Genomic DNA, 57,200 nt, shown 5'->3' with positions numbered 1-57,200 from the left:
GACCGCCGGCCTCGACCACGCCGTCGGCGCCTACGTGGCCAGCATCGACGCCGACCTCCAGGACCCGCCGGAGAAGATCCCCGACATGCTGGAACTGGCCCGCCGCGAGGGCCTGGACATCGTGTACGGGGTGCGCGAGGACCGCTCCACCGACACCGGCTTCAAGCGCTGGACGGCCGGCGGCTACTACTGGCTGATCCGCCGCCTGGTGGGGCGGCAGGTGCCGTCCAACGCCGGCGACTTCCGGCTGCTCAGCCGGGAGGCCGTCGAGGCGCTCCGGGAACTGCCCGACCAGCAGCGGGTCTACCGGCTCCTGGTGCCCTGGCTGGGCTTCCCCAGCGGCGAGGTGCGCTACGTCCGCGAGGAGCGGGTCGCCGGGAGCACCAAGTACCCGCTGACCAAGATGGTCCGGCTCGCCCTGGACAGCATCACCGGCTTCTCCGCCGCCCCGCTGCGGCTGGCCACCTGGCTGGGCACCGTCGCCTTCTTCACCTGCCTGCTGCTGCTGGCCTTCTGCCTGACCGTCTACCTGGTCGGCGCCACCGTGCCCGGCTGGACCTCGCTCTTCGTCGGCCTGCTGTTCATCGGCGGGGTGCAGCTGATCTGCGTGGGACTGCTCGGCGAGTACGTGGCCCGGATCTACAGCGCGGTGCAGCGCCGGCCCGCCTACTTCGTCGCCGAGGACACCGCGGGGACGGCCGGGCGGGCCGCCGCCCGGACGGCGGCCCGGGCGGCGGTCAGGCCCGAGGCCAGGTCCGGGATCCGGTCCGAGGCCAGGTCCGAGGCCGTGGACGGCACCGGCCGGGCCGGGGTCTGAGACCACCCGCCGGGGCGGGCCGCCGCGACCCCGGGGATACTCGTCGCATGGCCGATCACCCCCCGCGCGCCGCCTACACCGTCGGCTCGCTGCTCGCCGTCACCGTGCAGGTCTTCAACGAACGCGGCTACGACGGCACTTCGATGGAGGACCTGTCCAGGGCCGCCGGGATCTCCAAGTCCTCGATCTACCACCACGTGCGCGGCAAGGAGGAGCTGCTGCGCCTCGCCGTCGGCCGGGCGCTGGACGCGCTGTTCGCGATCCTCGACGAGCCGGCCGCCGCCGCGGGCCGCCCGGTGGACCGGCTGGAGCACGTGGTGCGCCGCACCGCCGAGGTGCTGCTGGCCGAGCTGCCGTACGTGACGCTGCTGCTGCGGGTGCGCGGCAACACCGGCACCGAGCAGTGGGCGCTGGAGCGGCGGCGCGACTTCGACCACCGGGTCGCCGAGCTGGTGCAGGACGCCGTCGCCGCCGGACAGCTGCGCGCCGACGTCGAGCCCCGGCTGGCCACCCGGCTGCTGTTCGGCACGGTCAACTCGCTGGTGGAGTGGTACCGCCCTGGGCAGCGCGGCACCGAGGCGCTGCCCGACGCGGTGGCCCGGTTCGCCTTCGAGGGGCTGCGCGCCCGCTGACCCGACGGCGCGTCAGAACACCGTGGTCCGTGTCCTGACGGACTGGTACGTTCACTGCTGATCCGCGCCCCCGGCCGTCGGTCGGGTACGGCAGGCGGAGCCCAGGGGAGGTATCAGCAGGTGATCCGTCACCATCGGACGGCGTTCCGTCGTGCGCCGCTGACCGCGGCGGCGACGGCCGCGGTCCTTCTGTCCGGACTGGCCGGAGGCGGACTCGCCTTCGCCGCGCCCACCGCGCCGACCGGGCTGCAGGAGCAGTTCGCCGCGGCGGCGAAGGAGTTCAAGGTCCCGGCCGCACTGCTGCTGGCGGTCTCCTACCAGCAGACCCGGTGGGAGTCGCACCAGGGACTGCCCAGCACCACCGGCAACTACAACGTCATGGGTCTCACCCAGGTCGACCTGGCGGAGGTCGCCGCCCGGGCGGCCGCCGAGCCGGAGGTCGACCTGCGCGGCGACGGCGGACCGGCCGGGAAGCGCGGAGTGGCCGCCGCACCGGTGTCGCCGGTCGACAGCCCCGCCCTGCACACCCTGGACGCGGCCGCCCGGCTCACCGGCCGGCCGGCCGCCGAGCTGCGCACCGACACCCTGCAGAGCATCCGCGGCGGCGCCGCCCTGCTCGCCGACTACCAGCGGGCCGCCGGCGGCAAGCCGTCCGCCGACCCGGCCGACTGGTACCAGGCCGTGGTCCGGTTCAGCAACGGCGGTGTGGCCGCCGCCGCGGGCGGCGAGGGCCGCGAGTTCGCCGACCGGGTCTACGGCACGCTGGGGGCCGGCGCCGCCCGGACCACCACCGAGGGCCAGCCGGTGCGGCTCGCCGCCGACCCGGCCGCCGAGGCGAAGAGCCCGGCGGTCGACCGCGGGGTCCGTACCGAGGCCGCCTCCCGCGGTGCCGGGCGCACCGGGCTGGCCGCCGCCGATCCGATCGAGTGCCCGGCCACCGCGGCCTGCGACTTCCAGCCGGCCGCGTACGCCGCCGCCAACGGCGACTACGGCAACTACACGCTCGCCGACCGGACCGACCAGGACGTCCAGTACATCGTCATCCACGACACCGAGGGCGGGTACGCGGGCTCGCTGTCGGTCTTCCAGAACCCGGCGAACCAGTCGAGCGCGCACTACCTGCTGCGCTCCAACGACGGCCACATCACGCAGATGGTGGCCGACAAGAACATCGCCTGGCACGCCGGCAACAAGACGGTCAACCAGCACAGCATCGGCATCGAGCACGAGGGCTACGCGCTGAGCGGCGCCAGCTGGTACTCGGAGCAGCTGTACCAGTCCTCGGCGAACCTCACCGCCTACCTGGCGAACAAGTACCACGTCCCGCTGGACCGCGAGCACATCATCGGCCACGACGAGGTGCCCGGGCCGACCCAGAGCGCGGTGGCCGGCATGCACTGGGACCCGGGCACGTTCTGGGACTGGAACCACTACATGGACCTGGTCGGCGGCCGTCCCGCCGCGGACCGGGGCTACGTGGTCGGCGGCCGGGTGGTGATCAGCCCGCCGTTCTCCAACGCCTACCGGCCGACCGTGAACGGCGCGCCCCTGCAGCCGGCGAACTTCGTCTACCTCTACACCGCGCCGAACGGCCCGCTGATCGGCAACGGCACCCAGAACGCCTCGGACTGGACGGACAAGGCCGTCGCCGGCGCCAGCTACGTGGTCGCCGACATCCAGGGCAACTGGACGGCGATCTGGTACGACGGCCGGAAGGCCTGGTTCTGGAACGACGGCTCGATCGCCTCCGCCGACAACCGGCTCGGCCAGTACCTGGTGACCCCGAAGTCCTCCACCGGCAGCATCCCGCTCTACGGGCGCGCCTACCCGGAGGACTCCGCGTACACCGGAGCCGGGGTGCCGGTGCCCAGTCCGAACATCTCGCCGCTCGACGCCGTCCTGCCGGCCGGGCAGTCGTACGTGATGCTGTCGAGCACCCCGGTCAACCAGTCCAACGGCAACGACTACTTCGTGAGCAACCAGGTCAACGGCGACACGTACTACGCACCGAACCTGAACGACGTCGCCAAGACGGTCAGCGGCTTTCAGCGGTACTTCGCAATCCGCTACAACCACCGGCTCGCCTACGTCTCCATCAACGACGTGAGGCTGGTGCCTGCGGCCACCAACGTGTTCACCTCCGGGGAGCGGGTGCAGCTGCTCACCCAGACCAACAACGGGCCGATGAGCGCCGCGGCGAACTACACCCGCGGGGTGTGGGAGAAGTACCGCCCGACCGCGTTCGCGAATCCGGCGCCCGAGCCCGGCACGACCGAGACCGACTCGCTGACCTACGTCAACGGCCAGCCGCACGCCGTGGCGCTGACGGGCGGGCACCTGTACACCGCAGACCGGAACGTGGCCACCGGTGTCTGGAGCGACTGGTACGACCTCCAGACCACCGGCGCCGCGGGGGTGCTCCCCTCCTCGGCGACCGAGGCCACGGTGGTCACCATGGGCAGCACCATGCACGTGCTGGCCCTGGTCGACGGGCGGATCGTGGAGGCCATCGCCGACTACTCGGCCGGCACCTGGCGGCCCTGGGCCGATGTGTCCGCCGTGCTGGGGCAGCCCGCTGGCGCGCTGACCAGGATCACGGCCGCGGTCAACGGCAGCGTGCTGCACATCGACGGCATCGGCACCGACGGCCGGATCCACGTGGCCGACGGCGACTACGCACGCGGCCGCTGGGGCTACGGCGACGTCACCGGGGCCGTCGGGGTCCTCGACTGGCCGCTGGCGAACCTGACCACCGTCACCAGCGGCAGCAAGCAGTACCTGCTCGCGCTGCTGACCGACGGCAGGATCCTGCAGGCCACCGCGGACTACGCGGTGGGCAGCTGGGTCCCCTGGTCCAGCGTCACCCAGGCCACCGGCGGGGGCGTCTACCTCACCAAGCTGGGCGCCACCTACACCGGCACCACGCTGCGGCTATTCGGCGTCTCCGGGGACGGCCGCGTCTACAACGCCAACGGCGACTACGCCCGCGGCTCCTGGACCGGCTGGATGGACATCGGCGTGCCCGGCGTGGCCGGCAACGGTTACAAGGCGAAGTCCCTGGCGGTGGCCGGCACCAACTGAGCCGGACGCACCGCGCCGCCGCCCCGGACGGGATCCCTCCCGTCCGGGGCGGCGGCGTCCCCGGCCCCGCTACGGGCCGTCCGCCGGGATCTGGTCGGTCTCCTCGAACACCAGCATGGTGCGGGTGCCCAGCACCTCCGGGATCGACTGGATGCTGCCCAGCACCAGCTCGCGCAGCGCCCGGTTGTCCGCCGTGTGGACCAGCATCAGCACGTCGTCGTCGCCGCCGACCAGCGCGATGTGCGCCACCCCGGGCAGGCGCAGCAGCTGCTCGCGCACGGTGCGCCAGGAGTTCTGCACGATCCGCAGCGTGACGTACGCGGACGCGGCCTGCCCGGCCTTCTCGTGGTCCACCCGGGCGGTGAAGCCGCGGATCACGCCGTCCTCGACCATCCTGGAGATCCGGGCGTACGCGTTCGCCCGGGACACGTGCACCCGCTCGGCCACCGAGCGGATCGAGGCCCGGCCGTCCTGCTGCAGCAGCCGCAGGATCGACCGGTCCACCCGGTCGAGTCTGGACACCTGTTCAGCCGACATGGCCCCCCACCCCTCGTGATTGGACGTGCTGGCCCCAGCAGACCTCCCTTTCGGCCGACTGTCCACCGTCCTGACGGGGATATGGTCAAGATGACCAGACGACCGAACAATCGGTAGGGAGCCCCCATCACCCCGGAGGTGCCCGAGATGACCGTCCTGGACCACAGGAAGCAGGCCGCCCGAGCCGGAGCGGCCGACCCGGCCGACCTGCCCGGCTGGCGGCCCGGCGCCACCGCGCCCCGCTCCGACCCCGCCCCGCTGCTGCCCGACGCCGAGCCGTACCGGGTGCTGGGCACCCCCGCCGCCGAGGCGGCCGACCCCGCGCTGCTGTGCGAGCTGTACCGGCGACTGGTGGCCGGCCGCCGCTACAACCAGCAGGCCACCACCCTCACCAAGCAGGGCCGGCTCGCCGTCTACCCGGCCTCCACCGGCCAGGAGGCCTGCCAGGTGGCCGCCGCGCTCGCGCTGCGCCCCGCGGACTGGCTGTTCCCCTCCTACCGGGACACCCTGGCCGTGGTCGCCCGCGGCGTCGACCCGCTGGAGGCGCTCACCCTGCTGCGCGGCGACGCGCACACCGGCTACGACCCGCGCGCCACCCGCACCGCCCCGCTCTGCACCCCGCTGGCCACCCAGGTCCCGCACGCCGTCGGCCTGGCGCACGCCGCCCGGCTGGCCGGCGACGACACGGTCGCGCTCGCCCTGCTCGGCGACGGCGGCACCAGCGAGGGCGACTTCCACGAGGGCCTGAACTTCGCGGCCGTGCTGCACGCCCCCGTGGTGTTCCTGGTGCAGAACAACGGCTACGCGATCTCCGTCCCGCTGACCCGGCAGTCTGCCGCCCCGACCCTGGCCCACAAGGCGGTCGGCTACGGGATGCCCGGCCGGCTGGTCGACGGCAACGACGCGCTCGCCGTGCACCAGGTGCTCACCGAGGCCGTCGAGCGGGCCCGCACCGGCGGCGGCCCGACCCTGGTGGAGGCGCTCACCTACCGGGTCGAGGCGCACACCAACGCCGACGACGCCACCCGCTACCGGTCGGCCGAGGAGGTCGACGCCTGGCAGGCGCACGACCCGGTCCGGCTGCTGGAGGACGCCCTGCGCGGGCGCGGCCTGCTGGACGGGGACCTGGTCGCCGACGCCGCCGACCGGGCCGAGCAGCTGGCCGCCCGGATGCGCGCCGAGTTCCACGCCGACCCCGAGCTCGACCCGATGTCGCTGTTCGCGCACGTCTACGCCGAACCCACCCAGCAGCTGCGCGAGCAGGCCGCCCGACTGGCCGCCGAACTCGCCGCGGAGGCCGAGGTGCCCGGCCGATGAGCACCGCCACCCGCGAGCAGTCCGGCCCGCGCACCGGCACCATGGCGCAGGCCCTCAACCTCGCGCTGCGCGACGCGCTGCGCGCCGACGACACCGTGCACGTGCTCGGCGAGGACGTCGGCGCGCTCGGCGGCGTCTTCCGGATCACCGACGGCCTGACCGCCGAGTTCGGCCCCGACCGCTGCCTGGACACCCCGCTGGCCGAGGCGGGCATCCTCGGCACCGCCGTCGGCATGGCCATGTACGGGCTGCGCCCGGTGGTCGAGATGCAGTTCGACGCCTTCGCCTACCCGGCGCTGGAGCAGCTGTTCTCGCACGTCGCCAAGATGCGCAACCGCACCGCCGGCAAGCTCCCGCTGCCGATCACCGTCCGCATCCCGTACGGCGGCGGCATCGGCGGCGTCGAGCACCACAGCGACGCCTCCGAGGCGTACTACGCGGCCACCCCCGGCCTGCACGTGGTCGCCCCCGGCACCGTCGCCGACGCGTACGGGCTGCTGCGGGCCGCGATCGCCTCGGACGACCCGGTGGTGTTCCTGGAGCCCAAGCGGCTCTACTGGGGCAAGGACGGGTGGGACCCGGCGGCGGCCGTCGAACCGATCGGGAAGGCCGTGCTGCGCCGCCCCGGCAGCTCCGCGGTGCTGGTCACCTACGGGCCCTCGCTGCCGGTCTGCCTGGAGGCCGCCGAGGCGGCGAAGGCCGAGGGGTGGGACCTGGCGGTGCTCGACCTGCGCTCGCTGGTGCCGTTCGACGAGGCCACCGCCTGCGAGGTAGTCCGCTCGCTGGGCCGGGCCGTGGTGGTGCACGAGTCGGCGGGCTTCGGCGGGGCCGGGGCGGAGATCGCCGCCCGGCTGACCGAGAAGTGCTTCCACCACCTGGCCGCGCCGGTGCTGCGGGTCACCGGCTTCGACGTCCCGTACCCGCCGCCGATGCTGGAGCACCACCACCTGCCCGGGGTGGACCGGATCCTGGACGCCGTCGCCCGGCTCCAATGGGAGGAGTGATGGCGGTGCCCGTGGTCCGCGAGTTCACGCTGCCCGACCTCGGTGAGGGGCTCACCGGGGCCGAGGTGGTGCGCTGGATGGTCGAGGTCGGCGAGGTGATCGCCGTGGACCAGCCGGTGGTGGAGGTGGAGACCGCCAAGGCGGTGGTCGAGGTGCCCTGCCCGTACGGCGGGGTGGTGACCGCGCGGTACGGCGAGGTCGGACAGGAGGTGCCGGTCGGCGCGCCGCTGGTGACCGTCGCGGTGGCGCCCGCGCCCGGGGACGCCCCGGCCGCCGAGCCCGCGGTGGAGCGCCCGCTGGTCGGGTACGGGGTCGCCGAGGCCCGGCGGGCCGGACGGCGGCGGGTGCTGCCGGGGGTCACGCCCGCGTCCGCGTCCGCCGTGCCCGTCGCGTCCGCCGTGGTGGTCGAGCCCGCTGCGGCTCCGGCTCCGGTGGCGGCTCCGGCCGTGGTGGCGGTGATCTCGCCGCTGGTGCGCCGGATCGCCCGGGAGCACGGGCTGGACCTGGCCGAGGTGGCCGGGAGCGGGCCGGACGGGCTGGTCACCCGGCGGGACGTGGAGCGGGCGATCGGGGCGTCCGCCGCGCCCGAGCCGGTCGCCGTTCCACGTGGAACCGACCCGGACGGGGAACTGGTGCCGCTGCGCGGGCTGCGCCGGGCGGTGGCCGAGAAGCTGACCCGCAGCCACCGGGAGATCCCGGCCGCGACCTGCTGGGTGGACGCGGACGCCACCGAACTGATGGCGCTGCGGGCCCAGGTGAACCAGGTGCCGGGCCCGAAGGTGAGCGTGCTGGCGCTGCTGGCCCGGATCTGCCTGGCCGGGCTGGAGCGCTTCCCCGAGCTGAACGCGAGCGTCGAGGGCGAGTCGGTGCGCCGCTACCGGGCCGTGCACCTGGGGTTCGCGGCGCAGGGCCCGCGCGGCCTGCTGGTGCCGGTGGTCCGGGACGCCCGGCGGCTGGGCACCGAGCGGCTGTCCGAGGAGCTGGCCCGGCTGACCGGGGCGGCCCGGGAGGGCACCCTGGCCCCGGCGGAGCTGACCGGCGGGACGTTCACGCTGAACAACTACGGCGTGTTCGGGGTGGACGGTTCGACGCCGCTGCTCAACCACCCCGAGGCGGCGATGCTCGGGGTGGGGCGGATCGCCCCCAAGCCGTGGGTGCACCAGGGGGAGCTGGCGGTCCGCCAGGTCACCCAACTCTCCTTCACCTTCGACCACCGGGTGTGCGACGGGGGCACGGCGGGCGGCTTCCTGCGGTTCGTCGCGGACTGCGTGGAGCGGCCGGGGACGCTGCTGCGGGTGCTGTGACCTGCGGGTGCTGTGACCTGCGGGGGCGCGCCGTGACCTGCGGGGGCGTGCGGTGGTGCGCGGTGGTGTGCCGTGGGGTCCGGCCGGGCTCCACGGGGGCGCCGCCCGGCGGGTGAGGGTAGCGGGTGGACGGCCCGGATGTCCGGGGTTCCCCGGATTCGTCGGATGAGCTGTGCGGTCGGTGTCACTGTGCTGGGGCGTCAGTACACAGGTCGATCGGAAGCGAAACGATTCTCTTGAGCGCTCGTCAGCTCGTCCGGGAGAGCAGGCCGTCGAAGGCGGAGGCCGGCCGGGGCACCGCGGCCGGTCCCGTGCCCTCCGGTGCCGAGCCCGCCGCCACCCCGTCCGCCCCGGCCGAGCCGGCGGACGAACCTCCGACCGCCCTGGAGCAGCGGGAGCCGTCCGACCCGGCGGAGCAGCCCGCCGCCGGGTCAGGGCCGGCCCCGGAGCCCGGGCCGTTCCCGGCCGCGTTCCCGGCCGCCGCCGGGCTCCCGGTGCCGCTGGGGCCGGTACCGCCGGGGGAATCGGTGGAGTCGGGGGAGCCGACCGCCGCCACGGGGCCGGCCGGGCTGACCCCGGTGCCGGCCGTGCCGGCGAAGCCGACCTGGGCGCCGACGGTGCCCGCGGTGGTGCCGGTGCCCGCGGCGGCCGTCCCGGTGCCGTTCGAGCCGCTGTTCCAGTCGGCGCCGGGGCCGAACCGGGTCGGTCCGGACGACCGGTGGAGCCGGGCCTGGGGCGTGCCGGCGGCGGTCGAGCCGCCGCCCGCGCTGGAGCCGGCCGGGGCGGACGCGCCGCCGGTCCAACCGCCGGGACCCGAGGACCTGGTGCTGGTGCGGGCCTGCCTGGCCGCGGTGGCACCGGATGCGGACCGGGCGATGGCGCACTTCCACGCGCTGCTGTTCCTGCGCCACCCGGAGCTGCGGGCGATGTTCCCGGCCGCGATGGACGAGCAGCGCGCCCGGCTGTTCCAGGCGCTGCGGCTCTGCGCGTCCCGGGCCGGCGACCCGGAGGAACTGCGCGGGTACCTGGGCCCGTTGGGGCGGCGGCACCGCACGTACGGGGCGCTGCCCCGGCACTACGCCTCGGTGGCGGACTGCCTGGTGGCGGCGCTGGCCCGGTACGGCGGCAGCGGCTGGGACGAGCGGACCGAGGCGGCCTGGCGGCGGCTGCTGGCGCTGGTGACCCGGCTGATGGCGGAGGGCGCGGACGAGGAGGCCCGCTCGGCCCCGCCGTGGTGGCAGGCCGAGGTGGTGGAGCACCGCCGGGCCACCCGGGACGTCGCGGTGCTGACGCTCCGTCCGGACCAGGCGTACCCGTTCCGGGCCGGGCAGTGGGCGGCGGTGGAGACGCCGTGGTGGCCGCGGGTGTGGCGGCCGTACTCGTTCGGCTCGGCGCCGCGGCCGGACGGGCTGCTGACGCTGCACGTGAAGGCGGTGCCGGCGGGCTGGGTGAGCAACGCGCTGGTGCACCGGGCGCGGCCGGGCGACGTGCTGCGGCTGGGGGCGGCGGAGGGCGCGATGACGGTGGACCACGCGGCGGGGGAAGACCTGCTGTGCCTGGGCGGCGGCACCGGGATCGGGCCGATCGCCGCGCTGGTCGAGGAGGTGGCCGAGCGGGGCGCGGCCGGGCGCCGGGTGGAGGTGTTCTACGGGGCGCGGCGGGCCGAGGAGCTGTACCGGCTGGAGGAGCTGCGAGAACTGGCCTCCGAGCACTCCTGGTTGACGGTGCGTCCGGTGGTGTCGGAGCAGCCGGGCGGGCCGGTCGGGGCGCTGGTCGGGGACCTGCCGGAGGTGGTGGCCCGGTACGCGCCCTGGCACGGCTTCACGGCGTACCTGAGCGGCCCGGCGGCGATGGTGCGGTCCGGGGCGGCGGTGCTGCGGCGCTGCGGGGTGCCGGAGGGGCGGGTCCGGCACGACCTGGCGGCGCGGGAGGACCGACGGGACGGGTGAGGTGGCGGGGGCTCAGCCGAGGTCGGGGGCGAGCAGGGCGCGGACGCCCTCGATGTTGGCGGCGAGGTAGGCGCGCAGGCTGGGCGGGACCACGTTGACCGAGGTGACGCCCTCGCGGGTGAACGGGACCCGGACGACCGCGTACTCGCCGTTGGGGTGCTCGACCTCGGGGCCGTGCCGGCGGGACTCGTCCAGCCCGGCGAGCCGGCAGACGAAGAAGTGCTGCACCTTGACGCCGTGCGGGTGCGCCGGGGTGCCGTCGTCGTGGTGCGACTGCGCCACCGTGTCGACGAAGGCGGGCACCACGTCGGTGACCTTGCCGCCCAACTCCTCGTCCACCTCGCGGTGCAGGGCGGCGACCACCGTCGGGTCGGTGGGCTCGACGCCGCCGCCGGGCGTGATCCAGTACGGGTGCGGGGAGCCGGGGCGGACCCGGCGGATCAGCACCAGCGAGGCGGGCGCGTGCGGGTCGTCCGGGTCGACGTCCAGCAGGATCGCGCGGGCGGTGCGTTTGACGACAGGACGGACCGGGCCCGACATGGCTGCCACCTCCGGGGCGCGAGCGTTGTGCGGGAGTCTCCCGCGCGGCGGCGGGCGCGAAACTCGCACACGGGGACGAATCGGAGGGATCTGTTCCGCCGGCCGGGTGCGACGGCGTGCTGCGTCGGCTGGAGCGGGTCCGGCCGACCACGCCGGTGCTGGAGCGCCAGGAGTACGCGCCCGGCACGGTCTGCGCGGCGGTGCCCGTCGCCGTCGGCTCGGCGGTCGCCACCGTGGCCGTCTCGCTCCCGCCGGAGCACGCCATGGAACCCCTGGGGGTGCCGTCCCCGGGCGGCCCGGCACCGGTGGGCCGCCCTTAGGGTGTTCAGTCGTCGTTGAGCGCCAGGCTGAGGCCCCAGGACACCAGGCTGATGATCAGCGCGCCGAGCAGCGCGGACCAGAAGCCCTCGACGTGGAAGTCCAGGCTCAGCTTGTCCGAGGCCCAGGAGGTCAGCCAGAGCATCAGGGCGTTGATCACGAAGGTGATCAACCCCAGGGTGAGGAAGAACAGCGGTAGCGAGAACAGCTTCACCAGCGGCTTGATCAGGAAGTTGATCACCCCGAAGACCAGTGCCACCGCGACCACGGTGAGCGTCTTGTGCTGCCAGTCGTCCCCCGAGAGCGTGATCCCGGTGACGATCCAGGCGGCGACCCAGATGGCCACCGCGTTGATGAGCGTTTTGATCACGAAAGTCTTCATGCTGCGGATGGTGGCAGGCCCGGACGGCCGGGAGGAAGCTCCCCGCGCCGGTGTTGTTGAATGGGGCCCGACCGGGAGAGGAGCCGAGCCCCGATGAAGCTGTTCCGGCTGGACGAACTCGACGCCGAGCGCGCCGGGAGCGACGGCGCGTACCTGCGCTTCCTGAAGCAGCCGACGATGTCCGCCGGCCTGTACGCGCTCTCCCCCGGCGACACCGACCCGCAGACCCCGCACGCCCAGGACGAGATCTACCTGGTGGTCAGCGGCCGGGCCGAACTCACCGTCGGCCGGGAGACCGCCACGGTCGGGCGCGGCAGCGTGGTGTTCGTCCCCGCCGGGACGGAGCACCGTTTCCACCACATCACCGAGGAACTGCGGGTGCTGGTCGTCTTCTCCCCGCCGGAGGACTGACCGTCCGGCCGGAGGACCGACCGTCCGGCCCGAGGACCGACCGCGCCACCACGCCGTTCCGGTAGGAGGACCACCCGTGAAGCTCACCGACGAACTGTGGACGGCCGCCGAGCCGACCTACCGCCGGATACTCGACCACCCCTTCCTGCTCGGCCTCGCCGACGGCACCCTCCCGCGCGACGCGTTCCGCCACTTCGTCGTCCAGGACGCCCACTACCTGCGCGACTACGCCCGGGCGCTGGCCGTCTGCGCCGCCAAGGCCCCCGGCGACGACCAGGTGCTGGCCTTCGCCCACGAAGCGGTCGGCGCGATCGCCGCCGAGCAGGACATGCACGGCGAGTTCATGGGCGCGCTGGGCGGACCGGACGTCGACGACGAACCGGTGCTGCCCACCACCCGGGCCTACACCAGCTACCTGCTGGCCACCGTCTACGGCGGCTCCTTCGCCGAGGCGCTCGGCGCCGTGCTGCCCTGCTACTGGATCTACGCCCGGGTCGGCGCGGAGCTGGCCCGCCGCTCCTCGCCCGAACCGCTCTACGCCAAGTGGATCGCCGCGTACGGCGACGAGGAGTTCCAGGCCGTGGTGCGCCGCGTCCTGGACCTCACCGACCGGATCGGCGAGGAGCTCTCGGCGACCGAACGGCGGCGCGTGGTCGGGCACTTCACCACCACCTCGCGCTACGAGTGGATGTTCTGGGACGCCGCCTGGCGTGGCGAGACCTGGCCGGTCTGAGGGTTCTCCCCGGCGGGGAGTCAGGGAAGGATCTCCGGGTTCTCTCCGGGCCGCCGCCCCTCGATTTCGGATCTCCGCGCCGCCTACGATCGAAGTGTCGAGATCGAGGGAGCGGGAACGCAGCCGGAAACACCGGCACCGACCCCGAGGGGAGAAGGTACGGACATGGCCGAGTTCTGGAAGTCGCTGCCCTCGTGGGTGCGCAACATCGTGGTCCCGATCCTGCTGCTGGTGATCGCCTGGAAGGTCTTCTGGACCATCGTGGGCGTGGTGGTCGGCATCGTCGGCTTCGCCGTCAACGTGCTGGTGCTGGTCGGCATCGCCGCGGTCGTGGTGATCCTGGTCAAGAAGGCCGCCCGGAACTAGTCCGCCGGCCCGCCGGCCCGCCGGCCCGCCGGCCCGCCGGCCGGGGGACGGTGAGCCGGCGGGACGGTCAGCCGGGGGGACGGCGCGGCGGTCAGCCGGTGAGGCGGGAGAGGTAGTCGTCGAGGTCCCGGCCCGGGGTGAAGCCCCGGGACCGGGACTTCCGCGTGTCCAGCACCACGCGGTGCGCGAGCTGGTCCAGCGCGTAGCGCGTCACCTGCGGGCGGCGGCCGACCGCGAGCGCCGCCAGCCGGGGCGGGACGTGCAGCAGCCGGGCCCGGCGGCCGTGGGCCGCGAGCACCCGGCGCAGCGCCGCGTCCCGCCGGTACGGGGCGCGGTCGGCGACGTTGTACGCCCCCGGCGGCCAGTCGGCGGCGGCCAGGCACGCCGCGGCGAGGTTCTCCACCGCGGTCAGGCTCAGCTCGACGTCCCCGCCCGGCAGCGGCAGCACCCCGTACCGGACGGCGGCCAGCAGCCGCGGCACCAGGTGCGGGTCCCCCGGCCCGTACACCGCGCGCGGGCGCAGCACGACGGCGCCGGCGGCGAGCGCCAGGGCGTCCGCGCGGGCCTTCGTCCGCCCGTACGCGTTCAGGTGGCCGGCGGCGGTGGGGTGCTCCTCGGTGACCAGCGACCGGTCGGGGCGGGGGTCGTAGACGCTGGCGCTGCTCACGAACACGAAGGGCGTCCCGGCGGCGGCCTCCAGCAGCCGCCGGGTGGCCCGCACGTTGACGGCGTACTGGTCCCGTTCGGCGGGGGAGCCCGGGGGGTGGTCGCCGACGGCCGCCGCGCAGTGCACCACCAGGTCCGCCGCGCGCAGTTCGGGCGGGGCGGCGGTGTCCGCGGCGGCGTCCCAGCGGACGTGCGCGCCGTGCCGGGCGGGGCGGCGGCCGAGGGCCAGCACCCGGTGGCCCTGGGCGGTGGCGAGGGCGGCGAGGTGCGCGCCGCAGAAGCCGGTGGCGCCGGTGAGGGCGAGGGTCAACGGGGGCACGGCGGTCCTTCGCGGGCGGGCGGGATGGCGGGCGTGATGGGGGCGTTGGCATGCCGGCGGGGTGGCGGGACGGGCGCGGGCGCGGGCGCGGGTCAACGGGGGCGTGGCGGGCCGATGACGCAGGTGCGGTAGGAGGGCAGGGCGCTGCCGGGGTGCGCGGAGGTGCGCAGGGCGTGCGGGCGGTGCGGGGCCAGGGTGCTGAGCAGGGTGGCGAGTTGGGCGCGGGCGAGGGCGGCGCCGGGGCAGGTGTGCGGGCCGAGGCCGAAGGGCGCCAGGGTGGCGTGCGGGTGGGCGGGGGTGTCGTGCTGGGCCTCGGCGGCGTGCCGGGCGACCAGCAGCAGGCGGTCGCCGCGGCGGACGCGGTGGCCGAGCACGGTGGCGTCGGCGGCCGCGGCGCGCGGGAGGACGGGGGACGCGGCGGTGCGGCGGAGCAGTTCGGCGGCCAGCGCCGGGGCGTCGTCGCGGGCCAGGTCCCAGAGCCGCTCGCGGGCGCACCAGGCGACGGCGCGCGGCAGGGCGGCGAGGGTGGTGTTGACCGCGGCGACGGCGAGCATCGCGTCGCGCGGGTCGGGCAGCAGCCCGCTCAACCGGTCGGCGGCCGTGCGGGCCCGGCGGGCGCCGCCCGGGCGGGGCAGCAGGGCGGGCAGGTGCGCGCGGGCGGTGGCGGCCGCGGCCCGCTCTGCGGCGAGCGCCAGCCGCACCGGCGGGGCGTCGCTGCCGGTGAGCGCCGCGGCGGTGGCGCCGGCCAGTTCGCGGACGGCGGGGACGAGGTCGACGGGCCGGTCGAGGCCGCCGAGGTGCCGGTCCAGGACCCGCTCCCAGACCGGGCGCAGCGCGGCCACCCCGGCCGGGCCCAGCAGGGTCGTCAACTCCCTCCGGGCGGCGCGGTGTTCGGCCCCCTGCTGGTCGAAGAGCAGGCTTCCGCCGGTGAGCCGGGCGGCGGTGCCGCCGGTGGTCCGCTCGGCCGTCCGGTCGAGCGGGACGCGGGTCAGGACCTCGCGGTAGGCGTCCGGGTGGTGGACCAGCACGGTGCGGCCGAGCCGGAGCACCGGCCGGTGCCGGGTCGCGGCGAGCAGCGCGAACAGCAGGGGGTGGCTGCGCAGGTAGACCGTGCGGTCGGCGCGCCGGGCGGCGGTCAACTGGCCCTCCGGGATGGGGTGTCGGCGGTGCGGCGGTGCGGCGGTGCAGCGGTGCGGCGGTGCAGCGGTGCAGCGGGTGACGGTGTCGGCGGGGGCGGGGGCGGGGGCGGGCGGGTCCGGCGGGGTCAGCGCGCCCGTCCGGCCGGGTGGTCGGCGAGGCGGCGGGCGCACTGGCGGGCGGCCGCCGCGCGGTCGGGTTTGCGGGAGCGGCCGGTCAGCGGGACGGGGCCGAGCAGCAGGGCGTCGGGGCGGGCGGTGCCCATCCGGGCGAGCGGGGCGTGCAGGGCGGCGCGCAGCCGCCGGGGGTCGGCGCCGGGGCGGGGCTGGACCAGGGCGACCAGGCGCTCGTCGCCGTCCGGGCCGGGAACGCCCACCAGGACGGCGAGTTCGACGTCCGGCAGGTGCAGCGAGGGCTCGTACAGGCCCGGGTAGATGTTCTCGGCGCGGCGCAGCACCATGTCCTTGAGCCGACCGGCCAGCACGATCCGCCCGGCCGGGTCGAGACGGGCCCGGTCGCCGGTGCGCACCCACGGGTCCGGGTCCTCGCCGAGGTAGCGGTCGCGGGCGGCCGGGGCGGCGAGCAGCAATTCGCCGTCCGCGCCGAGCCGGGTGCGGACGCCCGGCAGCGGGTGGCCGAGCAGGTCGCCCGGGCCGTCGTGGGCGCTCTTGTCGCGCTCCTCGACCGCCGCGGCCGGGAACAGCTCGGTGAGCGCGTACACCCCCCACGCCTCGTCCGCCCCCGCCTCCTTGGCCCGGCGCAGCAGCGCGGCGTCGGCGGGCGCGGACCCGGTCCAGACCCGGCCGGTGAGCCTGGTCAGGGGCCGCAGCCGGGGCGGCGTCAGGTAGGTCTCGTCCGGGGCGAGCCGGTCGATCTGGCGTTGCAGCACGGCGGTGCGGCGGGCCGGCAGCGCGACGACCGCCCCCGCGGCCAGCGCCGGGACCAGCACGAACGTCGTCCCGCCGAGCACCGTCCGGCCCGGGCGGGGGCGCACCAGTGCGTCCACGGCCCGCATCCCGGCGGCGAGCGAGGCCCGCGAGTGCACCACCGCGCGCGGGGCGGACGTGGTGCCCGAGGTGAACACCACCACCGCGTCGCCGTCCCCCTCGTACGGGGCCGGGGCGGGCCCCGGGTGCCCGGCCAGCGACCGGGCGCACCACGGGTGCCGGGGGCCGACGGTCGCCACCGGGCCGAGCGCCCCCAGCGGCGGCAGCTCCAGCCGGGCGCGGCGGGCCAGCGGACGGGCCCACCCGGCGACGGCCTGCGCGGCGGAGTCCGCCAGGACCAGCGCGGGCGGGGCCAGCGCCAGCCGCGCCCGCAGCACCTCCGGCCCGGCACCCGGGTCCAGCACCGCGCTGCGCAGGCCCAGCCGGTGCGCGGCCAGCAGCACGGCGAGGGCCCGCGGCCCCGGGCGCACCGCCACCCCCAGGGTGTCCCCCGGCCGCAGGCCGTGCCCGTGGTGCAGCGCCGCGGCGTACCCGTCCGCGAGCGCGGCCAGCTCCGCGCACCGGGCGAGCACCCGGGGGCTGCCGCGGCGGGTGCTGGTGAGCAGCGCCGGGCGCGAGGCGCCTTCGCGCAGGGTGCGGGCGAGCTGGTCGAGCACGGGGACTCCTCTTCGCGAGCGGGCGGGCGAGCGGGCGGGCGGAAGGGGGACGGGGACGGACGGGAGTGGGCGGGTCCCGCCGTCTCACCGGACGTCGACGCCGCGGTGGCCGGCGCCGCGTTCGAGGTACCAGCGGGCGGTGCCGCGCAGGCCGTAGGCGCGGATGCGGCGGGTGGAGTTCTGGACGACCATGTCGGGGCGGCGGACGATCGCGGTGCTCTGGCGGCGGACGCGGTTGATGAAGGCGCGGTCGGTGGGGGAGGGGCGGCGGGGCATGCCGCCGGTGGCGAGGTAGAGGTCGGCGGTGATGGCCATGTTGTTGCCGGCGTGCATGCGGTAGGGCGTGAGGTAGCCGTGCCGGCGGCGGTGGGCGGGGCGGATCCGGCCGAAGAGGGCGCCGAGGGCGACCAGGGCGCGGAAGACGGCCCGTCCGAGCGGGCCGTGTTCGTCGCGGCGGGCGGTGACGCGTCCGCAGACCAGCCCGCCGGAGGCCCGCATCCCGGCGCGGGCGGCGCCGGCCCAGCCGGGTTCGGGCAGGCAGTCGGCGTCGGTGCGGGCGAGCAGGGTCGCGCCGTGGTCGATGGCGTGGCGGAAGCCGGTGTCGACGGCGCAGCCGACGCCCTTCTCCGGTTCGACGAGCAGGCGGACGGGGAAGGGCGCGGTGCGGGCGAAGGCCAGCACCTGTTCGCCGGTGGTGTCGGTGGAGCCGTTGTCGACGACCAGCAGGGTGAAGTCGCGGTCGTGCTGGGCGGCGAGGGCGCGCAGGGCGCCGCCGATCCGGGCGGCCTCCTGGTAGGCGGGGACGATCACCCACAGCTCGGTCACGACTTCTCCCAGACCATCGTCATCAGGCTGACGCCGCCGCCCAGGCCGACCATCAGCACCCGGTCCCCGGTCTCCAACTCGGGCATGATGAGGTCGAGTTGGACGCCTATCGTGGCGGAGGCCAGGTTGCCGAGCTCGGGGACGGTGACGACCAGCCGGTCGGCGGGCACGCCGGTGAGCTCCACGAAGCGCTCCAGGTAGGGCAGGGTGACCTGGTGGACCAGGACCCGGGCGTAGGCGTTCCAGCCGAGGCCGGTGCGGGCGGCGACCCGGGTGAGGATGTCGCCGCCGATCCGCTCGAAGACGCCGCGCAGCTCCTTGCCGCCGCCGCGGAAGTAGCTCCACTCGTCGCCGCGCGGGTGGCGCGAGCCGCCGCCGGGGATGCCGCCGACCTGCCAGTGCTCGGAGGCGGTCTGGGTCTCCACGTCGAGGATGCCGCCGCGCTCGACGCGCTCCACCAGGACGGCGGCGCCGCCGTCGCCGAAGGTGTACCCGGCGAAGCCGTCGCGGAACTCGGCGAGGCCGGAGGGGTCGCGGCGCATCGCCCGGCTCGGGGTCTCGCCGGTGACCACCAGGGCGCGCCGGGCGCGGCCCGCCAGGACCATCGCCCGGGCGGTGTCGATGCCGTTGAGGAAGCTGTTGCAGGCGTTGGAGACGTCCAGCGCGTGGGCGCGGGAGCCGAGTTCGGCCTGGACGAGGTGGGCGGTGGCGGGTTCGCAGACGTCCCGGGAGGCGGAGGCGAACAGCAGCAGGTCGAGGTCGGCGGGTTCCAGGCCGCGGGCGGCCAGTGCCCGGCGGGCCGCGCCGAGGGCGAGCGTGGAGGGGTGCTCGTCGGGCCCGGCGAAGCGGCGGGTGCGGATGCCGGTGGCCTTCTCGAACATGCCGTCGGGCAGCGGGAGGCGGGCGCCGGCCGCCACCTCGTCCTGCAACTGCCGTGAGGTCACGGTCCGTTGCGGGAGGTGGGAGCCGACGGCGGTGATTCCGACGCGGGGCAGCAGGTCCATGCTCCGATGCTGGCGCGGCGCGGTGGCCGGGGCGTGAGTACGGGTACTCAGCTGCTGCCCGGGATTGCGGAGACGATGCGGCCCGTACGGCGGTGGTGCCGCCGTACGGGCCGGGTGGCGCGGGTGCGCCGTGGTGCGTCGTGGTGCCGGTGGTTCGGCTGGTGGGGTGCCGGCGGTACGGGTCAGTCGCCGCTGCCGGACTGGACCGGGATGACCTGGGTGTCCGGGGCGCGGTCCGCCGGGGCCGCCGGGTCGACCTGGTGCGCCGGGGTCTCGGCAGTGGCGGCCGGGGTCATCGTGGTGAGCAGCTGGCGGGCCAGGCCGAGACCGGTGCCGCCCATGGTGAGCGCCTTGGCGAACATCTCGGACATGCCCTCGGCGCCGTTCAGCAGCACCATGTGCTCGACGTTGCCGAAGGCGTCCGCACCGGCCCGGACGATGGCGGGCCAGTTCTCGGCGAGCTGCTGGGCGACGACCGCCTCCTGGTTCTCGGCGAGGGCCGCGGCGCGGGCCTTGATGCCCTCGGCCTCGGCCAGGCCCTGGGCCCGGGTCGCCTCCGCCTCGGCGAGGCCCTTGGCCCGGGCGGCCTCCGCCTCGGCCAGGCCCTTCGCGGCCTCGGCGGCGGCCTGGGCTTCACCGGTGGCGCGGGTGGCCTCGGCGGCGGCCAGGCCGCGGGCCCGGGTGGCCTCCGCCTCGGCGGCGGCGGCGACCTTGACCCGGTTGGCCTCGGCCGCGGTCTTCAGGTCGGTCTCCCGGGAGAGCGCCTCGGCGGCCGAGATCCGGGCGTCGCGGTCGGCCTCGGCCTTGGTGCGGGTCTCGTACGCGCGGGCGTCGGCGGGCTTGCGGACGTCCGCCTGGAGCTGCTGCTCCTTGCGGTGCGCCTCCAGCTCGGCGACCTTGGTCTCCTGGACCACGACCTCCTGCCGGGCGGCGGCCTGGGCGAGCGGCCCGGCCTGCAGCGCGCGGGCCGCGGCGGTGTCCATCTCGGCCTGGTAACCGGCCTGCTGGATACCGGAGTTGCGGGTCGCCTCGGCCTTGCGGGCGAACGCCTCCTGCTCGGCCTCGGTGGCCCGGCGGTCGGCCTCGGCGGCCGCGATCCGGGCGTCGCGCTGGACGGCGGCGGCGTGCGGGGCGGCCAGGTTGGTGATGTAGCCGGTCGGGTCCAGGATCTCCTGGATCTGCAGCGAGTCGATGATCAGGCCGAGCTTCTCCATCTCGATGCCCGACGCGGAACGGGTCTCCCCGGTGAGCCGCTCGCGGTCCCGGATCATGTCCTCGACGGTCAGGCCGCCGACGATGGAGCGCAGGTGGCCGGCGAACACGTTGTGCACCCGCTGGCCCATCATCTTCTGCTGGTCCAGGAAGCGGCGGGCGGCGTTGGCGATGGACACCGGGTCGTCGCCGACCTTGAAGATGACCACGCCCTTGACGTGTACCGGAATGCCCTGCGAGGTCACGCACTCGACGTCCAGCGCGGCCTCGTTGAGGTCCAGTGACAGCCGCCGGACCACCTGGACGCCGGGCAGCACGAAGGTGCCCCGTCCGGTGACCACGCGGAAGCCGAGGCCCTCGCCGTGCTTGGAACCCGAGATCACCAGCGCCTCGTTCGGCTCGGCGACCCGCCACATCATTTTGAACAGCAGGACGACGACCAGCAGCCCTGCGACAACGGCTCCGACGATGCCGATCAGCATCGCGATCTCCCCCTTCGTGGCACACCGGTCCGTGGCTGCGCTGAGTGGTGCAGTTGTGGGCGCGGAACCCGGTGGCAGCCGCATTCTCCGCCCGCCGTGATCGCGGGGGAAGGGGCCGTGCCGGCGGGAGCGCCCACTGTCTCGAAACCGTTGCACGGGGTTTGCCCGGGCTTGGTGAGGCGCCGTCAGTACGGCTCGACGTACACCGTGCGCGGTGGCTGGTAATCGACCACGACCACCATGGTGCCCGACTCCAGCGGCTCGCCCGGCACCGCCCGGTACGCCAGGAACGCCTCGCTGCCCTGGCGTTCGGGAACGCGCACCATCACCTCGCCCACCAGGCCCGCGCCGATCCGCCCCGTCACCCGCCCCACCAGTCCGATCACCCCGGCGATTCTTCCACCCCGCGAGCGGCCCGGACAGGCCGGCGACCGGCGGCGCCCTGGACCCTCCGCGTCCGGTGCCCTACGGTGAGCAGCGAACGCGGGCGGTGAACGCCCGCGCGGAACGGGAGCTCGGAGCACCGGGCTGAGAGGGCGCTGACGGTACGCGGGCCCGCGTACCACCTGCTGCGCCGACCGCAGGAACCTGACCGGGTAATGCCGGCGTAGGGAGTGGAAGGTCGCATGACCACCTTGAACGAGCACACGTCCGCCCAGCAGCCGGCCGCCACCGGGTACCCGACCCCGGCCTGGCGCAAGGCGTACCACCAGGGCAGTCGCCCCGACCTGCGGGTCCCCTACCGCGAGGTCCACCTCACCGACGGGCGCACCGTCCCGCTGTACGACACCTCCGGGCCGTACACCGACCCGTCCCACCCCGCCGACGTCCGGCGCGGGCTGCCCGCGCTGCGCGACGCCTGGATCCGCCAGCGCGGCGACGTCGAGGAGTACGAGGGCCGCGAGGCCCGGCCCGAGGACGACGGGATCAGGCACACCGCCCCGCGCGGCGGCGACCTGCGCAACCTGGACGCCGTCTTCCCCGGCCGGCCGCGCCGCCCGCTGCGCGCCCGCGACGGCGTCGCCGTCACCCAACTCGGCTACGCCAAGCGCGGGTTGATCACCCCCGAGATGGAGTTCGTGGCGATCCGGGAAGGCCTGGAGCCGGAGTACGTCCGCGAGCGGGTGGCGAGCGGACGGGCCGTCATCCCGGTCAACGTGAACCACCCCGAGGTCGAACCCGCGATCATCGGCACCGACTTCCTGGTGAAAATCAACGCCAACATCGGCAACTCGGCGGTCACCTCCTCCATCGAGGAGGAGGTCGAGAAGATGACCTGGGCCACCCGCTGGGGCGCCGACACCGTCATGGACCTCTCCACCGGCCGCAACATCCACACCACCCGCGAGTGGATCCTGCGCAACTCCCCCGTCCCGATCGGCACCGTCCCGCTCTACCAGGCGCTGGAGAAGGTCGACGGCCGGGCCGAGGACCTCAGCTGGGAGGTCTACCGCGACACCGTGCTCGAACAGTGCGAACAGGGCGTCGACTACATGACCGTGCACGCCGGCGTGCTGCTGCGGTACGTCCCGCTCACCGCCCGCCGCAAGACCGGCATCGTCTCGCGCGGCGGCTCGATCATGGCCGCCTGGTGCCTCGCGCACCACCGGGAGAACTTCCTCCACACCCACTTCGAGGAACTCTGCGACCTGCTGCGCGCCTACGACGTCACCTTCTCGCTCGGCGACGGCCTGCGCCCCGGCTCGATCGCCGACGCCAACGACGAGGCCCAGTTCGCCGAACTCACCACCCTCGGCGAACTCGGCCGGATCGCCCGCGCCAAGGACGTCCAGGTGATGATCGAGGGCCCCGGACACGTCCCGATGCACAAGATCCGCGAGAACATGGACCTCCAGAAGGAGATCTGCGACGAGGCGCCGTTCTACACCCTCGGCCCGCTGACCACCGACGTCGCCCCCGGCTACGACCACATCACCTCCGGCATCGGCGCCGCGATGATCGCCTGGTGGGGCACCGCGATGCTCTGCTACGTCACCCCTAAGGAACACCTCGGCCTCCCCGACCGCGACGACGTCAAGACCGGCGTCATCACCTACAAGATCGCCGCCCACGCCGCCGACCTCGCCAAGGGCCACCCCGGCGCCCAGCTCTGGGACGACGCCCTCTCCGACGCCCGCTTCGAGTTCCGCTGGGAGGACCAGTTCAACCTGGCCCTCGACCCGGAGACCGCCCGCGCCTTCCACGACGAGACCCTCCCCGCCGAACCCGCCAAGACCGCGCACTTCTGCTCCATGTGCGGTCCCAAGTTCTGCTCCATGAAGATCAGCCACCAGATCCGCGACGAACACGGCGGCGAGGCCGAACAGGCCGAACGCGTCGCCCTGGCCGGCATGGCCGAGAAGTCCGAGGAGTTCGCCGCCCGGGGCAACCGGGTCTACCTGCCGCTGGCCGACTGACGCACCGCGTGCGAGAACGGCCCCGGGAGTTCTCGCCTTCCGGGGCCGCTCTTCGCGGTTCCGCCGCTCGTCCGCCGCTGCCCGAGGGACGGTTCAGCGGGTATCTGCATCGTGCAGACGTCCGCTCTCGACTACGAGATCCAGTCGGCTCTCCTCGGTCCGTCCTCGACCGGTCCGTCCTCGACCGGCGCGGTGCTCCGGTCGGTGTCGGTGTCGGTCGTGGCTGGTCTACTTCCGGCTGGCGGACGACCGTGTGGGGAGGAGACCCGTGGGTGTGCTGACCGACTACTTCCGCGCGGCCGATGCGGCTTCGGTCGTGCGAGCGCTGGAGCACGCCGACGATCGCCTGCTCGTCGGCGGCGCGGACCCCCACTTCGACGGGGTCGAGGCCAAGCGCCTGGACCCGGACCTCGTGCTGGGGGAGCTGGTCGCCGCCGTCCGCCGAGTCCCCTGGACGGCCGGCCTGGTGGCCGACCGGCCGGTCTGGCCGACCACCCCGGCGCCCGGGCCGGGCGGCCCGCGGGACGAGGACGACCCCTGGGCCACCGGCCCGTGGGTGGTGGAGCTCGACACCGCGGTCCGGGACACCCTGGCCGGGGTGCGTGACGCGGACGTGCCGACGGTCGTCGCCCGGTGGGTGCGGGCGGAGGAGCTGCACCCGGCCGGCGCCGACGACATGCAGCCGCTGGCCGAGGAGTTGATCCGACTCGCCAGGCGCGCCCGCGCAGCCGGCGAGCAGCTCTACTGCTGGATCTGCCTGTAGGCGCCGGGAGGGTCGCGCTCCGCTCCGGCCACCGTTCGAAACCGATGCGCTGCCCGGCGTTCTGCGGCGGTGCTCGCCTGTCGTGGCGGTGGGGTCAGGTGGCCGGGCGGAGGCCGTCGGGGAGGGCGGGGGTGGCGAGTTGGGCGGCGAGGGACTTGGCCTCGTCCGCGGTGAAGGAGCCGGTGAGGGCGGCCTGTCCGCCGGTGATGGCCTGGGTGACGGCTGGGTGGGAGAGGACGGCGCCGTCCAGCAGGATGGCGAGTTGGTTGGCCGGGGGGTCGAGGACGGCGATCCGGCCGGTGAGGTCGGCGAAGGCGGTGCTGCCGGCCGGGGTGAAGTCCACCTGTACCTGCCAGCCGGAGCCGTTCCGGTCGAGGACGGCGGTGCTGTCGGCGATGTCGGTGCCCTTGAGGGCGACCGGGCCGAGGGCGAACTTCCAGGTTCCCCGGGACGGTTGGGTGCGGTCGCAGGCCAGGGTGCCGGGGTCGGGGGCGGGTACGGCGGTGGTGCAGTCCAGGGCGGCGAAGCGGTCCGTCAGCTCGGCCGGGACGGTGCCCTCCGCCGGGGCGGCGGGGGTAGTGCCGGCGGCCGCGGTGGCGAGGACCGGGCGGAACTCCAGGGCGGGCCGGTGGGTGAGTGCGGCGAGCCGGTCGCCGATCGGGCCGGCCACGGAGAGCGCGAGGACACCGGCGTCGGTGGTCACCTTCGGATCGGCCAGCCCCAGCAACTCGGCTCGTCGGCGCAGCTGTTCGGCGGCCCGGGTGAGCGCGTCCCCGCTCAGCGGCTGGTCGGTGGTGAAGGAGGCCACCGTCCGTTCGACGGGGGCGCCGGCGGGGGTGCCGGGGTCGCAGGCGGCGGTGCCGAGGGCGCAGAGGAGCAGGACGGCGGCGGAGCCGGCGGTGCGGCGCGGACGCTTCATGGGGCTCATTGTGGCAGCCGGGTCGCGCGTTCGGGGCGAATCGGCAGGTATGGCAAGGGAGTTGGGTGCGACGTTGCCATCGTGAGCGGGGGGCGGCCACCGTGGGCGCGGTCGCCGGGCCGATGGGCGCCCCCGGACGGTACCGATCGGTGCCGCCGTGCGCCGACCACCCACTAGCCTGGGCGACATGGCCACCCGTGCGCGCGCCCGTCTGCTCGACACCGCCGAGGCGCTGTTCTACGCCGAGGGCGTCCGGGCGGTCGGGGTGGAGCGGATCCTCGCCGAGTCCGGCGTCGGCCGGGCCTCCTTCTACCGGCACTTCACCGGGAAGGACGAACTGGTCGTCGCCGTCCTCACCCGCCGCGACCGTGACTGGCGCGCGTGGCTGGCGGCCCGGGTCGCCGAGCTGGGGGGTCGGCCGCTCGACGTGTTCGACGCGCTGGCGGAGCGTTTCGCCCGGGCCGACTTCCGCGGGTGCGCCTTCATCAACGCCATCGTCGAGAGCGCCGATCCGGGCAGTGCCGCCCACCGGGTCGCCGCCGCGCACAAGGAGCAGGTCACCGGATACATCGCCGGGCTGCTCGGCGACGAGGGGTACCGGCCGGACGGGGCCGTCGGCCTGGCCCGGCGGCTGGTCCTGCTGATGGACGGCGCGATCGTCACCGCGCTGCGCGAGGGCACCCCCGCCCCCGCCGCCGAGGCCCGGGCGATCGCCGCCGCCCTGCTGGCCGCCGCCGCGTCCGGCGGCGCCGCGTCCGGCGGTGCCGCGCCGACCACCGCCCCCGCGGCACCGGCCGTTCCTGCCGCGCCAGCCGTCCCTGCCGTACCGGCCCCCGCCGCGCCGTCCGCCGCCGGGCTGGAAGATCCGTGCGCGGCACCCGCCGCTCGCGGGTGATCCGTGCGTCCTGGCCGGTCGGAGGCCCGCCGGGGCGAGGATGCGGGAGAACCGTCCGCTCCCCGTCCACCCAGGAGGCGTCCCCATGCCGGCCGACGTTCACCCCCCGCTCGACGAGCTGCGCCGCGCCGCCGCCGCGCTCCACCCCGAACTCGTCGACCTGCGGCGCGCCCTGCACCGCGACCCCGAGATCGGACTCCACCTGCCCCGCACCCGGGACCGGATCCTCGCCGCCCTCGACGGCCTCCCGCTGGAGATCACCCTCGGCGAGCGGCTCTCCTCCGTCACCGCCGTCCTGCGCGGCGCCCGCCCCGGCCCCGCCGTGCTGCTGCGCGCCGACCTCGACGGCCTGCCGGTGCAGGAGAACACCGGCCTGCCGTACGCCTCGGAGAACCCCGGCACGATGCACGCCTGCGGCCACGACCTGCACACCGCCGCGCTGGTCGGCGCGGCGAGACTGCTCGCCGCCCGCCGCGAACAGCTGGCCGGCAGCGTGGTGTTCATGTTCCAGCCCGGCGAGGAGGGCGGGGGCGGCGCGGCCCTGATGGTCGAGGACGGCGTCCTGGACGCGGCCGGTGAGCGGGTCGTCGCCGCGTACGCCCTGCACGTCGGCGCCGCGCTGCTGCCGGCCGGCTACGTGGCCGGGCGGCCCGGCCCGATCATGGCCGCCTCCGACACCCTGCGGGTGGTGGTCCGGGGCCGCGGCGGCCACGGCTCCAGCCCGCACCTGGCCACCGATCCGGTGCCCGCCGCGTGCGAGGCGATCCTGGCCCTGCAGACCATGGTCACCCGCCGCTTCGACGCCTTCGACCCGGTCGTGCTGACCGTCGGCACCTTCCACGCGGGCACCGCGGAGAACGTCATCCCCGACGAGGCCGCCTTCGGCGCCACCATCCGCTCCTTCTCCACCGCGGCCCGCGAGCTGGTGCTCGCCGAGGCCGTCCGGGTGGTCCGCGGCATCGGCGAGGCGCACGGCTGCCAGGTCGACGCGGTGGTCGAGCACGGCTACCCGGTGACGGCCAACGACCCGGCGGAAGCCGCGTACGCGGAGCGGACCGTCCGTCGACTGCTGGGCGAGCAGAGCTACGTCGAGATGCCGCGCCCGCTGGCCGGCTCCGAGGACTTCGGCGTCCTGGCCGAGCACGTCCCCGCCGCGTACGTCATGGTCGGCGCCTGCCCCGCGGACGCCGACCCGTTCACCGCCCCCTACAACCACTCCGCCGAGGCCCGCTTCGACGACGGCGTCCTGGGCGACGCGGCGGCCCTGCTGGCGGCGCTGGCGCTCGGCAGGACGCGGTGAACCGGCGGGGCGCGGTGAGCCGGTAGGACGCGGTGATTCGGCGGGACGCGGTGAACCGGCGGGACGCGGTGGGGCCGCCGGCGGCGCCGCCCGGTCAGGGCTCGATCGGGACGTAGTCCGTCCGGCGGCCGTCCGGGGTGAGGAGGTGGCCGACCAGTTTGAGGGTGCGCAGGGTGACGTGGCGGTCGCGGACCCGGATCGCCGGGTGGTGGTGGGCGAGGTCCTGTTCGATCCGGCGCAGGTCGGGGAGTTGGGGGGCGATCAGGTAGAGGGCGAGGTTCGCGGGGCCGACGGTGACGGCGCACATCCGGGTCTGCGGGAGGGCGGTGAGGCGCCGGGCGGCGTCGGGCAGGTCGGCGGGCGGGACGTCCAGCCAGAGCATCGCGCCGACCGGGTGGCCGGTGACCCGGGGCGAGGCGTCGCAGCGCAGCACCGCGTGGCCGCCGGCCCGCAGTTCGGCCAGGCGGCGGCGGACGGTGGTGGCGGGCAGGCCGGTGCGGGCGGAGAGTTCGGCGTAGGGCATCCGGCCGTCCGCGCCGAGCGCCCGGATGAGCGCCAGGTCCTCCTCGACCCGCCGGTCGGCGACCGGGCGGGCCGCGCCGGGCGGCGGGGCGGCGATGGCGCGGCGCTGTTCGGCGTCGAGCGCGCCGTTGGAGAAGCGGCTGCCCTCGACCAGGGTGCGCTCGACCAGGGTGGTGCGGGTGCGCAGCACGCCGGGGACGGTGCCGAGCCGCTCCAGCAGGTAGCCGGTGAGGGCGGCGTGGTCGTACGCGGCGACGGTGAGCAGCAGGTCGGCGTCGCCGGTGACGAGTTCGATGCTGGCGGTCTGCGGGTGCCGGGCGAGGGCCGCGGCGACCTCGGTGACCCGGTCGGCGGGGCAGTCGACCCGGACCAGGGCGGTCAGGCCGCGGCCGATCCGGTCGGCGGAGGGGTAGCAGGTGACCCAGGCGTCGCCGTTCGCGGTCAGCCGGGCCCAGCGGCGCGACAGGGTCGCGGGGTCGACGCCGAGCGGGGCGGCCAGCCGGGACCACGGGGCGCGCGGGTCGACCCGGAGGGCGTCGACGAGCGCCAGGTCGAGTTCGTCGATCATGGCTGATCCTTGCGCGGGGTCGGCCGCAGGAACGGATTCGTGCGCGGACGGGGCGGTGGCCTCCAGGTTAGCCATCCTTGCCGCCACCCCCACCACCCTCCGCACCCCCACGGAACCGCCGATGACCGCCACCGCCGCCCGCCCGTCCCGTCCCGCGCCGTCCGCCGCGCCGTCCGCCGTGCCGCTGCTGGCCCTGGTGGAGTTCGCCAGCGGGGTGCTCCAGGGCGGGTTCCCGATCCTGCTGCCCCGGCTCGGCGAGCACCTCGACCTGCGCGCCTCGGACCTGAGCCTGGCGCTGGGCGCGGAGTTCCTGGTGTCGGGCGTCGCGGTGCCGCTGACCTCCCGGCTCGGCGACCTGTACGGGCACCGCCGACTGCTGCGCGCCACCGTCCTGCTGACCCTGCTGGGCTTCACGGTGACCGCGCTCGCGCCGGACCTGCCGGTGCTGTTGGCGGGCCGGGCGCTGTCCGGCTTCCTGGCCTGCTGGCTGCCGCTGGAGTTCGCCGTCCTGCGCGACCGCCTCGGCGAGGAACGCGGCGGCCGGGCGGTCGGGCCGCTGGTGGGCGCGCTGACGGTCGGCTCGACGCTGGGCGCGCTCGCGGTCGGCGGCCTGGGCGCCGACCCGGCGGCCACCCGGCCGCTGCTGTGGGCGCTGGCGGCGCTGCCGCTGCTGGCCCTGCCGGTGGTGTGGCGGCTGGTCCCGGAGTCGGAGACCCGGGCGGCGGGCCGGATCGACTGGGCGGGCGCGGGCCTGCTCTCGCTGGGCCTGACCCTGCTGCTGGCGGGCCTGGGCGCGAGCGGGGTGCTGCCGGGCGCGGTGGTGCTGCCGCTGCTGGCGGCGGGGGCACTGCTGCTGGCGCTGTTCGTCCGGCAGGAGCTGCGCGCCGCCGAGCCGATGGTGGACGTCCGGCTGCTGGCCCGGCGGGCCACCGCGCCGGTCTTCGGGCTGAGCTTCCTGCTGGGCTGCGCGCTGTACGGGGCGCAGGGGCCGACGCTGGCGTTCCAGGCGGCGCAGCCCGCGGAGACCGGCTACGGGCTGGGCGCGGTGCCGCTGGTGCTCGGCCTGCTGGTGCTGCCGCAGACGGTGGCGGCGACCCTGGGCGCGGTGACGGCCCACCGGCTGGTCCGCCGCCACGACGCCCCCGCCGTGCTCGGCTCCGGTTTCGCGCTGTGCGCCGCGGGCTACGGGACGATCGCGCTCGGGCACGCGGCGGCCTGGCAGTTCGTGCTGGGCGGCGCGCTGGCCGGGTACGGGGCCGGGCTGGGGCTGAGCCTGCTGCCGGCCCTGCTGATGCGGCGCCTGCCGGCCGACCAGACCGGCATCGGGACGGGCGTGTACAACACCCTGAAGTCGCTGGCGGGCGCGGCGGCGGGCGTGGTCGCGGCGGCGGTGCTGGACCACCTGGTGCTGCGCGCCGAGGTGCCCGCGGAGGGCGCGTACACCCTGGTCTGGACGGGCTGCGCCGTGCTGTGCGCGCTGGGCGTGCCGGTGGCGCTGGCCCTGCGGGCGCCGCGCGGCCGGTGACCGGGGCGGTCGGCCGGTGACCGGAGCGGGCGGCCGGTGACCGGGCCGCACGGCCGGTGCCCGGATCAGGCGGCCGGTGACCCGGATCAGGCGGTCGACCGGTGCGCGGCCGGTACGGGGTTCAGCGGCCGGTTCGGGTCCGCGCACAGGACGTGCCCGCCCAGCACCCCGTCCAGCCGGCCGGCCTTGGCGGCGTCGCACAGGTCGGCCCACTCGTCGGGCGGGAGGACGAGCAGGCGGCGCCGGCGGTCGGCGGCCAGCGTCAGGAAGACGCCGTCGCCGGACTGGGCCGGCAGCAGGCCCTGCGGGTCCTCACCGACGGCGTACCACAGCAGGGTGGGGTGATCGGCCGAGTAGTGGTCGACGAGTTTCCATCCGTTGGCACCTTGTCCTCGGAGGCCCGGTCGACCTCGGCCCGGATCCTCTCCCGGCCGGCCTTGGTGCTGTGCCCGAACCGGTCGCCCCGGGAGAGGACCCGGAGCAGCGCCGTCGTCAGTTCGGCTGACGCGGCGGACGATCCGGTCCTCAGGGTCACCCGGACGACCCCGCCCCTCAACCGCACCGAGGCGGCGGGACGCCCGCTCGACCCGTGCAGGCCGTCGGCGATCCACTGGGCTCGGAGCCCGGCGGAACTCCCTCGGTGCGTCACGGTGTTCGGACCTGACGGAGCAGGAGGCCGCGTCCCGTTCCGGGACGGGCCGGAGGCGGGCGGGGGCTCGGGCTGGTGGCGGACCTGGCGGTCGACTGGGGCGTCGAGCCGATGGGGCGGTACGGGAAGGCGGTCCGGGCCGAGGTGGCGGCCTGACCCGGCCCGTCGGCGGGGTCAGACCTCGTTGGGGCCGGTGAAGCCGGGGCCGTCGGAGCGCGGGCGGCCCCGGTCGTCGGTGAGGCCCTCGGGGCCGGGGCTGGTGAAGTCGGGGGAGGAGTAGCCGGGTCCGGTGAACTCGGCCGCGCGCGGGCGGCCCCGGTCGTCGGTCAGCCCTTCGACGCCGGGGCTGCTGAAGCCGGGGCTGGAGTACGCGGCGCTGCTGTAGCCGGGGCGGTGCGGGTCGGGCGGGGCGGTGCGGGCGGGCGGGAGCGGGGCGGACGCGGGGGCGGCGGCCAGGTTGGCGTGCAGCCAGGGCAGCAGGGCGCGTTCGCGCAGCGCGGTGCGCCAGGTCTCGCGGGCCTCGGCGAGGTCGGCGTGCTGCTGGGGGTCGGCGCTGCCGGGGGCGGCGGAGGAGTTGCGCAGGGCGGTGAGGACGAGTCCGGCGCCGCCGATGAGCAGGGCGCCGGCCGCGACGGCGAGGGCCAGGACGCCGGCGGTGACGGTGGAGCGGCCGAGCACCAGGTCGGGTGCGGCGGCCCGCAGCAGCCAGCCGAGCAGCAGCAGGACGAGTCCGGCGGCGCCGGCCAGCACGGGCGTGAGCACGGTCAGGACGGGGAACAGCCCGGCCCCGGCGGGCGGCGCGGTGCCCGGGTGCTCGGCGAGCGCGGTGCGCAGCGCCAGGTAGTGGGCGTACTCGGCGGCGGCGGGTGCGGCGACGCGGTCGGCGTCGGCGAGCGCCCTGGTGTGGAGCTGTTCGGCGGTGAGGTGGACGCCCGGTTCGGCGAGGGCCCGGCGTACGCCGGTGTCGCGCAGCGCTTCGCCGAGCAGGCGCGCGAAGTCGGCGCGGTCCTCGGCGAGCAGGCGCGGGGGGTTGCTCATGGGAGGGGTACCCCGTTCCGCGAGGTCGACCGAGGTCAGAGGTCGACTGAGGTCAGTGGCCTCGATGGTAGGGGTGCGCGGGAGCGGGCCGACAGCCTCTTTCCGGAACTTCCGTTCCTTCAGCCCCCTTGCCGGAACGCTCAGTTGACGTCCGGGTGTTCAGCGGCCCGGCCGTCCGGCCGCGCGCCCCTCCCGCCCGGGGTCAGTTCAGCGGCAGCCGGGCGACCAGCAGGCGTCCGTCCATGGTCACGCCGCCGTCCATCGCGATGGCCAGCTCGTCGGCGTAGATGTAGGGGCCGGGGACGTGCGGCGGGGTGCCGTCCTCGGGCTGGTCGCCGGTGAGGTACGGGATCGGGCTGTGGCCGTGGACGACCCGGTAGCCGCCGTAGACGGCGAGCAGTTCCTGGGCGGCCATGGTGCCGGCCTGGCCGCGGAAGGCGAAGCGCTTGGTGAACTTGCGGAAGGCGTCCCACCACTCGTCGATGCCCTCGTCGGCGAGCAGGGTGTGCATGGCGTCGTTGACGTCGGCGATGGTCTCGCCGTACTCCAGGTACGCGGTGGTGTCGGAGTGCAGCAGCAGGTGGCCGTCCTCCAGGGCCATCGCGGGCAGCCGGGAGAGCCAGCTGATGTGGTGCGGCTGCAGGCGCTCCAGGTCGTGCTGCTGGCCGCCGTTGAGCCGCCAGGCGGCGAGGAAGGAGGCGGTGCCGGCGGTGGACTGGACGGCCTCGTCGCCGTAGCGGGAGGCGCCGAGGAAGAGCAGTTCGTGGTTGCCCATCAGGGCGCGGCAGTAGCCGCCGGCCGCGGCGGCCTCGGCGGCGAGCTGCATGACCAGGTCGATCACGCCGATGCCGTCGGGGCCGCGGTCGGTGAAGTCGCCGAGGAACCAGACCCGGGAGCGGCCGGCCGACCAGTGGCCCTCGGTGTCGATCAGGCCCTGCTGGTGGAGGGCGGCGAGCAGCTCGTCGAGGTAGCCGTGCACGTCGCCGATGACGAACAGCGGGCCGGGGCCCTCGCCGGGCTCGGGCTGCGGGTACGGGAAGTGCACCTCGACCGGCTGGGTGTCGATCGGCGGGCCGAGTTCGATGGTCGGCGGGTCCTCGTGCGGGGCCTGCCCGGTGGGCGCGTAGTGCCCGGGTGCGGGGGACGCGTCGGCGCCGAACTGGCTTGCGGGGGCCCAGTGCTGTTCCAGGTAGCGGGCGCCGCCGAAGGTGCTGTAGGTCTCCTCGTACGGGTAGCCGGCGGGTTCGGCCGGTTCGAAGTAGGAGCCCTGCGGGAGCACGTCGAGGTCCTGGCGGGGGCGGGGGCCCGAGTGCGGGTGCTCGGGTTCGCGGAAGAGGTCCTCGGGTGTCATTCGCCCATCATAGGAAGCGCACTCTCCTGCCGTCCTCACCTGGTCGGTATCCGATTTCCGTGGACCCGCCCGCCCCGCCCCGCGGCGGCCTCCCGGCCGGTCCGGTACGTCCGGTTACGGGTGGGTATCGACCGGTGCCGGGAGGGCGGCCCGGCCGCCTACACCTCGCCCGGTGGCCGGGGCGGACTGACGGTGGTGCGCGGGGTGCGGCGCTGCGAGGAGGCCCGGACGATCAGTTCGGTGGGCATCAGGGTGCCGGGCGGCGGGCCGGTGCCGGCGCTGCGGTAGCGGGGCGGGAAGAGCCGGCCGGGGGTGGTGCCGGTGCCGGCGTCGACCCCCTCGATCGCGTCGATCAGCAGGTTGACCACGGTGGTGCCGATCCGACGGGGTTTCAGCGACAGCGTGGTGATGGGCGGTTCGGTGTTGGCGTACACGTCGGACTCGCTGCAGCACACCAGCAGCAGGTCGTCCGGGACGCGCAGCCCGTAGCGCCTGGCGGCGGCCAGCAGGTCGGTGCCGTTCGGGTCGAACAGGCCGTACACCGCGTCCGGGCGGTCCGGGCGGGCCAGCAGCCGGTCGGCGGCCACCGCCCCGGCGGCCGGGTCGTGGGCCGGGTACGCCTCGTACACCGGCTCCTGGCCGACCCGGTCGCACCAGGCGAGGTACGCCTCGGTGGAGAGCCGGGTGTAGGTGTCGGTGGAGGTGCCGGTGAGCAGGCCGATCCGGCGGGCGCCGGCCTCGCTCAGGTGCTCCAGGATGCCCAGCACGGCGGCCTCGTGGTCGTTGTCGACCCAGGCGGTGACCGGGCAGTTGCCCGGCTTGCCGTCGGAGACCACCGGGACGCCGGACCGGTACAGCTCGGTGACCAGCGGGTCCTGGTCGGGCGGGTCGATCACCACCGTGCCGTCGAGCGCGATGTTGCTCCAGACGTCGTGCCGGGAGGAGGCGGGCAGCACGACCAGGGCGTAGCCGCGGCCCAGCGCGGCGCTGGTGGCGGCCCGGGCCATCTCGGCGAAGTAGGCGAACTCGGTGAAGGTGAACGGCTCTTCGCCGTACGTGGTGACGGTCAGGCCGATCAGGCCGGACCGCCCGGTGCGCAGGGTGCGGGCGGCGGCGGACGGCCGGTAGCCGAGCCGCTCGGCGACCTCGCGGACCCGGCTGCGGGTCTCGTCGGGGAGGCGGCCCTTGCCGTTCAGGGCGTCCGAGACGGTGGTGATGGACACGCCGGCGGCCGCCGCGACGTCCCGGATGCCGGCCCGCTCCAGGCGCCGGGACGCGGTAGCCCGTCGACCGTTCTGGTTGGCTGCTGCTGTCATGGCGGACCGATCGTATGGCGCGTGACGGCGTTCCGTGACTGCTTCGCTACCGGACGTTGGAGATACGTTTCTCCATGAACGGCTCGGGTGAACGCCCTTCGATCACCGCCGTTTTCCGGCCCGGATACCTCTGACATGTGCCAAAGGAACCCGGCAGAATGGCTGAACTGCACCCGTAACCCGGACGAGCATCTCACCCGCACGGGTGAGGGCGGTCGGTATCGTTCACGGCACCCGACCGGGGGCGGAACGTCGCCACCGCCGAGGAACAAGAAACGGAGAACCCCGTGGTTCAGCGCGAACACGGCCCCCGCCTGCGGTCCAGCCTGGACGGCATCCCCAGCTACAAGCCGGGCAAGCCCGCCGGAGCCGACGCCTTCAAGCTCTCCTCCAACGAGAACCCCTACCCGCCGCTGCCCGGCGTGCTGGAAGCCGCGATCGCCGCCGCGGGCGACTTCAACCGCTACCCCGACATGGCGGTCAGCGGCCTGGTCGCCGAACTCGCCGAGCGCTTCGGCGTCCCCGCCGAGCACGTCGCCACCGGCACCGGCTCGGTCGGCGTCGCCCAGTCCCTGGTGCTCTCCACGGCCGGCCCCGGCGAGGAGGTCGTCTTCGCCTGGCGCTCGTTCGAGGCGTACCCGATCATCACCCAGGTCGCCGGCGCCACCCCCGTGCCCGTCCCGCTGACCGCCGACGAGGCCCACGACCTCGACGCGATGCTCGCCGCGATCACCGACCGCACCCGGCTGGTCTTCGTCTGCAACCCCAACAACCCGACCGGCGCGGCCCTGCACCGCGAGGAGCTGGTCCGCTTCCTGGACGCCGTCCCGGCGCACGTCCTGGTGGTGCTGGACGAGGCGTACCGCGAGTTCATCCGCGACGCCGACGTCCCCGACGGCATCGAGCTCTACCGCGACCGCCCCAACGTCTGCGTGCTGCGCACCTTCTCCAAGGCGTACGGCCTGGCCGGCCTGCGGGTCGGCTTCGCGATCGCCCACGAGCCGGTCGCCGACGCGCTGCGCAAGACCGCCGTCCCGTTCGGCGTCAGCCAGCTCGCCCAGGACGCCGCGGTCGCCTCGCTGCGCGCCGAGGACGCCCTGCTGGAGCGGGTCGGGGACCTGGTCGCCGAGCGCACCCGGGTCACCGCCGCGCTGCGCGCCCAGGGCTGGACGGTCGTCGACTCCGAGGCCAACTTCGTCTGGCTGCGCCTGGGCGACCGCACCCTCGACTTCGCCGCCGCCTGCGCCGAGGCCGGCGTGGTGGTCCGCCCGTTCGCGGGCGAGGGCGTGCGGGTCACGATCGGCGAGATCCGGGGCAACGACCTGTTCCTGGCCGCCGCGGAGGCGTTCCGCAAGGAGCTCTGAGCGGTCGTCGGGCGCGGGGCGGGCGGCGCGGCCGCCCGCCCCGTCCGCGTGCGGGGGAGCGGGCAGGAACGGCCCGGCCGGGCGGCGGCGGGTGCGGCGGTCTCGTGAAGTACTGACGGGACTCTGCTGGGAGGTTCCTGGGAGACCGGTCAAGAACTGGGGGTCGGCCGACGGTCCGCCGACCCCCCGAGGGGCGGTGCGGCGGCATTCGTCCGGATCGGCGCTCCCAGTCGACTCCCAGGGGCCGTGCAGGGTGGCGCAAGAGCACGCGGCGATGCTTCTGCGCCATGAAGGTGCTTCCGCGACGGCGTGGGGCCGTCCTCGTCAATTCCGCGCTCGGCGTGGCCCTGCTCGGCGGGGTCGCCCTGGCGTACGTCAACCTGGACAGCGGCACCAGCAAGGCCGCCACCGGTTCCAGGGTCAGGACCGCCACGGTCGGCAAGGGAACGGTCCAGGCCACCGTGTCCGGATCGGGCACGCTGTTCTCGCCGTCCGACGCCGGGCAGGACTTCACCACCGGCGGCAGGCTCACCGCGGTGAAGGTCGCGGTCGGCGACGCGGTGAAGAAGGGTCAGGTGCTCGCCACCGTCGACACCGCCGCCGCCCAGCAGCAGGTCGACCAGGCGCAGGCCGCGCTCAACACCGCCGAGGCCAACCTGACCAAGGCCGAGGCGGGCGAGACGGTCACCACCACGGTGGCCGGCTCCTCGAACTCCGGCCGCAGCACCGGCTCGGGCGGCTCCGCCGCCTCCGGCGGTTCCGGCGCGAGCGCCCAGAGCGCCCCGCAGCCGACCACCACGACCACCGTCAAGGTCGACCAGGCGCAGGTGGCCTCCGCCCAGCAGCAGGTCGACAACGCCGAGGCGACGCTCACCAACGCCAAGGACGCGCTGGCCGGCACCACGCTCACCGCGACCACCGACGGCACCGTCGCCTCGGTCTCCGGCAAGGTCGGCGACACCGTCTCCGGCACCGGCTCCTCGGGCGCGTCGGGCTCCTCGGGCGGCTCCTCCTCCGGCTCCTCGTCCGGCGCCAAGACCACCACCGGCAGCGGCAGTTCGAGCAGCACCCCGTCCGGCTTCATCGTGCTGACCAACCCGACCGGGATGGAGGTCACCGCGAACTTCTCCGAGCTGGACTCGCTCAAGCTGAAGAAGGGCCAGGCGGCGACCGTCACCCTGAACGCGCAGTCCGACACCAAGCTGGACGCCACCGTCCTGTCGGTCAGCTCACTGCCCTCCAGCTCCACCAACGGCGCCGTGCAGTACGGCGCGACGCTCCGGATCGGCGGCGACACCTCGACCCTGCGCACCGGCCTGAGCGCCACCATCTCGGTGACCACCGGCTCCGCCGAGGACGCCCTGTCGGTGCCCACCGCGGCCCTCCAGGGCACCGGCAGCAGCCGCACCGCGACCGTGGTGCACGACGACGGCAGCACCGAGCGGGTGCAGGTCGCCGTCGGCATCGAGGGCGACAGCACCGTGCAGGTCACCGAGGGCCTGACCGAGGGCGAGAAGGTCGAGCTGACCTCCACCACCGCGGGCACCGGCAACGGCTTCCCGTCCGGCCAGTTCCCCGGCCTGGGCGGCGGCGCGGGCGGCTTCGGCGGCGGCGGTGGCACGGGCGGCTTCGGCGGCGGCACCCGCGGCGGCGGAGGCACCCGCTGATGCGCACCGCCAAGCCCCCGGTGATCCAGATCCGCCGGGTCACCAAGTCGTACGGCCACGGCGACGCCGTCGTGCACGCCCTGCGCGGCCCGACGACCGGCGGGGGCGAGCCGCTCGGCGTCGACCTGGACATCGCGGAGGGCGACTACGTCGCGGTGATGGGCTCCTCCGGCTCCGGCAAGTCGACCCTGATGAACATCCTCGGCTGCCTGGACGTGCCCAGCTCCGGCCGCTACCTGCTGGACGGCACCGACGTCGGCCACCTCGACGAGGGCCAGCTCTCGCTGGTCCGCAACCGCAAGATCGGCTTCGTGTTCCAGTCGTTCAACCTGGTGCCCCGCACCACCGCGCTGGCCCAGGTCGAGCTGCCGCTGGCCTACGCGGGCGTCCGGGCCGCCGAGCGCCGCCGCCGGGCGATGGCCGCGCTCGACCTGGTCGGCCTGGCCGAGCGGGCCGGGCACAAGCCCAACCAGCTCTCCGGCGGCCAGCAGCAGCGCGTCGCGGTGGCCCGGGCGCTGGTCACCGCGCCCGCGATGCTGCTGGCCGACGAGCCCACCGGCAACCTCGACAGCCGCTCCACCGAGGAGGTGCTGGCCATCATCGACGGACTCAACGCGCTCGGCCGCACCGTGGTGGTGATCACCCACGAGGACGAGGTCGCGCTGCACGCCAAGCGGGTGGTCCGGCTGGTCGACGGGGCGATCGTCTCCGACGTCCGGCAGGCCCCGGTCGACGGGCCGCCGCCCGCCCTGGCCGCCGCGGGGGTGGTCGCGTGATCGCCTGGCAGATGCTCCGCTTCGCGGTGGCCGGCCTGGCCGCCAACAAGGTCCGCTCCGCGCTGACCATGCTCGGCGTGCTGATCGGCGTGGCCTCGGTGATCCTGCTGCTCGCGGTCGGCAACGGCTCCTCGGCGGCGGTCAAGGACTCGATCACCTCGCTCGGCACCAACGCGCTGACCGTCTCCTCCGCCGCCTCGCGCGGCGCGGCGACCGCCGCCAAGAAGCTCACCGTGGACGACGCCAGGGCGCTCGCCTCGGCCACCGACGCCCCGTCCGTCAAGTCGGTCGCCCCGGTGGTCACCACCAGCGGCACCGCGCTGTACGGGAACGTCTCGTACCAGCCCGGGCAGATCGTCGGCACCTACCCCGCCTACTTCGAGACCTCCAACCTGAAGGTCGACAGGGGCGACTACTTCTCCGCCGACGACGTGCTGAACTCCCGCAAGGTCGCGGTGCTCGGCTCGACCACCGCCAAGGAGCTGTTCGCGAACGAGGACCCGGTCGGCAAGAGGATCACCATCGGCGGCACCCCGTTCACCGTGGTCGGCGTGCTCGCCACCAAGGGCTCCAGCGGCTTCAACGACCCCGACGACGTGGTGGTCGCCCCGCTGCCGACCGTGCAGAACGCGTTCACCGGCTTCGGCTCGGTCAACCAGATCCTGGTGCAGGCGTCCTCCGCCGACACCACCACCGAGGCGCAGGCCGACATCACCCGCATCCTGATGGGCACCCACGCCATCAAGGACGCCACCAAGGCCGACTTCCGGATCAGCAACCAGACCTCGCTGCTGAGCGCCCGCGAGTCCACCGGCAAGACCTTCACCGTCCTGCTCGGCGCGGTCGCCGCGATCTCGCTGCTGGTCGGCGGCATCGGCATCACCAACATCATGCTGGTGACGGTCACCGAGCGGACCAAGGAGATCGGCATCCGCAAGGCGCTCGGCGCGCCCCGCGCGGTCATCCTCGGCCAGTTCCTCGCCGAGTCGACCCTGCTGTCGGTGCTCGGCGCCGGGCTCGGCGTGCTGGCCGGGATCATCGGCTCGCACTTCTCGGTGGTCGGCATCAAGCCGGTGGTGATCCCCGAGTCGGTGTTCGGCGCGTTCGGCATCGCCGTCGCCATCGGACTGTTCTTCGGCGGCTACCCCGCCAACCGGGCCGCCTCGCTGCGCCCGATCGACGCCCTCCGGCACGAATAAGCCCCCCGGCACGAGCAAGAAGGAGACTCCCCATGTCTGACGACCAGGAGCTGCTGGCCACCGCGCCGGACGCCCGCGACATCACCGCCGAGCTGGCCGCGCCACCGCGCCGCAAGCTCCCCTGGCCGACCCTGGCGCTGGCCGGCTGCGTCATCGCGGTGCTCTCCTTCGCGGGCGGCGTCTGGTACCAGAAGGGCGACGGCACCGGCGGCGGCACCGCCGCCAACCGGGCGGGCGCCTCGAACGAGCGCTTCCCCGGCGGCGGCACCGGCCGCGGCGGCTACGGCGGCGGCTTCGGCGGCGGCCAGAACGGCCAGGCCGGCGGCGCCGGCCAGTTCCCCGGCGGCGCGGCGGCCGGCTTCACCCGCGGCACCGTGAAGTCGGTGGACGGCACCACCGTCTACCTGACCGAGGCCAACGGCACCACCGTCAAGGTCACCACCCAGGACTCCACCAAGGTCACCACCGCCAAGGAGGGCAAGGTCGGCGACCTCCAGCCCGGCCAGACCGTCACCGTGACCGGCAGCAAGGCCGACGACGGCTCCTACAGCGCCACCCAGCTCACCGAGGGCAGCGCGGCGGGCGGCTTCGGCGGCGCCCGGGGCGGCGGTAACGGCGCGGCCACCGGCGGTGGCAACGGCGGCGGGTCCGGTACCGGTTCGGGCACGAGCGGATGACTAATCCAATCTTCATCCACTGTGCGTAGCCTGGCCGGGCTAGGGTCTGTCCGTACGGTGTCCGTCCGGTTGAACCCCGGCGGGCACCGCGGACAGGCCCCGTGGTGACCGGGGTGGCCCATTCGTCCGGCCGGGAGGCGGAGCAAACGTGTCAGGCGCAGTGCAGTCGAACCCGGCCGCGGCGACCCAGGTCGGCGGCGAGCCGTTCCTGCTGGTGGTCGACGACGAGCCGAACATCCGCGAGCTGCTCTCGGCCAGCCTGCGGTTCTCCGGCTTCCGGGTGGCCTCCGCCGCCACCGGCCAGGAGGCCCTGGACGCGGTCGCCGCCGAGCGCCCCGACCTGGTCGTCCTGGACGTGATGCTGCCCGACCTGGACGGCTTCACCGTGGTGCAGCGGCTGCGCGACCAGACCCAGTGGCCGCAGAGCCCCGAGCACGTCCCGGTGCTGTTCCTGACCGCCAAGGACGGCACCGGCGACAAGGTGCAGGGCCTGGCGGTCGGCGCCGACGACTACGTCACCAAGCCGTTCAGCCTGGAGGAGCTGATCGCCCGGATCCGGGCGATCCTGCGCCGGGCCGGCGGCCCCGCCGACGACGGCCGCCTGGTGGTGGCCGACCTCACCCTGGACCCGACCGCGCACGAGGTCACCCGCGGCGGCGTCCCGGTCTCGCTCTCGCCCACCGAGTTCAAGCTGCTGCACTACCTGATGGCCAACGTCGGCCGGGTGGTCTCCAAGGCGCAGATCCTCGACCACGTGTGGGCCTACGACTTCGGCGGCGACCTGTCCATCGTCGAGTCGTACATCTCCTACCTGCGCCGCAAGCTCGACTCCGGCCCGGTGCACGGCCCCAAGCTGATCCACACGGTGCGCGGCATCGGCTACGCGCTGCGCCGCCCGCCGAACAGCTGAGGTGGCCCGCTTCTCGCTGCGCGTGCGCCTGCTGGTGCTCGCGCTGCTCCTGGTCACCACCGGCCTGGTGGTGAGCGACACCCTGGTGCTGGGCACCGTCCGCGGGCAGCTGGTGGACCGGGCCGACGAGCAGCTCGACCGGTTCGCCGAACCGCTCTCCCGCCGCCCGCCGAGCCGGCAGACCACCACCTCGGTGTTCAGCAGCACGCAGACCGCCGGCCGCCGCTCCGGGCAGAGCCTGCCCAGCGAGTACGTGGTGCGCTACCTGGCCGAGGACGGCTCGGTGCTGTCGGTGATCCGGCAGCCGCTGAGCGACTCCGACCCGGCCCCGCAGTTGCCCGCGCTGGACCGCAAGGGGCTGACCGACCGGCTGGACGAGCCGTTCACCGCCTCCGGGCCGAAGGCCGGCGAGTGGCGCTCGATGGTGCTGCCGCTGCAACGCGCCTCCGGCACCGACCCGGTCACCCCCAAGTACGTGCAGGTCGCGGTGCCGCTGGCGGACGTCCAGTCCACCATCTCGCACCTGCGCACCACCTTCCTGACCATCGGCGCCGCGGTGCTGGCCGGCCTGGCCGGGCTCGGCGCGCTCGCGGTCCGGGCCGGGCTGCGCCCGCTGCGCCAGCTGGAGGCGGGCGCCCAGCGGATCGCCGACGGCGACCTGTCGTACCGGATGCCGGACCTGCCGGTGCGCACCGAGGCGGGCCGGCTGTCCGCCGCGCTGAACGGGATGCTCACCCACATCGAGACGGCGTTCGCCGCCCGGGCCGCCTCGGAGCAGCGGATGCGCCGCTTCGTCGCGGACGCCTCGCACGAGCTGCGCACCCCGCTGGCCGGCATCCGCGGCTTCGCCGAACTGCACCGGATGGGCGCCCTCCAGGACGTGGACCGGGCGATGGACCGGATCGAGTCGGAGGCGGTGCGGCTGGGCGCGCTGGTCGAGGACCTGCTGATGCTGGCCCGCCTGGACGAGGAGCGCCCGCTCGACCTGGCCCCGATGGACCTGCGCACGCTGGCCGCCGACGCCCTGCACGACCTGACCGCGCTGGACCCGGGCCGCCCGGTCGCGCTGACCGGCCCGAACGGACAGGGCGCCCCGCAGCCCGCGCCGGTGCTGGGCGACGAGGCCCGGCTGCGCCAGGTGGTGACCAACCTGGTGGGCAACGCGGCCAAGCACACCCCGTCCGGCACCGCGGTGCGGATCGGGGTGGGCCGGGCCGAGGGCGCCTGCCTGCTGGAGGTGGCCGACCAGGGCCCGGGCCTGTCCGAGGAGCAGGCCGCCCTGGTCTTCGAGCGCTTCTACCGAGCGGACGCGGCGCGCACCCGCCGGGCCGGCGAGGCCGGGGGGTCGGGCCTGGGCCTGGCGATCGCCGGCGCCCTGGTGTCGGCGCACGGCGGCGAGCTGACCCTGCGCACCGCGCCGGGCGAGGGCGCGGTCTTCCGGCTCTCGCTGCCGCTGCAGCGCTGAGGCCCGGGCCGCACCCGGGGCCGGGGCCCGAGCCGGGCTGACGCCGGGTCAGGGCGGGCGGTGTCAAGCGCCGTTCGGTACACCCGGGCTGCCCGGACGCTGCTTGTGGGGGGTCGGCCGGACCCCGGATCATCGGCGTGTCCGAGAACACCCCACCCCCGTGCTTCCGCACCGATAAGCATCATGGATACTTCCCTTGTGAACGTGTTCACGTTCACAAGCGGACAAGCTTGGGTGGATATGGTGCGCCCAGGTGCAAACATCCCTTCCGTCCGTTATGTGCACACCCCGAGAGAAGGCGCAGTGGACCTAGCAGTCGCTCACGAGACCATCTCGCGATGGCAGTTCGGCATCACCACCGTCTACCACTTCCTCTTCGTGCCGCTCACCATCAGCCTGGCCTCGATCGTGGCCGGTCTGCAGACCGCCTGGGTCCGCACCGGCAAGGAGAAGTACTTCCACGCCACCAAGTTCTGGGGCAGGCTCTTCCTGATCAACATCGCCATGGGCGTGGTCACCGGCATCGTCCAGGAGTTCCAGTTCGGCATGAACTGGTCCGACTACTCCCGCTTCGTCGGCGACGTGTTCGGCGCCCCGCTGGCGATGGAGGCGCTGATCGCCTTCTTCTTCGAGTCCACCTTCATCGGCCTGTGGATCTTCGGCTGGGACCGGCTCCCGAAGAAGATCCACCTGGCCTGCATCTGGCTGGTGGCGATCGGCACCGCGCTCTCCGCCTACTTCATCCTGGCCGCCAACTCCTGGATGCAGCACCCGGTCGGCTACCGGATCGACCCGGCCACCGGCAAGGCCCAGCTCACCGACATCGTCCGGGTGCTGACCCAGAACACCACCGTCGTCCAGGTCTTCCACACCCTCACCGCCGCCTTCCTCACCGGCGCCGCCTTCGTGGTCGGCATCGCCAGCCACCACCTGTGGCGGGCCAAGCGGGGCAAGGAGACCGACCGGAAGAAGACCGCCGCGATGCGCACCTCGCTGCGGGTCGGCCTGGCCATCGCCGTGGTCGCCGGCCTGGGCACCGCGATCAGCGGCGACACCCTCGGCAAGGTGATGTTCGAGCAGCAGCCGATGAAGATGGCCGCCGCCGAGGCCCTGTGGGACACCCAGGCGCCCGCCCCGTTCTCGGTGTTCGCGGTCGGCGACGTCTCGCAGGGGCACAACTCGGTCGAGCTGGAGATCCCCGGGATACTGTCCTTCCTCGCCCACAACGACTTCTCCTCCCCGGTGCCCGGCATCAACGACACCGCCGCCGCCGAGGCCGCCAAGTACGGCGGGCAGCCGGACGACTACATCCCCGACATCTTCGTCACCTACTGGGGCTTCCGGCTGATGATCGGCTTCGGCATGACGTCCTTCGTCGCCGCGCTGATCGGCCTGTGGACCACCCGCCGGAGGTTCTGGCTCGCCCCCGAGCACCGCACCGGCGAGGACGAGCCGCCCAAGCTGATGCTCACCAGGAACCGCGAGATGAGCGTCTTCTTCACCCGGTGGAGCTGGCGGATCGGCATCCTCACCATGGGCTTCCCGCTGCTCGCCAACAGCTTCGGCTGGATCTTCACCGAGATGGGCCGCCAGCCCTGGGTGGTGTTCGGCCTGATGCGCACCCGCGACGCGGTCTCCCCCAACGTCACCGTCGGCACCCAGCTGGTCGGCCTGACCACCCTCACCGCGCTGTACGCGGTGCTCGCCGTCATCGAGGTCAGGCTGCTCGCCAAGTACGCCGCCGCCGGGCCGGACACGGCCGAGCAGCCGCCCGCCGAGGACCCGACGCTGCGCGGCCCCTCCGACGACGAGGACGCCGACCAGCCCCTCGCCTTCGCGTACTGAGGACGGATCACATGCACCTGCACGACCTCTGGTTCATCCTGATCGCCGTCCTGTGGATCGGCTACTTCTTCCTGGAGGGCTTCGACTTCGGGATCGGCGTCCTGACCAGGCTGCTGGCCCGGGACACCACCGAGCGCCGGGTCCTGATCAACACCATCGGCCCGGTCTGGGACGGCAACGAGGTGTGGCTGCTGACCGCGGGCGGCGCCACCTTCGCGGCCTTCCCCGACTGGTACGCCACCCTGTTCAGCGGCTTCTTCGTCCCGCTGCTGCTGATCCTGGTCTGCCTGATCGTCCGCGGCGTCTCCTTCGAGTACCGGCACCAGCGCAGCGGCGAACGCTGGCAGCGCAACTGGGAACTGGCGATCTTCTGGACCTCCCTGCTGCCCGCCTTCCTGTGGGGCGTCGCCTTCGCCAACATCGTGCACGGCGTCGCCATCGACCGGGACAAGAACTACGCCGGCACCCTCTGGGACCTGCTCAACCCGTACGCCCTGCTCGGCGGCCTCACCACCCTGGTGCTGTTCACCTTCCACGGCGCGGTGTTCGCCGCGCTCAAGACCGACGGCGACATCCGGGTCCGGGCCCGCGCCCAGGCCACCGGCCTCGGCCTGGCCACCGCCGTGCTCGCCGCGGCCTTCCTGGTCTGGACGCAGGCGCACTCCGGCAACGGCTGGAGCCTGGCCGCGCTGGTGGTCGCCGTGCTCGCCCTGCTCGGCGCGCTCGGCGCCAACCGGCTGGCCCGCGAGGGCTGGGCGTTCACGCTCAGCGGCCTGACCGTCGTGGCCGCCGTCGGGATGCTCTTCCTGGCGCTGTTCCCCGACGTGATGCCCTCCACCCTGGACGGCGCCTGGTCGCTGACCGTCACCAACGCCTCCTCCTCGCCCTACACGCTCAAGGTGATGACGGTCGTCGCCGTGGTCTTCACCCCGCTCGTACTCCTCTACCAGGGCTGGACGTACTGGGTGTTCCGCCGCCGGATCGGCGTCCAGCACATCCCCGCCGCCGCGCACCACTGACCGCAGGAGCCGAACCGATGGACCGCCAGCAGCGGATGCGCCCGATCGACCCCCGGCTGCTGGCGCACGCCCGCACCACCCGCGCCTTCCTCGCCGGAACCGTCCTGCTCGGCGGGGCGGGCGCGGCCCTGCTAGTGGCCCAGGCCGGGCTGATCGCCACCCTGGTGGTCGGGTCCTTCCAGCACGGCCGCGCCCCGCTGTGGGGGCCGCTGCTCGGCCTGGCGGCGGTCTCGCTCGGCCGGGCGCTGGTCGCCTGGCTCACCGAACTGACCGCCCACCGCTCGGTGGCCGCCGTCAAGTCCACCCTGCGCCGCCGGCTGCTCGACCACGCCACCGCGCTCGGCCCCGGCTACCTCGCCGGCCGCCGCACCGGCGACCTGACCACCCTCGCCACCCGCGGCGTCGACGCCCTCGACGACTACTTCGCCCGCTACCTCCCGCAGCTGGCGCTCGCCGTGGTCGTCCCGCTGGTCGTGCTGGCCCGCGTCCTCGGCGCCGACTGGGAGTCCGCGGCGATCGTCTGCGTCACGCTGCCGCTGATCCCGCTCTTCATGATCCTGATCGGCCACGCCACCCAGGCCCGCACCGACCGCCAGTTCGCCGGACTCGCCCGGCTCTCCCACCACTTCCTCGACGTGGTCGCCGGACTCCCCACCCTGAAGGTCTTCGGCCGGGCCCGCGCCCAGGCCCGGGCGATCGGCCGGATCACCGAGGACTACCGGCGGGCCACCCTGCGCACCCTGCGGCTGGCCTTCGTCTCCTCCTTCGCGCTGGAACTGCTCTCCACCCTCTCGGTCGCCCTGGTCGCCGTCTCGATCGGCTTCCGGCTGGTCGACGGCACCCTCGACCTGGAGACCGGCCTGCTGGTGCTGGTCCTCGCCCCCGAGGTCTACCTGCCGATCCGCCAGGTCGGCGCCCTCTACCACTCCAGCGCGGAGGGCCTGGCCGCCGCCGGGAGGATCTTCGAGGTGCTGGAGACCCCGCGGCCGGCCGACGGCACCCGCCCCGCCCCGGCCACCGCCGACCTGCGGGTCGAGCACCTGACGGTGCGCCACCCCGGCCGCGGCGGCGACACCCTCACCGACCTCTCGCTGACCGTCCCGGCCGGGCGCACCACCGTCCTCACCGGCCCGAGCGGCGCCGGCAAGACCACCCTGGTGCACGCCCTGCTCGGCTTCGTCCGCCCCGCCGCCGGACGGGTCCTGGTCGGCGGCCAGGACCTCGCCGAGACCGACCCCGCGAGCTGGCACGCCCAGGTCGCCTGGGTCCCGCAGCACCCGCAGCTGTTCGCCGGGACGGTCGCCGAGAACGTCCGCCTCGCCCGCCCCGACGCCACCGACGACCGGCTCGCCGCCGCCCTCGCCGCCGCGCACGTCGACTTCGCCGCCCCCGGCACCCGGCTCGCCGAGAACGGCCACGGCCTCTCCGCCGGCCAGCGCCAGCGCCTCGCCCTGGCCCGCGCCCTGCTCGCCGACCGGCCCGTCCTGATCCTCGACGAACCCACCGCCCACCTCGACCCGGTCACCGAGGCCGCCCTGCTCGACACCCTCCGCGCCCTCGACCGCACCGTCCTGCTCGTCACCCACCGCCCCGCCCTGATCGCCCTCGCCGACCACCACGTCCACCTCCCGGGCCCGGACGCCGTCCCGCCGGCGCGGGACCGGGGGCACGCGGAGGTGCGCGAAGCGGGAGCCGACGGCGGTCGGACCCGGCACCGGAGTGGCCTGCCGCTCGAAGGGGCGGCCGCCCGGCAGGGCGCGGACCACGCCGTCCGGCCGGGCGCGGACCACGCCGTCCGGCCGGGCGCGGACCACGGGGCGCCGGCCGCGCCGGAGCCCGGTCCGACCGCCGCCGCCCCCCACCCCGCGCCCCCGGCCTCCGCCACCCGCGTCCCCCGGCTCTGGCTCGCCGTCCTGCTGGGCGCGCTCGCGCTGGGCTGCGCCGTCGCGCTGATGGGGACGTCCGGCTGGCTGATCTCGCGGGCCTCGCAGCTGCCGCCGGTGCTCTACCTGATGGTCGCGGTGACCTCGGTGCGGGCGTTCGGGATCGGGCGGAGCGTGTTCCGGTACGCGGAGCGGCTGGTCGCGCACGACGCGGTGCTGAAGGCGCTCGGCGGGGTGCGGACGGCCGTCTACCGCCGGCTGGAGCGGCTGGCCCCGGCCGGGCTGCCGCAGTTCCGGCGCGGCGACCTGCTCTCCCGGCTGGTCGCGGACGTGGACGCGGTGCAGGACTTCCACCTGCGCTGGCGGCTGCCGGCCGCCGTCGCCGCCGTGGTCTCGCTCGGTGCCTCGGCGGCCCTGGCCGCGTTCCTGCCGGCGGCGGGCCTGGTGCTGGCGCTCGGGCTGCTGCTGGCGGGCGCGGCCGTCCCGGCGCTGGAGCGCCGGATCTCCGGCCGGACCGAGCGGCGGCACGCGCCCGCCCGCGGCGAGCTGGCCACCGCCGTGCTGGACACCCTGACCGGCACCGCCGAGCTGACCGTCGCGGGCGCGCTGCCGCGCCGCCTGGGCGCGGCCCGGGACGCGGACCGGGCGCTGACCCGGCTGGCGGCCCGCTCGGCCGCCGCGAGCGGCCTCTCGGCGGGCCTGGTGGCGCTGGTGTCGGGGCTGACGGTGGTGGCGGCGTCGGCGGTCGGGGTGCGCGCGGTGGCGTCGGGGGCGCTGCCCGGAGTGTGCCTGGCGGTGGTGGTGCTGACGCCGCTGGCCGCGTTCGAGGCGGTGGCGGGGATGCCGACGGCGGTCCGGTTCCGGGAGCGGGCCCGGGCCTCCCGGGAGCGGCTGGCGGAGGTGCTGGCCGCGCCGCTCCCGGTCCGCGAGCCGGACGCGCCGCGGCCGCTGCCGGACGCCCCGCTGCCCGTCGTGGTGAGCGGTCTGGCGGTGCGCTGGCCCGGCGCGGAGCGCGACGCGCTGCACGGCGTCGACCTGGAGCTGGCCGCCGGGCGCCGGATCGCGGTGGTCGGGGCGTCCGGGTCGGGCAAGACCACGCTGGCGCAGGCGCTGCTGCGGTTCGTCGAGCCGTCGGCCGGGGCGGTGCTGCTGGCGGGCCGCACCGACACCCGGGAACTGGCGGGCGAGGACGTCCGCCGGGTGGTCGGGCTGTGCGCGCAGGACGCGCACGTCTTCGACAGCTCGGTCCGGGAGAACCTGCGCCTGGCCCGGCCGGACGCCGATGAGGCCGCGCTGCGGGCGGCCCTGGCGCAGGCCCGGCTGCTGGCGTGGGTGGACGGCCTGCCGGAGGGCCTGGACACCATGGTCGGCGAGCACGGCGCGCGGCTGTCCGGCGGCCAGCGCCAGCGCCTGGCCCTGGCCCGGGCGCTGCTCGCGGACTTCCCGGTGCTGGTGCTGGACGAGCCCGCCGAGCACCTGGACGTGGCCACCGCGGACGCGCTGACGGCCGACCTGCTGGCGGCCACCGCGGGCCGCACCACCCTGCTGATCACCCACCGGCTGGCCGGCCTGGACGACGGCAGCGTGGACGAGGTGCTGGTGCTGGACGCCGGCCGGGTGGTCGAGCGCGGCCGCTGGTCGGAGCTGGCGGACCGGCCGGGCGGGCGGCTGGCCGCGATGGTGGAGCGGGAGCGGGCGGGCGAGCGGCCGGGCGAGCGGGCGGGGGAGCGGGTGGCGGCCTGAGACCGGGCGGCGGGGTCGCGCCGGGTGTCGCCGCCCCGAAGGAATGGGGCGAAACGTGACAGAAGGGCACACTGGTCCCATGCAGACGCCGGAGGAGCCGACCGCCACGGGCGGCCGGCCGCGCATCCCCGAGATCTCCTCGCTCGGGCTGGACACCCTGGTCACCGAGGTCTCGGAGCGGCTCCGGTCGGCCGCCGCGGTGACCGACCGGATGCAGCGGCTGCTGGAGGCGGTGGTGTCGGTCGGCGCGGGCCTCGACCCGCACGCCACGCTCCAGCGGATCGCGGCCGGCGCGGCCGAGCTGGTGGACGCGAGGTACGCCGCGATGGGGGTGGTGAACCCGCACGGCAGCGGCCTGTCCGACTTCATCCACATCGGCGTCGACGAGGGGACGGCGGCCGAGATCGGCCACCTGCCGACCGGCCGGGGCATCCTCGGCGCGCTGATCGACGACCCGCGCCCGCTGCGACTGACCGACCTGTCCACCGACCCGCGCTCGGTCGGCTTTCCGGACCACCACCCGCCGATGGTGTCCTTCCTGGGGGTGCCGATCCGGGTCCGCGGCGAGGTGTTCGGCAACCTGTACCTGACCGAGAAGAAGGGCGGCGGCTCGTTCACCCCCGAGGACGAGCAGGTGGTGCTGGCGCTCGGCGCGGCGGCGGGCGTGGCGATCGAGAACTCCCGGCTGTACGAGCAGGGCCGCCGCCGGGAGCGCTGGATCACCGGCGCGGCGGCGGTGACCACCTCGCTGCTGTCCACCGACGAGGCGCAGGTCGCGCTGACGGTGGCCGCCGAGCAGGTCCGCGAACTCGCCGAGGGCGCGCTCGGGATGATCCTGCTGCCGGCCGGCGAGGACCGGATGCGGGTGGCGCACGCCTCCGGCGAACGGGCCGACCACCTGACCGGCGAACTGCTGCCCGAGCACGGCTTCGCACCCCTGCTGCTGGCCGGCGAGGCGGTCTACCTGGACGACCTGTCGGCCTCGCCGCAGACCGCCTCCGACACCCAGTTCGACCGGCTGGCAAGGGAGTTCGGGCCGTCGATGGCGGTGCCGATGGTGTCCGCGGGCCGGGTGCTGGGCGCGCTGTGCGTGTGGCGCGCGGCCGGCACCCCGCCGTTCACCGACACCGAGCGGCAGCTCTCCCAGACCTTCGCCTCGCAGGCGGCGCTGGCCCTGCGGCTGGCCGAGTACCAGCGCAACCAGCAGCGGCTGGCGGTCTTCCAGGACCGCGACCGGATCGCCCGCGACCTGCACGACCTGGTCATCCAGCGGCTCTTCGCCACCGGCATGATGCTGGAGTCGGCCGCCCGCCGGGCGGCCGTCCCCGAGGTGCAGGAGCGGATCGGGCAGGCCGTGGACGAGCTGGACGCCACCATCCAGGAGGTCCGCACCACCATCTACGCCCTCCAGCACGGCGACACCGACGACCGGCCGGACACCCTGCGCACCCGGGTGCTGCGCGAGGGCAGCCAGGCCGCGGCGGCACTCGGCTTCAAGCCCACCATCACCTTCACCGGCCCGGTGGAGAGCCTGGTCGGCGAGAAGACCTCCCGCCAACTCCTGGCCGCCCTGCGCGAGATGCTCTCCAACACGGCCCGGCACGCCCGCGCCTCCCGGGTCTCCGTCGAACTGGACGCCACCGTCCACCTCGGCGAGGACGGCCGCCCGCTCCCCGACGCCCCCGCCCGCACCGGCCCGCCCGGCGTCCTGCTCACCGTCACCGACGACGGCGTCGGCATCCCCGACGGCGGCCGCCGCTCCGGCCTGCGCAACCTCACCCGCCGCGCCGAGGCCCTCGGCGGCGACGCCTGGCACGAGCCCGGCCCGCACGGCAAGGGCACCCGGGTCCGCTGGACGGCCCGCCTCTGACCCGCCTCCGACCCGCCTCCGGGCCGCCTCCGACCCGCCTCCGGGCCGTCCGGACCGATCCGCCCGGACCGGGTCGTTAGGCCGGGCCCCGACGGGGAAGGCGCGGTCCATGGGAGAGATCCGGGTCGGCGCCTGTTCCTGGACGGACAAGGAGCTGCTGGCCAGCGGCTGGTACCCGAAGGGCCGGCGCGACGCGGAGGGCAGGCTGCGCCACTACGCGTCCCGGTTCCCGCTGGTCGAGGTGGACGCCACGTACTACGCGCTGCCCAGCACCCGTAACAGCGAGCTGTGGGTCGCGCGCACGCCCGCCGGCTTCCGCTTCGACGTGAAGGCGTTCTCGCTGCTCACCGGCCACCCCACCCGGTCGGCCGCGATGCCCGCCGACCTGCGGCCGGCCCTGGCCCGGAAGGACGACCCGGAGCTGCTGGACGAGGTGTGGGCCCGGTTCGCCGGCGCCCTCGAACCGCTGCGCCGGGCCGACCGCCTCGGCACCCTGCTCTTCCAGTTCCCGCCGTGGCTGGCCCCGGACGAGCAGTCCCGGGCCCTGCTGCGGGCCTGCCGGGAGCGCACCGCGGGGTGGCCGGTGGCGGTGGAGTTCCGCCACCCCGACTGGTGGCGGCCGGAGCTGGCCGCCGCCACCTCCGGCCTGCTGACCGAGCTGGGCACGCCCGCCGTGGCCGTGGACACCGCGCAGGGCCTGCCCACCTCCGTCCCGCCGGTCGCCCCGGTCACCTCGCCGGACCTCGCGGTGGTCCGCCTCCACGGCCGCAGCCGGGCCTGGGGCACCGGCTCCAAGGAGGACCGCTTCCGCCACGACTACACGCCCGGCGAGCTGGCCCCCTGGGTGGAGCGCGTGCACGCGATGGCCGAGCGGACCCGGGAGGTGCACGTCCTGTTCAACAACTGCTGCGCCGACGCCGCCGTCCGGGCCGCCGGCACGATGGCGGGCCTGCTGGGCCTGGACCCGCGACCGGACCCGGACCCGGCGGAGGACCGGGCGGAGGACCGGGTGGAGGAGCTGACCCTGGACCTGGGACTGGACCTGGACGGGTGACCGCTGCGGGCGCGACCGCTCCGGAACGGGTCAGATCAGCGTCTCGATGACCGCCGCGACGCCGTCGTGCTCGTTGCTCACGGTGTGCCGGGCGACCGCGGCCAGCACCAGCGGGTGGGCGTTGGCGACGGCGTACGACTGGCCGGCCCAGGCGAGCATCTCCAGGTCGTTGGGCATGTCGCCGAAGGCGACCACCTCGGCGGCCTCGATGCCCTGCTGGGCGCACCAGCGGGCCAGGCTGCTGGCCTTGGTGACACCCGGGGCGCTGATCTCGACCAGCGGGATCGGGCTGGAGCGGGTGACCTCGGCGAGCGGGCCGACCGCGGCCCGGGCCCGATCCAGGAACTCGTCCGGGGCCAGGTCGGGGTGCTTGCCGAGCACCTTGAACAGGCCGTCGACCTGCCCGGCGGCGAGCAGCTCCGCGGCGGTGCCGACCGGGTGCTCCTTGTCGGACTCCCACATCACCACGTCGTACCCGGGCTCCCGGGCGAAGCCGCCCGGGAACTCGAACGCGAAGGCGGTGCCGGGCAGTTCGGCCCGGATCAGGTCCGTCACGGACAGCGTCCGGGTCGGGTCGAACGGATAGGTCTCCAGCAGTTCCCCGCGCCGGACGTCCACCACCGCGCCGCCGTTGGAACAGATCGCCACGCCGTGGCCGCCGATGTGCGCGCCCAGGTGCTGCATCCAGCGCGGCGGCCGCCCGGTGACGAACACCACCTGCACCCCGGCGGCCTCGGCGGCGGCCAGCGCGGCGGCCGTCCGGGTGGTCACCGTGCCGCCGGAGCACAGCAGGGTGCCGTCGAGGTCGGTGGCGATCAGGCGGGGGCGCGGAAAGGCGGTCATCCGTCCATCTTCGCGCACTCGCCCGGCAACCGGACCTGCCCGGGAACGCGACCGCACCGGCCCGGACCCGCCGGGGCGGTCAGGCCGCGACGTCCGGGGTGGGCGCCTTCCCCTCCCGGCACGTCGACTCCCGCCCGCCCGACTGCCCGACCGCCCGCCGCTCAGCCCAGCTGCGCCAGGCCCTCGGTGGCGATCTTCTCGAAGACCGCGAGGTCGCCCGCGAAGACCGAGTCCGGCACCGGCCAGTGCACCACCAGTTCGGTGATCCCCACCTCCCGGTACGTCCCGGCCCAGTCGACGAACGCGTCCACCGACTCCAGCGGCTGCTCCGCCGTCGAACCCTGGAGCAGCACCTTCTCCAGCTCCCCGACGTCCCGCCCGGCCGCCTCGCACGCCGCCGCCAGCTTCTCCACCTGCCGCGCGACCACCCCGGGCGCCTGCTCCACCGGCACCTCCGCCGGCCCCTTCGGGTCCCCGTACGTCACCCAGCCCTGCCCGTACTCGGCCGCCAGCCGCAGCCCGCGCGGCCCGGTCGCCGCCACGTAGAACGGCACCCGCGGCACCTGCACGCACCCCGGGATGTTCCGCGCCTCCACCGCCGAGTAGTACGTCCCCTCCCGGGTCACCGCGTCATCGCGCAGCAACGCGTCCAACAGCCCCACGAACTCCCCGAACCGGTCCGCCCGCTCCCGCGCCGACCACGCCTCCTGCCCCAGCGCCGTCGCGTCGAACCCGACCCCGCCCGCCCCGATCCCCAACGTCAACCGCCCGCCCGACACGTCGTCCAGCGTGATCAGCTCCTTCGCCAACGTCACCGGATGCCGGAAGTTCGGCGAGGTCACCAGCGTCCCCAGCCTGATCCGCTCGGTCGCCGTGGCCGCCGCCGTCAGCGTCGGCACCGACCCGAACCACGGCTCCTCCCGGAAGCTCCGCCAGCTCAGGTGGTCGTACGTGTACGCCGCGTGGAACCCCAGTTCCTCGGCCCGCCGCCAGACCTGCCGCCCCTCGCTCCACCGGTGGATGGGGAGGATCACCGTGCTCAGTCGCATGGCCCCGACCCTACGCGTTCGTCGCGTCGGCGATCCGATCTGCAGAGAGTCGCTGAGTCGGGTGAAATCGTGGCAGTCAGGCCGGCACTACGGGACCATGAAGTACGGTTCGGGCGACTGCCGAACGAGGCCAGGGAGGTGCCGCAGTTGTCGTACGAGCCCAAGCTTGCCGCCGCGCTGTCCGGTGCCACTCTGCGCCAGTTGTCGCACTGGCGCAGGGCCACAGCTGTACGCGGAGCCGTACTGGTCCCGGAGCTCTCGGCCTCTCGGCCGATCCTCTACTCCTTCCGGGATGTCGTGGCCCTTCGCGCATGCGTCCATCTGCGTCAGGACACTTCGCTCCAGAAGGTCCGGCGCGCGCTGGACACCCTGCGCGACGATCTCAACGAGCACGAACACCTTTCGAGCTACCGATTGGTGGCCAGCACCGACACCATCTACCTGGCTGCGCCGGATCACGCTGTGGACCTGGTGCAGAAGCGCGGCAACCTGGTCATCCACGAGATGGTCGACGTACTCGCCCCGTTCTACCGCAACGGCCGCCAGATCCCGAGTCTCCTGCAACCCAGAGAGCATCTGTCCGTGGACCCGCTGGTACGTGGCGGCGAACCTGTGATCGAGGGGACGCGTGTCCCTGCTGCCGAAGTCGCTGCCCTACTCAAGGACGGCGTCCCGCCGGAGTCGGTCAGGGACTTCTATCCCGGTGTCACCGCGGAAGCTGCCCGCGACGCTGCTGACTTCACCGCCTATGTGGACAGTTGCTCGGATGAAGGATTCCGGCAGGCTGCCTCTTGAAAATCCTGTTCGACGAGAACGTCCCCCTGCCTTTGGCGTGAATGGCCCAGTTGCTGCTGAAACAGCACGAACTTCAACACGTGGCAGAGATCGTCGGCTGGGCAGGCACCAAAGACGTCGAGCTCTACGCGCGGGCAGCCTCAGCAGGCTTCCAGGTCGTGCTCACCAACGACACCAAGCAGATGGCTCGCCCGCTGGAGGTTGTGGCGATCGCCGGATCGGGCCTGCACAGGATTGAGTACCGCCACAATCACAAGCACGGGGGCCTCGTCGGCCTGGGCGCGGCTGTCGCCACTGTCTGCGCCGGTCTGCCACACGCCTTGACCGAGCTCGAATGCGCAACAGGCCAACTCCTGCTGTCCCTCACTTCGATCGACCCGTCGCATCAGAGCCGGCTGCGAATCGTGAATCCCGCCTCGACTCCTCCGAAGCACTGGCCTACCGCCGGGAGTGCATGAGGCGCGAGCCGTGAGAACGAGCTACGCGTCGGACGGGCGCAACTACAGGTCTTCGCAGGTCAGCATGCGACAGGTGAACGAGGCTTGACCGAGGTCAGCAGCGTCCCCAGCCTGATCCGCTCGGTCGCCGTGGCCGCCGCCGTCAGCGTCGGCACCGACCCGAACCACGGCTCCTCCCGGAAGCTTTGCCAGCTCAGGTGGTCGTACGTGTAGGCCGCGTGGAACCCCAGTTCCTCGGCCCGCCGCCAGACCTGCCGCCCCTCGCTCCACCGGTGGACGGGGAGGATCACTGTACTCAGTCGCATGGCACCGACCCCATGCCGCCGAAAGTCCGGCCGGAGCGTGCATACCGTAAGTGTGCTTGCTTCATGGCGGCTACCACGCGCATCACGGTCACCCTGCCCACCGAGCAGGTGGCCGAGCTGAAGAAACTCACCGACAACGTCTCCGGCTACGTCGCGGAAGCCGTGGCCCGGCAGATCGGGCATCAACCGGTCGCGGAGGAACTCCGGCAGTACGAGGAAGAGCACGGCGCGTTCACGGAGGAGGAGCTCGCCGCCGCGCACGCGAGGATTCCGGGTCCGTCCGAGCCGGGCGGCGGAGGGGCTGCCGCGTGAGCGTGCGGATCGGGACCGTCGTGCTGGACTCCCGGGGAATGTCCGCCTGGATCTCGCAGGACCGGGAACTGCTCGCGATGATCAAGGCTTTCCACTCGACGGGGGCCGGCCTGGTCGCCGGCGTCAACACCCTCGTGGAGATCTCGCGGGCCGGGGCGAACCCCGCCCGGCCGAACCGGGTGCTCTCGCAGGTCAGGACCGAGCCCGTGACCGAGCACGCGGCCAGAGCCTCCGCGGAGCTTCTCGGACCGGCCGGGCTGCACGGTCACAAGTACGCCATCGACGCCACGGTCGCCGAGACGGCGCTCCGCCGGCCGGGACCGGTGGCCCTGCTCACCTCGGACGTCGACGACATGGCGAAACTCTGCGGCTCCCGGATCCGACTTATCGCGATCTGACGCCGGGCGGACCCGCGTGCTTCCGAGGCGTGTCCGGTCATTGGTCTTGTGGCAGGCCGAGGCGGGTTGACGGACGCGGCGTGGGAGCGGATGGAACCCCTGGTGGCCGCCCGCCCCCGCTGTCGGCGGACTGTCGGCCGGCTGTCAGTGGGATGACAGCGGCCTGTCGGCGCGCTCCCGCACGCTCTGAGGAGACGGGCGGCAGCGCCACGGCGGCAGTGCGGACGGCAGCGATGCACCGCGACGCCCACCGCGACGCTCACCCCGACACCCGCCCTGACACCCGCCCTGACACCCGTCCCGAGAGGAGGCCGCCATGGCCGGCACCGAAACCACCACCGCCGCCGCCCCAGCAGCGGCACCGCGCACCTATCCGTCGCTGCGCGCGGCCTGGATCCCGCTGGCCGCGCTCTGCCTGGCCTTCTTCGTCGAGATGGTCGACAACACCCTGCTCTCGATCGCGCTGCCCACCATCGGCCGCGACCTGGGCGGCGGCACCACCGCCCTCCAGTGGGTCACCGGCGCGTACTCGCTCACCTTCGGCGGCCTGCTGCTGACCGCCGGATCGATGGCCGACCGGCTCGGCCGGCGCCGCGTCCTGCTGGCCGGCCTCGCCGCGTTCGGCCTGCTCAGCCTCGGCGTCGCCGCCGTCACCGGCACCGGGCAGCTGATCGCCCTGCGGGCCGGCCTCGGCATCGCCGCCGCGGCCATGGCCCCGATCACCAACTCCCTGGTCTTCCGGCTCTTCGACGACGCGGCACTGCGGATGCGCGCCATGACCGTCATGATCATCGTCGGCATGTCCGGCTTCGTCCTGGGCCCGCTGCTCGGCGGCACCGCCCTGGCCCACGTCACATGGCAGTGGCTCCTGCTCGTCAACGCCCCGATCGCACTGATCGCCGCCATCGGCGTGCGCCTGGGCGTCCCCGCCGACCGGCCCGAAGACCTCACCCGCGACCGCCTCGACCTGCCCGGCGCGCTCCTCAGCGTCGCCACCATCGGCCTCGCCTGCTACGCGCTCACCAGCGGCGTCGACCACGGCTGGACCTCCGCCCCCACCCTCGGCTCGATCCTCGGCGCCCTGCTGGCGGGCGCGGTGTTCGTCCGGCACGAGCGCCGCACCGCCGCCCCCATGCTCGACCTGAAACTGTTCGCCAACGGCACCGTCCGCGGCGCCGCCATCGCCCAGACCGGCACCGCCATCGCCATGGCCGCCGTCATGTTCGGCCTGATCCTGCACTTCCAGTACGCCTACGGCTGGAGCCCCGTGCGGGCCGGCCTCGCCAACCTGCCCATCATCGTCACCATGCTCGCCGCCACCCCGCTGTCCGAATGGCTCGCCAAGCGCTTCGGCCACCGCATCGCCTGCCTGGTCGGCGCCGCCTGCCTGGCCGCCTCCCTGGCCGGCCTCGCCTGGGGCGTCTCGCACGGCTACACCGCCATCGCGCTCTGCATGGTGGTGATGACGATCGGCCTGCGCACCGTCATGACCATCTGCGCCATCGCCCTGGTCGAGAAGATGCCCGAGAACCGCACCTCGATGGGCACCGCCCTCAACGACACCGCCCAGGAGGTCGGCAGCAGCGTCGGCACCGCCGTCGTCGGCACCCTGATCGCCGCCCTGGTCACCACCCAACTCCCCGCCGGCACCTGGGACCAGCCCCTC

Annotated in this window: 49 protein-coding genes, 2 pseudogenes and 1 riboswitch (1 of these 52 running past the window's edge); of the genes and pseudogenes, 33 read left to right on the top strand and 18 right to left on the bottom strand. The window is 74.8% G+C overall.

Annotation, left to right across the window (positions count from 1 at the left end; translation table 11 throughout):
- The 3 genes from K353_RS22515 to K353_RS22505 all read left to right on the top strand — a co-directional run.
- Positions 1-817 carry the 3' portion of a glycosyltransferase family 2 protein gene (locus tag K353_RS22515; protein ID WP_111555364.1) on the top strand. Its footprint begins 251 nt before the window's first position, so the window shows 817 of its 1,068 coding nt (coding positions 252-1,068); its start codon lies off the left edge, out of view; the stop codon is at positions 815-817.
- Between the two features lie 47 nt (positions 818-864).
- The gene (locus tag K353_RS22510; protein WP_111555363.1) at positions 865-1,449 is read left to right on the top strand and encodes a TetR/AcrR family transcriptional regulator; all 585 of its coding nucleotides are present in this window, start codon (positions 865-867) and stop codon (positions 1,447-1,449) included.
- Between the two features lie 120 nt (positions 1,450-1,569).
- On the top strand, positions 1,570-4,530 hold the full coding sequence (locus K353_RS22505; RefSeq protein WP_111555362.1) for an N-acetylmuramoyl-L-alanine amidase: 2,961 nt from the start codon (positions 1,570-1,572) through the stop codon (positions 4,528-4,530).
- A 69-nt stretch (positions 4,531-4,599) separates the two neighbouring features.
- Here K353_RS22505 and K353_RS22500 read toward each other — a convergent pair whose 3' ends face one another.
- On the bottom strand, positions 4,600-5,067 hold the full coding sequence (locus tag K353_RS22500; RefSeq protein ID WP_233533760.1) for an Lrp/AsnC family transcriptional regulator: 468 nt from the start codon (positions 5,065-5,067) through the stop codon (positions 4,600-4,602).
- Positions 5,068-5,214: 147 nt separating this feature from the next.
- Here K353_RS22500 and pdhA point away from each other — a divergent pair, with 147 nt between their 5' ends.
- From pdhA to K353_RS22480, 4 genes are all read left to right on the top strand, one after another.
- Positions 5,215-6,384 (top strand): pyruvate dehydrogenase (acetyl-transferring) E1 component subunit alpha, encoded by a 1,170-nt coding sequence (gene pdhA, locus K353_RS22495; protein ID WP_370447632.1) that lies wholly within the window; start codon positions 5,215-5,217, stop codon positions 6,382-6,384.
- On the top strand, positions 6,381-7,388 hold the full coding sequence (locus tag K353_RS22490) for an alpha-ketoacid dehydrogenase subunit beta (protein WP_111555361.1): 1,008 nt from the start codon (positions 6,381-6,383) through the stop codon (positions 7,386-7,388). The genes pdhA and K353_RS22490 overlap by 4 nt, the downstream gene beginning before the upstream one ends.
- Positions 7,388-8,692: a dihydrolipoamide acetyltransferase family protein gene (locus K353_RS22485; RefSeq protein WP_233533758.1), complete on the top strand. Its 1,305-nt coding sequence runs from the start codon at positions 7,388-7,390 to the stop codon at positions 8,690-8,692. Before K353_RS22490 ends, K353_RS22485 begins: the two co-directional genes overlap by 1 nt.
- A 236-nt stretch (positions 8,693-8,928) precedes the next feature.
- Complete coding sequence (locus K353_RS22480) at positions 8,929-10,641, top strand: globin domain-containing protein (protein ID WP_146616545.1); 1,713 nt, start codon at positions 8,929-8,931, stop codon at positions 10,639-10,641.
- Between the two features lie 12 nt (positions 10,642-10,653).
- On the opposite strand, the gene K353_RS22475 is transcribed toward K353_RS22480, so the two are convergent.
- Positions 10,654-11,181 carry an NUDIX domain-containing protein gene (locus K353_RS22475; protein WP_111555359.1) on the bottom strand — a complete coding sequence of 176 codons (528 nt, stop codon included), beginning with the start codon at positions 11,179-11,181 and terminating at the stop codon, positions 10,654-10,656.
- A gap of 116 nt (positions 11,182-11,297) precedes the next feature.
- Here K353_RS22475 and K353_RS22470 point away from each other — a divergent pair.
- Positions 11,298-11,501, top strand: a pseudogene (locus K353_RS22470) (hypothetical protein); the annotation flags it as partial.
- Positions 11,502-11,506: 5 nt separating this feature from the next.
- Here K353_RS22470 and K353_RS22465 read toward each other — a convergent pair.
- Positions 11,507-11,881 (bottom strand): phage holin family protein, encoded by a 375-nt coding sequence (locus K353_RS22465; RefSeq protein ID WP_111555358.1) that lies wholly within the window; start codon positions 11,879-11,881, stop codon positions 11,507-11,509.
- A 93-nt stretch (positions 11,882-11,974) separates the two neighbouring features.
- Between K353_RS22465 and K353_RS22460 the strand changes: the two genes are divergently transcribed.
- From K353_RS22460 to K353_RS22450, 3 genes are all read left to right on the top strand, one after another.
- A complete protein-coding gene (locus K353_RS22460; RefSeq protein WP_030463001.1) occupies positions 11,975-12,292 on the top strand; it encodes a cupin domain-containing protein in 318 nt (105 codons plus the stop codon).
- Between the two features lie 76 nt (positions 12,293-12,368).
- The gene (tenA, locus tag K353_RS22455) at positions 12,369-13,025 is read left to right on the top strand and encodes a thiaminase II (protein WP_111555357.1); all 657 of its coding nucleotides are present in this window, start codon (positions 12,369-12,371) and stop codon (positions 13,023-13,025) included.
- Positions 13,026-13,190: 165 nt separating this feature from the next.
- On the top strand, positions 13,191-13,391 hold the full coding sequence (locus K353_RS22450) for a hypothetical protein (RefSeq protein WP_111555356.1): 201 nt from the start codon (positions 13,191-13,193) through the stop codon (positions 13,389-13,391).
- A 91-nt stretch (positions 13,392-13,482) separates the two neighbouring features.
- Here K353_RS22450 and K353_RS22445 read toward each other — a convergent pair whose 3' ends face one another.
- The 7 genes from K353_RS22445 to K353_RS22415 form a co-directional block, all read right to left on the bottom strand.
- Complete coding sequence (locus tag K353_RS22445) at positions 13,483-14,376, bottom strand: NAD(P)-dependent oxidoreductase (RefSeq protein ID WP_111555355.1); 894 nt, start codon at positions 14,374-14,376, stop codon at positions 13,483-13,485.
- Positions 14,377-14,468: 92 nt separating this feature from the next.
- Positions 14,469-15,515: a cytochrome P450 gene (locus K353_RS22440; RefSeq protein WP_146616544.1), complete on the bottom strand. Its 1,047-nt coding sequence runs from the start codon at positions 15,513-15,515 to the stop codon at positions 14,469-14,471.
- 125 nt (positions 15,516-15,640) lie between these two features.
- Positions 15,641-17,116 carry a class I adenylate-forming enzyme family protein gene (locus tag K353_RS22435; RefSeq protein ID WP_111555353.1) on the bottom strand — a complete coding sequence of 492 codons (1,476 nt, stop codon included), beginning with the start codon at positions 17,114-17,116 and terminating at the stop codon, positions 15,641-15,643.
- An 84-nt stretch (positions 17,117-17,200) separates the two neighbouring features.
- Positions 17,201-17,941, bottom strand: a complete 741-nt coding sequence (locus K353_RS22430; protein WP_233533757.1) for a glycosyltransferase family A protein — start codon at positions 17,939-17,941, stop codon at positions 17,201-17,203.
- The gene (locus K353_RS22425; protein WP_111555352.1) at positions 17,938-18,945 is read right to left on the bottom strand and encodes a 3-oxoacyl-ACP synthase III family protein; all 1,008 of its coding nucleotides are present in this window, start codon (positions 18,943-18,945) and stop codon (positions 17,938-17,940) included. Before K353_RS22425 ends, K353_RS22430 begins: the two co-directional genes overlap by 4 nt.
- Positions 18,946-19,127: 182 nt before the next feature.
- Complete coding sequence (locus K353_RS22420; protein WP_233533756.1) at positions 19,128-20,639, bottom strand: flotillin family protein; 1,512 nt, start codon at positions 20,637-20,639, stop codon at positions 19,128-19,130.
- 185 nt (positions 20,640-20,824) lie between these two features.
- The gene (locus K353_RS22415; protein ID WP_111555351.1) at positions 20,825-21,025 is read right to left on the bottom strand and encodes a hypothetical protein; all 201 of its coding nucleotides are present in this window, start codon (positions 21,023-21,025) and stop codon (positions 20,825-20,827) included.
- Positions 21,026-21,146: 121 nt separating this feature from the next.
- Positions 21,147-21,253: riboswitch (TPP riboswitch) on the top strand.
- Between the two features lie 12 nt (positions 21,254-21,265).
- Here K353_RS22415 and thiC point away from each other — a divergent pair.
- Together thiC and K353_RS22405 are read left to right on the top strand one after the other, a co-directional pair.
- Positions 21,266-23,056 carry a phosphomethylpyrimidine synthase ThiC gene (gene thiC / locus K353_RS22410; RefSeq protein WP_111555350.1) on the top strand — a complete coding sequence of 597 codons (1,791 nt, stop codon included), beginning with the start codon at positions 21,266-21,268 and terminating at the stop codon, positions 23,054-23,056.
- Positions 23,057-23,324: 268 nt separating this feature from the next.
- Positions 23,325-23,819, top strand: a complete 495-nt coding sequence (locus K353_RS22405) for a hypothetical protein (RefSeq protein WP_111555349.1) — start codon at positions 23,325-23,327, stop codon at positions 23,817-23,819.
- A gap of 94 nt (positions 23,820-23,913) precedes the next feature.
- On the opposite strand, the gene K353_RS22400 is transcribed toward K353_RS22405, so the two are convergent.
- Positions 23,914-24,738 carry a hypothetical protein gene (locus K353_RS22400; protein ID WP_111555348.1) on the bottom strand — a complete coding sequence of 275 codons (825 nt, stop codon included), beginning with the start codon at positions 24,736-24,738 and terminating at the stop codon, positions 23,914-23,916.
- Between the two features lie 187 nt (positions 24,739-24,925).
- On the opposite strand from K353_RS22400, the gene K353_RS22395 reads away from it, so the two are divergent.
- Together K353_RS22395 and K353_RS22390 are read left to right on the top strand one after the other, a co-directional pair.
- The gene (locus K353_RS22395) at positions 24,926-25,633 is read left to right on the top strand and encodes a TetR/AcrR family transcriptional regulator (protein ID WP_111555347.1); all 708 of its coding nucleotides are present in this window, start codon (positions 24,926-24,928) and stop codon (positions 25,631-25,633) included.
- An 85-nt stretch (positions 25,634-25,718) separates the two neighbouring features.
- Positions 25,719-26,933, top strand: coding sequence for a M20 family metallopeptidase (locus K353_RS22390; protein WP_199528206.1), 1,215 nt, complete (start codon positions 25,719-25,721; stop codon positions 26,931-26,933).
- Positions 26,934-27,027: 94 nt separating this feature from the next.
- On the opposite strand, the gene K353_RS22385 is transcribed toward K353_RS22390, so the two are convergent.
- The gene (locus K353_RS22385; protein WP_111555346.1) at positions 27,028-28,023 is read right to left on the bottom strand and encodes an Lrp/AsnC family transcriptional regulator; all 996 of its coding nucleotides are present in this window, start codon (positions 28,021-28,023) and stop codon (positions 27,028-27,030) included.
- 121 nt (positions 28,024-28,144) lie between these two features.
- On the opposite strand from K353_RS22385, the gene K353_RS22380 reads away from it, so the two are divergent.
- Positions 28,145-29,548, top strand: coding sequence for an MFS transporter (locus K353_RS22380; RefSeq protein ID WP_158585463.1), 1,404 nt, complete (start codon positions 28,145-28,147; stop codon positions 29,546-29,548).
- A gap of 823 nt (positions 29,549-30,371) precedes the next feature.
- Here K353_RS22380 and K353_RS22375 read toward each other — a convergent pair.
- From K353_RS22375 to K353_RS22365, 3 genes are all read right to left on the bottom strand, one after another.
- Positions 30,372-31,235, bottom strand: coding sequence for a hypothetical protein (locus K353_RS22375; RefSeq protein ID WP_111555344.1), 864 nt, complete (start codon positions 31,233-31,235; stop codon positions 30,372-30,374).
- Positions 31,236-31,437: 202 nt separating this feature from the next.
- On the bottom strand, positions 31,438-32,586 hold the full coding sequence (locus K353_RS22370; RefSeq protein WP_111555343.1) for a metallophosphoesterase: 1,149 nt from the start codon (positions 32,584-32,586) through the stop codon (positions 31,438-31,440).
- 158 nt (positions 32,587-32,744) lie between these two features.
- On the bottom strand, positions 32,745-33,902 hold the full coding sequence (locus K353_RS22365; protein ID WP_111555342.1) for a LacI family DNA-binding transcriptional regulator: 1,158 nt from the start codon (positions 33,900-33,902) through the stop codon (positions 32,745-32,747).
- Between the two features lie 287 nt (positions 33,903-34,189).
- Between K353_RS22365 and hisC the strand changes: the two genes are divergently transcribed.
- The 12 genes from hisC (at position 34,190) to K353_RS22305 (ending at position 51,374) form a co-directional block, all read left to right on the top strand.
- Entirely contained in the window at positions 34,190-35,266 is a 1,077-nt protein-coding gene (gene hisC, locus K353_RS22360; protein ID WP_111555341.1) for a histidinol-phosphate transaminase, read from the top strand.
- Between the two features lie 287 nt (positions 35,267-35,553).
- On the top strand, positions 35,554-36,933 hold the full coding sequence (locus tag K353_RS22355; RefSeq protein WP_111555340.1) for an efflux RND transporter periplasmic adaptor subunit: 1,380 nt from the start codon (positions 35,554-35,556) through the stop codon (positions 36,931-36,933).
- On the top strand, positions 36,933-37,709 hold the full coding sequence (locus K353_RS22350; protein WP_111555339.1) for an ABC transporter ATP-binding protein: 777 nt from the start codon (positions 36,933-36,935) through the stop codon (positions 37,707-37,709). The genes K353_RS22355 and K353_RS22350 overlap by 1 nt, the downstream gene beginning before the upstream one ends.
- Positions 37,706-38,908, top strand: coding sequence for an ABC transporter permease (locus K353_RS22345; RefSeq protein WP_111555338.1), 1,203 nt, complete (start codon positions 37,706-37,708; stop codon positions 38,906-38,908). Before K353_RS22350 ends, K353_RS22345 begins: the two co-directional genes overlap by 4 nt.
- Before the next feature lie 32 nt (positions 38,909-38,940).
- Positions 38,941-39,585 carry a DUF5666 domain-containing protein gene (locus tag K353_RS22340; RefSeq protein ID WP_111555337.1) on the top strand — a complete coding sequence of 215 codons (645 nt, stop codon included), beginning with the start codon at positions 38,941-38,943 and terminating at the stop codon, positions 39,583-39,585.
- 148 nt (positions 39,586-39,733) lie between these two features.
- Positions 39,734-40,495: a response regulator transcription factor gene (locus tag K353_RS22335; RefSeq protein ID WP_282202038.1), complete on the top strand. Its 762-nt coding sequence runs from the start codon at positions 39,734-39,736 to the stop codon at positions 40,493-40,495.
- 1 nt (position 40,496) lies between these two features.
- Positions 40,497-41,960 (top strand): cell wall metabolism sensor histidine kinase WalK, encoded by a 1,464-nt coding sequence (locus K353_RS22330; protein WP_111555336.1) that lies wholly within the window; start codon positions 40,497-40,499, stop codon positions 41,958-41,960.
- Between the two features lie 303 nt (positions 41,961-42,263).
- Positions 42,264-43,805: a cytochrome ubiquinol oxidase subunit I gene (locus tag K353_RS22325; protein WP_111555335.1), complete on the top strand. Its 1,542-nt coding sequence runs from the start codon at positions 42,264-42,266 to the stop codon at positions 43,803-43,805.
- An 11-nt stretch (positions 43,806-43,816) separates the two neighbouring features.
- The gene (gene cydB / locus K353_RS22320; RefSeq protein WP_111555334.1) at positions 43,817-44,824 is read left to right on the top strand and encodes a cytochrome d ubiquinol oxidase subunit II; all 1,008 of its coding nucleotides are present in this window, start codon (positions 43,817-43,819) and stop codon (positions 44,822-44,824) included.
- Between the two features lie 35 nt (positions 44,825-44,859).
- Positions 44,860-48,450 (top strand): thiol reductant ABC exporter subunit CydD, encoded by a 3,591-nt coding sequence (gene cydD / locus K353_RS22315; RefSeq protein WP_111555445.1) that lies wholly within the window; start codon positions 44,860-44,862, stop codon positions 48,448-48,450.
- A gap of 79 nt (positions 48,451-48,529) precedes the next feature.
- Positions 48,530-50,320, top strand: a complete 1,791-nt coding sequence (locus K353_RS22310) for a GAF domain-containing sensor histidine kinase (protein WP_111555333.1) — start codon at positions 48,530-48,532, stop codon at positions 50,318-50,320.
- 109 nt (positions 50,321-50,429) lie between these two features.
- Positions 50,430-51,374, top strand: a complete 945-nt coding sequence (locus tag K353_RS22305) for a DUF72 domain-containing protein (RefSeq protein ID WP_111555332.1) — start codon at positions 50,430-50,432, stop codon at positions 51,372-51,374.
- Between the two features lie 30 nt (positions 51,375-51,404).
- Here the strand turns inward: K353_RS22305 and K353_RS22300 are convergent, their stop codons facing one another.
- Together K353_RS22300 and K353_RS22295 are read right to left on the bottom strand one after the other, a co-directional pair.
- Positions 51,405-52,217, bottom strand: a complete 813-nt coding sequence (locus K353_RS22300; RefSeq protein WP_111555331.1) for an HAD-IIB family hydrolase — start codon at positions 52,215-52,217, stop codon at positions 51,405-51,407.
- Positions 52,218-52,378: 161 nt separating this feature from the next.
- Complete coding sequence (locus tag K353_RS22295; protein WP_111555330.1) at positions 52,379-53,266, bottom strand: LLM class flavin-dependent oxidoreductase; 888 nt, start codon at positions 53,264-53,266, stop codon at positions 52,379-52,381.
- Between the two features lie 147 nt (positions 53,267-53,413).
- Between K353_RS22295 and K353_RS22290 the strand changes: the two genes are divergently transcribed.
- Together K353_RS22290 and K353_RS22285 are read left to right on the top strand one after the other, a co-directional pair.
- Positions 53,414-54,061 carry a DUF433 domain-containing protein gene (locus tag K353_RS22290; protein WP_111555444.1) on the top strand — a complete coding sequence of 216 codons (648 nt, stop codon included), beginning with the start codon at positions 53,414-53,416 and terminating at the stop codon, positions 54,059-54,061.
- Positions 54,062-54,102: 41 nt separating this feature from the next.
- On the top strand, positions 54,103-54,519 hold the full coding sequence (locus K353_RS22285) for a hypothetical protein (protein WP_233533755.1): 417 nt from the start codon (positions 54,103-54,105) through the stop codon (positions 54,517-54,519).
- A gap of 68 nt (positions 54,520-54,587) precedes the next feature.
- On the opposite strand, the pseudogene K353_RS22280 reads toward K353_RS22285, so the two are convergent.
- Positions 54,588-54,824: pseudogene (locus K353_RS22280) on the bottom strand (LLM class flavin-dependent oxidoreductase); the annotation flags it as partial.
- Between the two features lie 63 nt (positions 54,825-54,887).
- On the opposite strand from K353_RS22280, the gene K353_RS22275 reads away from it, so the two are divergent.
- From K353_RS22275 to K353_RS22265, 3 genes are all read left to right on the top strand, one after another.
- A complete protein-coding gene (locus K353_RS22275; protein WP_111555328.1) occupies positions 54,888-55,136 on the top strand; it encodes a hypothetical protein in 249 nt (82 codons plus the stop codon).
- Entirely contained in the window at positions 55,133-55,534 is a 402-nt protein-coding gene (locus K353_RS22270) for a DNA-binding protein (RefSeq protein WP_111555327.1), read from the top strand. The genes K353_RS22275 and K353_RS22270 overlap by 4 nt, the downstream gene beginning before the upstream one ends.
- A 316-nt stretch (positions 55,535-55,850) precedes the next feature.
- Positions 55,851-57,200, top strand: a 1,350-nt coding sequence (locus K353_RS22265) for an MFS transporter (protein WP_111555326.1), incomplete at its 3' end; no start/stop codon positions are given.

The organism is Kitasatospora sp. SolWspMP-SS2h (assembly GCF_003259315.1).
GTDB lineage: Bacteria > Actinomycetota > Actinomycetes > Streptomycetales > Streptomycetaceae > Kitasatospora > Kitasatospora fiedleri.
This window is presented reverse-complemented; position numbering and strand designations above follow the sequence as displayed.

Bases quoted from the DNA above. Each gene is read 5' to 3' on its own strand.
- K353_RS22490 (WP_111555361.1), top strand. From the start codon at position 6,381: ATGAGCACCGCCACCCGCGAGCAGTCCGGCCCGCGCACCGGCACCATG.
- K353_RS22365 (WP_111555342.1), bottom strand. From the start codon at position 33,902: ATGACAGCAGCAGCCAACCAGAACGGTCGACGGGCTACCGCGTCCCGG.
- K353_RS22425 (WP_111555352.1), bottom strand. From the start codon at position 18,945: ATGGACCTGCTGCCCCGCGTCGGAATCACCGCCGTCGGCTCCCACCTC.
- pdhA (WP_370447632.1), top strand. From the start codon at position 5,215: ATGACCGTCCTGGACCACAGGAAGCAGGCCGCCCGAGCCGGAGCGGCC.
- K353_RS22355 (WP_111555340.1), top strand. From the start codon at position 35,554: ATGAAGGTGCTTCCGCGACGGCGTGGGGCCGTCCTCGTCAATTCCGCG.
- K353_RS22340 (WP_111555337.1), top strand. From the start codon at position 38,941: ATGTCTGACGACCAGGAGCTGCTGGCCACCGCGCCGGACGCCCGCGAC.
- K353_RS22400 (WP_111555348.1), bottom strand. From the start codon at position 24,738: ATGAAGCGTCCGCGCCGCACCGCCGGCTCCGCCGCCGTCCTGCTCCTC.
- K353_RS22295 (WP_111555330.1), bottom strand. From the start codon at position 53,266: ATGCGACTGAGCACGGTGATCCTCCCCATCCACCGGTGGAGCGAGGGG.
- K353_RS22485 (WP_233533758.1), top strand. From the start codon at position 7,388: ATGGCGGTGCCCGTGGTCCGCGAGTTCACGCTGCCCGACCTCGGTGAG.
- K353_RS22275 (WP_111555328.1), top strand. From the start codon at position 54,888: ATGGCGGCTACCACGCGCATCACGGTCACCCTGCCCACCGAGCAGGTG.
- K353_RS22300 (WP_111555331.1), bottom strand. From the start codon at position 52,217: ATGACCGCCTTTCCGCGCCCCCGCCTGATCGCCACCGACCTCGACGGC.
- K353_RS22350 (WP_111555339.1), top strand. From the start codon at position 36,933: ATGCGCACCGCCAAGCCCCCGGTGATCCAGATCCGCCGGGTCACCAAG.
- K353_RS22285 (WP_233533755.1), top strand. From the start codon at position 54,103: ATGGCCCAGTTGCTGCTGAAACAGCACGAACTTCAACACGTGGCAGAG.
- K353_RS22510 (WP_111555363.1), top strand. From the start codon at position 865: ATGGCCGATCACCCCCCGCGCGCCGCCTACACCGTCGGCTCGCTGCTC.
- K353_RS22460 (WP_030463001.1), top strand. From the start codon at position 11,975: ATGAAGCTGTTCCGGCTGGACGAACTCGACGCCGAGCGCGCCGGGAGC.
- thiC (WP_111555350.1), top strand. From the start codon at position 21,266: ATGACCACCTTGAACGAGCACACGTCCGCCCAGCAGCCGGCCGCCACC.
- K353_RS22450 (WP_111555356.1), top strand. From the start codon at position 13,191: ATGGCCGAGTTCTGGAAGTCGCTGCCCTCGTGGGTGCGCAACATCGTG.
- cydD (WP_111555445.1), top strand. From the start codon at position 44,860: ATGCGCCCGATCGACCCCCGGCTGCTGGCGCACGCCCGCACCACCCGC.
- cydB (WP_111555334.1), top strand. From the start codon at position 43,817: ATGCACCTGCACGACCTCTGGTTCATCCTGATCGCCGTCCTGTGGATC.
- K353_RS22370 (WP_111555343.1), bottom strand. From the start codon at position 32,586: ATGACACCCGAGGACCTCTTCCGCGAACCCGAGCACCCGCACTCGGGC.
- K353_RS22310 (WP_111555333.1), top strand. From the start codon at position 48,530: ATGCAGACGCCGGAGGAGCCGACCGCCACGGGCGGCCGGCCGCGCATC.
- K353_RS22380 (WP_158585463.1), top strand. From the start codon at position 28,145: ATGACCGCCACCGCCGCCCGCCCGTCCCGTCCCGCGCCGTCCGCCGCG.
- K353_RS22475 (WP_111555359.1), bottom strand. From the start codon at position 11,181: ATGTCGGGCCCGGTCCGTCCTGTCGTCAAACGCACCGCCCGCGCGATC.
- K353_RS22385 (WP_111555346.1), bottom strand. From the start codon at position 28,023: ATGATCGACGAACTCGACCTGGCGCTCGTCGACGCCCTCCGGGTCGAC.
- K353_RS22390 (WP_199528206.1), top strand. From the start codon at position 25,719: ATGCCGGCCGACGTTCACCCCCCGCTCGACGAGCTGCGCCGCGCCGCC.
- K353_RS22500 (WP_233533760.1), bottom strand. From the start codon at position 5,067: ATGTCGGCTGAACAGGTGTCCAGACTCGACCGGGTGGACCGGTCGATC.
- K353_RS22420 (WP_233533756.1), bottom strand. From the start codon at position 20,639: ATGCTGATCGGCATCGTCGGAGCCGTTGTCGCAGGGCTGCTGGTCGTC.
- K353_RS22375 (WP_111555344.1), bottom strand. From the start codon at position 31,235: ATGAGCAACCCCCCGCGCCTGCTCGCCGAGGACCGCGCCGACTTCGCG.
- K353_RS22395 (WP_111555347.1), top strand. From the start codon at position 24,926: ATGGCCACCCGTGCGCGCGCCCGTCTGCTCGACACCGCCGAGGCGCTG.
- K353_RS22465 (WP_111555358.1), bottom strand. From the start codon at position 11,881: ATGAAGACTTTCGTGATCAAAACGCTCATCAACGCGGTGGCCATCTGG.
- K353_RS22305 (WP_111555332.1), top strand. From the start codon at position 50,430: ATGGGAGAGATCCGGGTCGGCGCCTGTTCCTGGACGGACAAGGAGCTG.